General features: G+C 66.7%; 50 protein-coding genes (2 of these 50 running past the window's edge). 32 read left to right on the plus strand and 18 right to left on the minus strand.

Annotated features, from left to right (window positions below; all coding sequences use genetic code 11):
- The 10 genes from ahcY to U4Y88_RS27585 form a co-directional block, all read left to right on the plus strand.
- Nucleotides 1-725: the 3' portion of an adenosylhomocysteinase gene (gene ahcY, locus U4Y88_RS27540; protein WP_224015764.1), read on the plus strand. Its footprint begins 694 nt before the window's first position; 725 of the gene's 1,419 nt are visible here — the last part of the coding sequence; its start codon lies beyond the left edge, outside the window; the stop codon is at nt 723-725.
- A gap of 234 nt (nt 726-959) precedes the next feature.
- Nucleotides 960-1,313, plus strand: a complete 354-nt coding sequence (locus U4Y88_RS27545; RefSeq protein ID WP_224015765.1) for a phage holin family protein — start codon at nt 960-962, stop codon at nt 1,311-1,313.
- 52 nt (nt 1,314-1,365) lie between these two features.
- Complete coding sequence (gene metF, locus U4Y88_RS27550; protein WP_224015767.1) at nt 1,366-2,196, plus strand: methylenetetrahydrofolate reductase [NAD(P)H]; 831 nt, start codon at nt 1,366-1,368, stop codon at nt 2,194-2,196.
- A gap of 276 nt (nt 2,197-2,472) precedes the next feature.
- Nucleotides 2,473-4,740 carry a tetratricopeptide repeat protein gene (locus U4Y88_RS27555; RefSeq protein WP_321787638.1) on the plus strand — a complete coding sequence of 756 codons (2,268 nt, stop codon included), beginning with the start codon at nt 2,473-2,475 and terminating at the stop codon, nt 4,738-4,740.
- A gap of 241 nt (nt 4,741-4,981) precedes the next feature.
- A complete protein-coding gene (locus U4Y88_RS27560; RefSeq protein ID WP_224015771.1) occupies nt 4,982-6,616 on the plus strand; it encodes an ABC transporter substrate-binding protein in 1,635 nt (544 codons plus the stop codon).
- Nucleotides 6,617-6,755: 139 nt separating this feature from the next.
- A complete protein-coding gene (locus U4Y88_RS27565) occupies nt 6,756-7,769 on the plus strand; it encodes an ABC transporter permease subunit (protein ID WP_224015773.1) in 1,014 nt (337 codons plus the stop codon).
- A 54-nt stretch (nt 7,770-7,823) separates the two neighbouring features.
- A complete protein-coding gene (locus U4Y88_RS27570; RefSeq protein ID WP_224015775.1) occupies nt 7,824-8,741 on the plus strand; it encodes an ABC transporter permease subunit in 918 nt (305 codons plus the stop codon).
- An 84-nt stretch (nt 8,742-8,825) separates the two neighbouring features.
- A complete protein-coding gene (locus tag U4Y88_RS27575) occupies nt 8,826-9,857 on the plus strand; it encodes an ABC transporter ATP-binding protein (protein WP_321787640.1) in 1,032 nt (343 codons plus the stop codon).
- On the plus strand, nt 9,854-10,870 hold the full coding sequence (locus tag U4Y88_RS27580; RefSeq protein WP_321787642.1) for a peptide ABC transporter ATP-binding protein: 1,017 nt from the start codon (nt 9,854-9,856) through the stop codon (nt 10,868-10,870). The genes U4Y88_RS27575 and U4Y88_RS27580 overlap by 4 nt, the downstream gene beginning before the upstream one ends.
- A gap of 61 nt (nt 10,871-10,931) precedes the next feature.
- Nucleotides 10,932-12,146, plus strand: a complete 1,215-nt coding sequence (locus U4Y88_RS27585) for a TraB/GumN family protein (RefSeq protein ID WP_321787691.1) — start codon at nt 10,932-10,934, stop codon at nt 12,144-12,146.
- Here U4Y88_RS27585 and U4Y88_RS27590 read toward each other — a convergent pair.
- Nucleotides 12,127-14,361, minus strand: a complete 2,235-nt coding sequence (locus U4Y88_RS27590; RefSeq protein WP_321787643.1) for a tetratricopeptide repeat protein — start codon at nt 14,359-14,361, stop codon at nt 12,127-12,129. The two genes, U4Y88_RS27585 and U4Y88_RS27590, sit on opposite strands and share 20 nt — an antisense overlap.
- A 292-nt stretch (nt 14,362-14,653) precedes the next feature.
- Here U4Y88_RS27590 and U4Y88_RS27595 point away from each other — a divergent pair, with 292 nt between their 5' ends.
- The gene (locus tag U4Y88_RS27595; RefSeq protein ID WP_321787645.1) at nt 14,654-15,448 is read left to right on the plus strand and encodes a glycosyltransferase family A protein; all 795 of its coding nucleotides are present in this window, start codon (nt 14,654-14,656) and stop codon (nt 15,446-15,448) included.
- 47 nt (nt 15,449-15,495) lie between these two features.
- Here the strand turns inward: U4Y88_RS27595 and pxpA are convergent, their stop codons facing one another.
- The 3 genes from pxpA to pxpB all read right to left on the minus strand — a co-directional run bounded on the left by pxpA (nt 15,496) and on the right by pxpB (nt 18,146).
- Nucleotides 15,496-16,248: a 5-oxoprolinase subunit PxpA gene (gene pxpA, locus U4Y88_RS27600; RefSeq protein ID WP_310632914.1), complete on the minus strand. Its 753-nt coding sequence runs from the start codon at nt 16,246-16,248 to the stop codon at nt 15,496-15,498.
- A gap of 117 nt (nt 16,249-16,365) precedes the next feature.
- Nucleotides 16,366-17,439: a biotin-dependent carboxyltransferase family protein gene (locus U4Y88_RS27605; RefSeq protein ID WP_321787647.1), complete on the minus strand. Its 1,074-nt coding sequence runs from the start codon at nt 17,437-17,439 to the stop codon at nt 16,366-16,368.
- Entirely contained in the window at nt 17,436-18,146 is a 711-nt protein-coding gene (gene pxpB, locus U4Y88_RS27610) for a 5-oxoprolinase subunit PxpB (RefSeq protein WP_321787693.1), read from the minus strand. The genes U4Y88_RS27605 and pxpB overlap by 4 nt, the downstream gene beginning before the upstream one ends.
- Nucleotides 18,147-18,355: 209 nt before the next feature.
- Here pxpB and U4Y88_RS27615 point away from each other — a divergent pair, with 209 nt between their 5' ends.
- Nucleotides 18,356-18,868, plus strand: a complete 513-nt coding sequence (locus U4Y88_RS27615) for a winged helix DNA-binding protein (protein WP_321787648.1) — start codon at nt 18,356-18,358, stop codon at nt 18,866-18,868.
- 89 nt (nt 18,869-18,957) lie between these two features.
- Here U4Y88_RS27615 and U4Y88_RS27620 read toward each other — a convergent pair whose 3' ends face one another.
- Nucleotides 18,958-19,620: a 5-formyltetrahydrofolate cyclo-ligase gene (locus tag U4Y88_RS27620; protein ID WP_415774508.1), complete on the minus strand. Its 663-nt coding sequence runs from the start codon at nt 19,618-19,620 to the stop codon at nt 18,958-18,960.
- 20 nt (nt 19,621-19,640) lie between these two features.
- Here U4Y88_RS27620 and U4Y88_RS27625 point away from each other — a divergent pair, with 20 nt between their 5' ends.
- From U4Y88_RS27625 to U4Y88_RS27640, 4 genes are all read left to right on the plus strand, one after another.
- The gene (locus U4Y88_RS27625) at nt 19,641-21,614 is read left to right on the plus strand and encodes a lytic transglycosylase domain-containing protein (protein WP_224015794.1); all 1,974 of its coding nucleotides are present in this window, start codon (nt 19,641-19,643) and stop codon (nt 21,612-21,614) included.
- Between the two features lie 104 nt (nt 21,615-21,718).
- Nucleotides 21,719-22,675, plus strand: coding sequence for a complex I NDUFA9 subunit family protein (locus U4Y88_RS27630; protein ID WP_310632917.1), 957 nt, complete (start codon nt 21,719-21,721; stop codon nt 22,673-22,675).
- An 81-nt stretch (nt 22,676-22,756) separates the two neighbouring features.
- Entirely contained in the window at nt 22,757-23,413 is a 657-nt protein-coding gene (locus U4Y88_RS27635) for a glutathione S-transferase family protein (RefSeq protein WP_321787650.1), read from the plus strand.
- Nucleotides 23,410-24,681, plus strand: coding sequence for a multifunctional CCA addition/repair protein (locus tag U4Y88_RS27640; RefSeq protein WP_321787652.1), 1,272 nt, complete (start codon nt 23,410-23,412; stop codon nt 24,679-24,681). Before U4Y88_RS27635 ends, U4Y88_RS27640 begins: the two co-directional genes overlap by 4 nt.
- 83 nt (nt 24,682-24,764) lie before the next feature.
- On the opposite strand, the gene U4Y88_RS27645 is transcribed toward U4Y88_RS27640, so the two are convergent.
- Together U4Y88_RS27645 and U4Y88_RS27650 are read right to left on the minus strand one after the other, a co-directional pair.
- Nucleotides 24,765-24,959 (minus strand): DUF2905 domain-containing protein, encoded by a 195-nt coding sequence (locus U4Y88_RS27645; protein WP_224015803.1) that lies wholly within the window; start codon nt 24,957-24,959, stop codon nt 24,765-24,767.
- A 25-nt stretch (nt 24,960-24,984) separates the two neighbouring features.
- The gene (locus tag U4Y88_RS27650) at nt 24,985-26,196 is read right to left on the minus strand and encodes a class I SAM-dependent methyltransferase (RefSeq protein ID WP_321787654.1); all 1,212 of its coding nucleotides are present in this window, start codon (nt 26,194-26,196) and stop codon (nt 24,985-24,987) included.
- Between the two features lie 13 nt (nt 26,197-26,209).
- On the opposite strand from U4Y88_RS27650, the gene U4Y88_RS27655 reads away from it, so the two are divergent.
- From U4Y88_RS27655 to U4Y88_RS27685, 7 genes are all read left to right on the plus strand, one after another.
- Nucleotides 26,210-27,073, plus strand: a complete 864-nt coding sequence (locus U4Y88_RS27655; RefSeq protein ID WP_310632921.1) for an SDR family oxidoreductase — start codon at nt 26,210-26,212, stop codon at nt 27,071-27,073.
- Between the two features lie 276 nt (nt 27,074-27,349).
- Nucleotides 27,350-27,745: a dihydroneopterin aldolase gene (locus U4Y88_RS27660; protein WP_065061120.1), complete on the plus strand. Its 396-nt coding sequence runs from the start codon at nt 27,350-27,352 to the stop codon at nt 27,743-27,745.
- Between the two features lie 3 nt (nt 27,746-27,748).
- The gene (gene ttcA / locus U4Y88_RS27665; RefSeq protein WP_321787657.1) at nt 27,749-28,744 is read left to right on the plus strand and encodes a tRNA 2-thiocytidine(32) synthetase TtcA; all 996 of its coding nucleotides are present in this window, start codon (nt 27,749-27,751) and stop codon (nt 28,742-28,744) included.
- A gap of 253 nt (nt 28,745-28,997) precedes the next feature.
- Nucleotides 28,998-30,359: a bifunctional UDP-N-acetylglucosamine diphosphorylase/glucosamine-1-phosphate N-acetyltransferase GlmU gene (glmU, locus tag U4Y88_RS27670; RefSeq protein ID WP_321787658.1), complete on the plus strand. Its 1,362-nt coding sequence runs from the start codon at nt 28,998-29,000 to the stop codon at nt 30,357-30,359.
- A 76-nt stretch (nt 30,360-30,435) separates the two neighbouring features.
- The gene (gene glmS, locus U4Y88_RS27675) at nt 30,436-32,262 is read left to right on the plus strand and encodes a glutamine--fructose-6-phosphate transaminase (isomerizing) (protein ID WP_321787660.1); all 1,827 of its coding nucleotides are present in this window, start codon (nt 30,436-30,438) and stop codon (nt 32,260-32,262) included.
- 145 nt (nt 32,263-32,407) lie between these two features.
- Nucleotides 32,408-33,922, plus strand: coding sequence for a TPM domain-containing protein (locus U4Y88_RS27680; protein ID WP_321787696.1), 1,515 nt, complete (start codon nt 32,408-32,410; stop codon nt 33,920-33,922).
- Between the two features lie 84 nt (nt 33,923-34,006).
- Entirely contained in the window at nt 34,007-34,636 is a 630-nt protein-coding gene (locus U4Y88_RS27685; RefSeq protein WP_224015819.1) for a LemA family protein, read from the plus strand.
- 24 nt (nt 34,637-34,660) lie between these two features.
- On the opposite strand, the gene U4Y88_RS27690 is transcribed toward U4Y88_RS27685, so the two are convergent.
- Nucleotides 34,661-34,957: a hypothetical protein gene (locus tag U4Y88_RS27690; RefSeq protein ID WP_224015823.1), complete on the minus strand. Its 297-nt coding sequence runs from the start codon at nt 34,955-34,957 to the stop codon at nt 34,661-34,663.
- Between the two features lie 162 nt (nt 34,958-35,119).
- Between U4Y88_RS27690 and U4Y88_RS27695 the strand changes: the two genes are divergently transcribed.
- Both U4Y88_RS27695 and U4Y88_RS27700 read left to right on the plus strand, forming a co-directional pair.
- Nucleotides 35,120-35,863, plus strand: coding sequence for an SIR2 family NAD-dependent protein deacylase (locus U4Y88_RS27695; RefSeq protein ID WP_224015824.1), 744 nt, complete (start codon nt 35,120-35,122; stop codon nt 35,861-35,863).
- 84 nt (nt 35,864-35,947) lie between these two features.
- Nucleotides 35,948-36,463 (plus strand): CinA family protein, encoded by a 516-nt coding sequence (locus U4Y88_RS27700; RefSeq protein WP_321787662.1) that lies wholly within the window; start codon nt 35,948-35,950, stop codon nt 36,461-36,463.
- 466 nt (nt 36,464-36,929) lie between these two features.
- On the opposite strand, the gene U4Y88_RS27705 is transcribed toward U4Y88_RS27700, so the two are convergent.
- Nucleotides 36,930-37,913 (minus strand): DMT family transporter, encoded by a 984-nt coding sequence (locus U4Y88_RS27705; RefSeq protein ID WP_321787664.1) that lies wholly within the window; start codon nt 37,911-37,913, stop codon nt 36,930-36,932.
- A 346-nt stretch (nt 37,914-38,259) separates the two neighbouring features.
- Here U4Y88_RS27705 and U4Y88_RS27710 point away from each other — a divergent pair, with 346 nt between their 5' ends.
- Nucleotides 38,260-38,481: a hypothetical protein gene (locus U4Y88_RS27710; RefSeq protein ID WP_224015830.1), complete on the plus strand. Its 222-nt coding sequence runs from the start codon at nt 38,260-38,262 to the stop codon at nt 38,479-38,481.
- 98 nt (nt 38,482-38,579) lie between these two features.
- Here U4Y88_RS27710 and U4Y88_RS27715 read toward each other — a convergent pair whose 3' ends face one another.
- Nucleotides 38,580-38,855 carry a hypothetical protein gene (locus tag U4Y88_RS27715; protein WP_224015833.1) on the minus strand — a complete coding sequence of 92 codons (276 nt, stop codon included), beginning with the start codon at nt 38,853-38,855 and terminating at the stop codon, nt 38,580-38,582.
- Nucleotides 38,856-38,938: 83 nt separating this feature from the next.
- The gene (locus U4Y88_RS27720; RefSeq protein ID WP_310632930.1) at nt 38,939-39,751 is read right to left on the minus strand and encodes a Mut7-C RNAse domain-containing protein; all 813 of its coding nucleotides are present in this window, start codon (nt 39,749-39,751) and stop codon (nt 38,939-38,941) included.
- Between the two features lie 86 nt (nt 39,752-39,837).
- On the opposite strand from U4Y88_RS27720, the gene U4Y88_RS27725 reads away from it, so the two are divergent.
- Together U4Y88_RS27725 and U4Y88_RS27730 are read left to right on the plus strand one after the other, a co-directional pair.
- Entirely contained in the window at nt 39,838-40,713 is an 876-nt protein-coding gene (locus U4Y88_RS27725) for an NAD(P)-dependent oxidoreductase (protein WP_321787666.1), read from the plus strand.
- 271 nt (nt 40,714-40,984) lie between these two features.
- On the plus strand, nt 40,985-41,356 hold the full coding sequence (locus tag U4Y88_RS27730) for a response regulator (RefSeq protein WP_224015841.1): 372 nt from the start codon (nt 40,985-40,987) through the stop codon (nt 41,354-41,356).
- Nucleotides 41,357-41,685: 329 nt separating this feature from the next.
- Here U4Y88_RS27730 and argC read toward each other — a convergent pair whose 3' ends face one another.
- The 3 genes from argC to U4Y88_RS27745 all read right to left on the minus strand — a co-directional run bounded on the left by argC (nt 41,686) and on the right by U4Y88_RS27745 (nt 44,360).
- The gene (gene argC, locus U4Y88_RS27735; protein WP_321787668.1) at nt 41,686-42,633 is read right to left on the minus strand and encodes an N-acetyl-gamma-glutamyl-phosphate reductase; all 948 of its coding nucleotides are present in this window, start codon (nt 42,631-42,633) and stop codon (nt 41,686-41,688) included.
- Nucleotides 42,634-42,938: 305 nt separating this feature from the next.
- The gene (locus U4Y88_RS27740) at nt 42,939-43,520 is read right to left on the minus strand and encodes a flavodoxin family protein (protein ID WP_224015846.1); all 582 of its coding nucleotides are present in this window, start codon (nt 43,518-43,520) and stop codon (nt 42,939-42,941) included.
- Between the two features lie 225 nt (nt 43,521-43,745).
- Nucleotides 43,746-44,360: a YbhB/YbcL family Raf kinase inhibitor-like protein gene (locus U4Y88_RS27745; RefSeq protein WP_310632937.1), complete on the minus strand. Its 615-nt coding sequence runs from the start codon at nt 44,358-44,360 to the stop codon at nt 43,746-43,748.
- Nucleotides 44,361-44,668: 308 nt separating this feature from the next.
- Here U4Y88_RS27745 and U4Y88_RS27750 point away from each other — a divergent pair, with 308 nt between their 5' ends.
- On the plus strand, nt 44,669-45,367 hold the full coding sequence (locus tag U4Y88_RS27750) for a response regulator transcription factor (protein WP_224015851.1): 699 nt from the start codon (nt 44,669-44,671) through the stop codon (nt 45,365-45,367).
- Nucleotides 45,368-45,548: 181 nt separating this feature from the next.
- On the opposite strand, the gene U4Y88_RS27755 is transcribed toward U4Y88_RS27750, so the two are convergent.
- Complete coding sequence (locus U4Y88_RS27755) at nt 45,549-46,235, minus strand: orotate phosphoribosyltransferase (protein ID WP_027820532.1); 687 nt, start codon at nt 46,233-46,235, stop codon at nt 45,549-45,551.
- 300 nt (nt 46,236-46,535) lie between these two features.
- The gene (locus U4Y88_RS27760) at nt 46,536-46,679 is read right to left on the minus strand and encodes a hypothetical protein (RefSeq protein WP_321787669.1); all 144 of its coding nucleotides are present in this window, start codon (nt 46,677-46,679) and stop codon (nt 46,536-46,538) included.
- A gap of 208 nt (nt 46,680-46,887) precedes the next feature.
- Between U4Y88_RS27760 and U4Y88_RS27765 the strand changes: the two genes are divergently transcribed.
- On the plus strand, nt 46,888-48,081 hold the full coding sequence (locus U4Y88_RS27765; RefSeq protein ID WP_310632934.1) for an MFS transporter: 1,194 nt from the start codon (nt 46,888-46,890) through the stop codon (nt 48,079-48,081).
- 515 nt (nt 48,082-48,596) lie between these two features.
- A complete protein-coding gene (locus U4Y88_RS27770; RefSeq protein ID WP_224015858.1) occupies nt 48,597-50,870 on the plus strand; it encodes an NADP-dependent malic enzyme in 2,274 nt (757 codons plus the stop codon).
- 95 nt (nt 50,871-50,965) lie between these two features.
- On the opposite strand, the gene U4Y88_RS27775 is transcribed toward U4Y88_RS27770, so the two are convergent.
- The gene (locus U4Y88_RS27775) at nt 50,966-54,568 is read right to left on the minus strand and encodes an indolepyruvate ferredoxin oxidoreductase family protein (RefSeq protein WP_321787671.1); all 3,603 of its coding nucleotides are present in this window, start codon (nt 54,566-54,568) and stop codon (nt 50,966-50,968) included.
- Between the two features lie 420 nt (nt 54,569-54,988).
- Between U4Y88_RS27775 and U4Y88_RS27780 the strand changes: the two genes are divergently transcribed.
- Nucleotides 54,989-55,171 (plus strand): hypothetical protein, encoded by a 183-nt coding sequence (locus U4Y88_RS27780; RefSeq protein ID WP_310632008.1) that lies wholly within the window; start codon nt 54,989-54,991, stop codon nt 55,169-55,171.
- A gap of 194 nt (nt 55,172-55,365) precedes the next feature.
- On the opposite strand, the gene hppD is transcribed toward U4Y88_RS27780, so the two are convergent.
- A protein-coding gene (hppD, locus tag U4Y88_RS27785) for a 4-hydroxyphenylpyruvate dioxygenase (RefSeq protein ID WP_224015866.1) crosses the window boundary here: on the minus strand, nt 55,366-56,302 show its 3' portion. 161 nt of this gene lie beyond the right edge of the window; the window shows 937 of its 1,098 coding nt (coding positions 162-1,098); its start codon lies off the right edge, out of view; the stop codon is at nt 55,366-55,368.

The following is a 56,302-nucleotide window of genomic DNA, read 5'->3' on the forward strand; positions in this document are numbered from 1 at the left end:
ACAACCTGTACGGCTGCCGCGAGTCGCTCGTCGACGGCATCAAGCGCGCGACCGACGTGATGATCGCGGGCAAGATCGCGGTCGTGGCCGGTTACGGCGACGTGGGCAAGGGCTGCGCGCAATCGCTGCGCGGTCTGGGCGCGACGGTGTGGGTCACGGAAATCGATCCGATCTGCGCGCTGCAAGCCGCGATGGAAGGCTACCGCGTCGTGACGATGGAATACGCCGCCGACAAGGCCGACATCTTCGTGACGGCCACGGGCAACTTCCACGTGATCGGCCATGACCACATGAAGGCGATGCGCCACAACGCGATCGTCTGCAACATCGGTCACTTCGACTCGGAAATCGACGTGGCGTCGACGCGCCAGTACCAGTGGGACAACATCAAGCCGCAAGTCGACCACATCATTTTCCCGGACGGCAAGCGCGTGATCCTGCTGGCCGAAGGCCGCCTCGTGAACCTCGGCTGCGCCACGGGCCACCCGTCGTTCGTGATGTCGAACTCGTTCACGAACCAGACGCTCGCGCAGATCGAACTGTTCACGCAGGGCGACAAGTACGAGAACAAGGTCTACGTGCTGCCGAAGCACCTCGACGAAAAGGTCGCGCGTCTGCACCTCGCGCGCATCGGCGCGAACCTGTCGGTGCTGTCGGACGAGCAGGCTTCGTACATCGGCGTCGAGAAGAACGGTCCGTTCAAGCCGAACCACTACCGCTACTAAGCCGACCCGCGTCGGCTCGCCGTGACGGTTCGCTGTTTTACGGTTCGCTGTGATGGCTCGCCGTGACGGTTCGCTGTTACGGCTCGCCGTTACGGTTCGATACAAAGGCGCAACAAGACGTCCCTTATTTTTAAGACGTCTTTAAGCGACTGGCCCGATGCTGTGCTTACGCCCGCGCGCTCATGTTGACGCGCGCGGGCGCACCACATAACCACGACGCAAGAGGAACTCACCATGACCGTGTTGCTGACCTGGCTGATCAACGCGCTCGCGCTGCTGATCATCACCTGGCTGGTGCCGTCGATCCACGTGCGCAGCTTCGGCACCGCGCTGATCGTGGCGATCGTGCTCGGCCTCATCAACGCCGTGCTGCGCCCGCTGCTCATCGTCCTCACGCTGCCCGTGACGATCCTCACGCTCGGCCTGTTCATCCTCGTGGTGAACGCGCTGTGCTTCTGGCTCGCCGCGTCGCTGCTCAAGGGCTTCGAGGTGTCGGGTTTCTGGTCGGCGTTCTTCGGCTCGATCCTGTACAGCATCGTGTCGTGGCTGCTGTCGGCGCTGATCTTCGGCAACCGCAGCCTCGGCTGATCGACGCGTAGTTGACGCTCTGGCCGGGGCTCGCCGCCTCGGCCCACTCATCATGAAACCGATCGAACTCTCATTCGAATTCTTCCCGCCGAAGACCCCGGAAGGCGTCGAGAAGCTGCGCGCCACGCGCGACCAGCTGCTCGCGTTCAAGCCGCGGTTCGTTTCGGTGACCTTCGGCGCGGGCGGCTCGACGCAACAGGGCACGCTCGATACCGTCGCCGAAATCGCCAAGCAAGGCGTGGACGCGGCGCCGCACCTCTCGTGCATCGGCGCGACGCGCGACAGCCTGCGCGACATCCTCGCGCAGTACCGCTCGCACGGCATCCGTCACATCGTGGCGCTGCGCGGCGACCTGCCTTCGGGCATGGGCGAAATGGGCGAGCTGCGCTATGCGTCGGATCTCGTCGCGTTCATCCGCGCCGAAACCGGCGACGCGTTCCACATCGAAGTGGCCGCGTATCCCGAATATCACCCGCAGGCGCGCTCGCCGCGCCACGACCTCGAAGCGTTCGCGCAGAAGGTCAAAGCGGGCGCCGATTCGGCGATCACGCAGTACTTCTTCAATGCGGACGCGTATTTCCGCTTCGTCGACGACGCGCGCAAGCTCGGCGTGGACGTGCCGATCGTGCCCGGCATCATGCCGATCACGAACTACTCGCAGCTCATGCGCTTCTCGGAAATGTGCGGCGCGGAAGTGCCGCGCTGGGTCGCGAAGCGTCTGGAAAGCTTCGGCGACGACCGCGAAGCGATCCGCGCGTTCGGCCTCGACGTGGTGACGGACCTGTGCCGCCGCCTCGTCGACGGCGGCGCGCCGGGCCTGCACTTCTACACGCTCAACGCGGCCAACGCGAGCAAGGCCGTCTGCGAACGTCTGGGCGTCTAAGCCGGTCTTCGAGCATCCGCAAACCGCGCGGCTTCCTTTGCGAAGGAGCCGCGCGGTTTTTTTTCGTGGGTACGCAACTGATGATGGTGATGTGGGTCAAGTAGTTTGATTTGAGACGGTGCCGATAATCGACGGTTTTCTTTTATGTCGCCGGTTTCCTTTTACATCGGCCGGTTTTCGTTTTATCGGGCTGGATCGCGTGTTGCGTCCGGCTTGCTCACTGCTCTCACCTCCATCCGATTGCACGCCACGGCCGATGCCGATGGCCCGCCCATCATGAATCCCGTCGATCCCGCTCTTACCGCCGGCACGTTCGCCGACGCCGTCGCCGCCTGGCGCGCCGGCGCACACGACGACGCCCGCGCGCGTTGCGCACGGCTGATCGCCGCCAACGCGCACGACGCCGACGCGCTGCATCTCGCAGGGATTCTCGACACGCCGCGCGACCGGCTGGCGGCGCGCGCACTGATCGAGGGCGCGCTGGCCGTGCGCGCCGACGCCAATTTCCTCGTGAGCCTCGCGCTCACCTACGATGCGTCGACGCAGGCGAGCGCCGCCATCGCCACGCTCGAACGCGCGCTCGCGCTCCAGCCCGACTCCGTCATCGCGCTGAACAATCTCGCCAATCTGCACGCGCGGCAGGGCGACACGGCGCGCGCGCTCGCGCTGTTCGAACGCGTGCTGGCGCTCGCGCCCGATTACGCGGCGGCGTATTACAACTACGGCAGCCTGCTGCTGACGAGCGGCGCGCCCGAGCGCGCGGAGGCGCCGCTGCGGCGCGCCGTGGCGCTCGACGCGGGCTACGTGAACGCCTGGAACAATCTGGCGAACGCCCTGATCGCGCTCAACCGCACGGGCGAGGCGCGGGTGCTGCTCGAACACGCGCGCACGCTCGCGCCCGATGCGCCCGACGTGCTCACGAATCTCGGCTGCCTGCTGCGCGCGATCGGCCGTCACGACGAGGCGCGCGATGCGCTCTCGCGCGCGCTCGTCCGGCAGCCGGGCAATGCGGCGGCGTGGAACAACCTCGGCAACGTGAACGTCGATCTCGCGCGCCCCGACGACGCACTCGTGTGCTTCCGGCGCGCCATCGAGATCGACGCGCAGTTCGCGAACGCGCACAGCAATCTCGGCAACGTGTTCAAGAACATGGGCCGCATCGAGGACGCCATCGCCGCCTACCGGCGCGCGCTCGCCTGCGATCCCGGCAATCTGGGCGCGCACAGCAATCTGGTCTACGCGTGCACCTTCGCGAGCGACGACGGCCACGCGATCCGCGCGGAAACCGAGCGCTTCGCGGCCGCGCACGAGGCCGCGTGGCTCGGCGCGCCGTCTGGGCCGCTTGGGGTGCTTGCGCCCGCCGCGTATGCGAACACGCCGGAACCGGCGCGGCGGCTACGCATCGGCTATGTCTCGCCCGATTTCCGCAACCATTGCCAGGCGCTGTTCATGCAGCCGCTGCTCGCGCATCACGACCACGCGGCGTTCGAGATCGTCGGCTATTCGCTCGTCGCGCAACCCGACGACACCACGGCGCGTCTCGCCGCGCACGCGGACCACTGGCGCGACGTGAGCCAGCTCGACGACGAACGCCTCGCGCACCAGATTCGCGCCGACGGCATCGATATCCTCGTCGATCTGACGATGCACATGGACGGCGCGCGGCGTCTGCTGTTCGCGCGGCGGCCCGCGCCGGTGCAGGTGGCGTGGCTCGCGTATCCGGGCACCACGGGCAGTCCGGCGCTGGGCTGGCGGCTCAGCGATCCGTGGCTCGATCCGCGCGACGTGCCGGAGATCGAGGCGCACTACACCGAGCGCACGCTGCGTCTGCCCGACACTTTCTGGTGCTACGACGCGCAGGCGCCCGGCGTCGAGGTGAACGCGCTGCCCGCGCAAGCGGCGATCCAGGCGGCGATCGAGTCGGCGACCCATGCAGCGAATGCGCCGCTCGTCACGCTCGGCTGCCTCAACAATCCGTGCAAGCTCACCGACGCCACCTTCGCGCTGTGGTCGGCCGTGTTCGCCGCGCTGCGCGACGCCGGGCAGGCAACGCGGCTCGTGCTGATGGCGCCGCCGGGCAGCGCGCGCGAGCGCCTGAACGCGCGGCTCGCGGCGCACGGCATCGATCCGGCGCAGGTGAGCTACGTGGGCTTCCAGGCGCGGACCGACTATCTGCGCACGTGGTCGCAGATCGACCTCGCGCTCGACACCTTCCCGTACAACGGTCACACCACGAGCCTCGATGCGTTCTGGATGGGCGTGCCCGTGCCCACGCGCGTGGGCCGCAGCGCCGCGAGCCGCGCGGGGCTCTCGCTGCTCGCCAATCTCGGCTTGCCCGAACTGGTCGCGCACAGTGACGCGGAATACGTCGAGATCGTCGTCTCGCTGGCGCGCGATCTGCCGCGCCTCGCCGCGCTGCGCGCCGGTTTGCGCGCGCGCATGGAAGCTTCGCCGCTGATGGACGGCGCGCGTTTTGCGCGCGGCATGGAAACCGCGATGCGCGAGATGTGGCGCGACTGGTGCGGGCGCGCGGCCGCGGCGTGAAATGCGCCACAGAAACAAAACAGCCCCATAAACGGTGATAAAACTACCAAAAGCGAGCAATAAATCGTGCGAATCGCGTGAGCCGTCGACACCCTGAATCGGCGGGACGCGCTTCGGCGCACGCCTGTCAAGCGAGCGTTTTCCACGAGTCCCGGGACTTTTTGGCTCGCTTGTGACGGCGTAGAGAGGGCAGGTAAGATCGCGCTACGCTGGCTCCGGCCGGCATCGAACTGGAGGAAACATGAAAGAAAACAAACTGTTGCGTGCCGCACGACTGACGTCTCTCGTGACGCTCGCAGCGGCATCGATTGCAGGCGCCCCGCTCGCGCACGCCGCCGGCAGCATTCCGAACAAGACGCTCGTCTACTGCTCGGAAGGCAGCCCCGCCGGTTTCGACCCGGCGCAGTACACGACCGGCGTCGACTTCACCGCGAACACGTTCACCGTCTATAACCGTCTCGTCGAATTCGAACGCGGCGGCACCAAGGTCGAGCCGGGCCTCGCGCAATCGTGGGACGTTTCCCCCGACGGCAAGACCTACACGTTCCATCTGCGCCACGGCGTGAAGTTCCAGACCACCTCGTTCTTCAAGCCCTCGCGCGAATTCGACGCCGACGACGTCGTGTTCACGTTCCAGCGCATGCTCGATCCGAACCAGCCGTTCCGCAAGGCATACCCGGTGTCGTTCCCGTACTTCACCGACATGGGCCTCGACAAGTTGATCGCCAAGGTCGAAAAGGTCGATCCGTACACCGTGAAGTTCACGCTGAACGAGCCGAACGCGCCGTTCATCCAGAACATGGCGATGGAATTCGCGTCGATTCTCTCGGCCGAATACGCCGATCAGCTGATGAAGGCCGGCAAGGCCGCCGACATGAACCAGTTCCCGGTCGGCACGGGTCCGTTCATCTTCAAGAGCTACACGAAGGACGCGACGATCCGCTTCGACGGCAATCCCGACTACTGGAAGCCCAACACGGTGAAGATCTCGAAGCTGATCTTCTCGATCACGCCGGACGCGAGCGTGCGCGTGCAGAAGCTCAAGCGCGACGAATGCCAGGTGATGAGCTATCCGCGTCCCGCCGACATCGCGCCGCTGAAGGCCGATGCGAACATCGCCATGCCGTCGCAGCCGGGCTTCAACCTCGGCTATCTGTCGTACACGGTCACGCGCAAGCCGATGGACAAGCTCGAAGTGCGTCAGGCGCTCGACATGGCGATCAACAAGAAGGCGATCATCGAGTCGGTGTACCAGGGCGCGGGCCAGGCGGCGACCAATCCGATGCCGCCCACGCAATGGTCCTACGACAAGTCGCTGACGGCGCAGCCGTACGACACGGCGAAGGCCAAGGCGCTGCTCGCGAAGGCCGGTTTCCCGAACGGTTTCGAGATGACGCTCTGGGCGATGCCGGTGCAGCGTCCGTATAACCCGAACGCGCGTCTGATGGCCGAGATGATCCAGGCCGACTGGGCCAAGATCGGCGTGAAGGCGAAGATCGTCACGTACGAGTGGGGCGAGTACATCAAGCGTGCGCACGCGGGCGAGGACGACTCGATGCTGATCGGCTGGACGGGCGACAATGGCGACCCGGACAACTGGCTCGGCACGCTGCTCGGCTGCGACGCCGTGAACGGCAACAACTTCGGCAAGTGGTGCTACAAGCCGTTCGACGACCTGGTCCAGAAGGGCCGTCAGACGTCGAATCAGGCCGAGCGCACGAAGATCTACACGCAGGCGCAGCAGATTTTCGCGCAGCAGCTGCCGTTCTCGCCGATCGCCCACTCGACCGTCTATCAGCCGGTCAGCAAGAAGGTGATCGACATGCGCATCGAGCCGCTGGGCTACGCGCGCTTCGACGGCGTGGGCATGCAGTAAAGATCATCGGGTAAGACTTTCCGCTTCGCCCGCACACCGGGAAAAGAAGCGGAAAATGGTCCGGCGACCGGGGTCACGAGCCCCTGTCGCCGGTTGCGTTTCCATTCAGGCTCATTGAAGTTTTAGGGGGGAACACCACATGTTCCGCTTCGTATTGCGCCGCATCGGCATGGTGATTCCGACGTTCATCGGCATCACGATTCTGGCGTTCGCGCTCATTCACCTGATTCCGGGCGACCCCATCGAAGTGATGATGGGCGAGCGCGGCGTCGATCCTCAAATGCACGCCGACGCGATGCACCGCCTCGGGCTCGACGAGCCCCTGCCGATGCAGTATCTGCACTACGTCGGCCACGCGTTGCAAGGCAATCTCGGCACCTCGATCATCACCAACACGAGCGTGATGGGCGAGTTTCTGGCGCGCTTTCCCGCCACCGTCGAACTGTCGATCTGCGCGCTGATCTTCGCGCTCGTGATCGGCCTGCCCGCGGGCGTGTTCGCGGCGCTGCGGCGCGGCACCGTGGTCGATCACGGCGTGATGGGCACGGCGCTCACCGGCTACTCCATGCCGATCTTCTGGTGGGGCCTCATCCTCATCATGGTGTTCTCGTCGAAGCTCGGCTGGACGCCGGTTTCCGGGCGCATCGCGGTGGAGTTCGACATTCCGCGCGTGACCGGCTTCATGCTGATCGACTCGCTGCTGCCGGGCACCGACGAAGGCTCGTTCAAGTCCGCGCTCTCGCATCTGATCCTGCCCGCGATCGTGCTCGGCACGATTCCGCTCGCGGTGGTCGCGCGCATGACGCGCTCGTCGATGCTCGAAGTGCTGCGCGAGGACTACATCCGCACCGCGCGCGCCAAGGGTCTTTCGCCCGTGCGCGTGATCGTCGTGCACGCGCTGCGCAACGCGCTGATTCCCGTCGTGACCGTGATCGGCCTGCAGGTCGGCACGCTGCTCGCGGGCGCGGTGCTCACCGAAACATTGTTCTCCTGGCCCGGCATCGGCAAATGGCTGATCGACGCGATCAGCCGCCGCGATTATCCGGTGGTGCAGGGCGGCATTCTCATGATCGCGACGCTCGTGATCCTCGTGAATCTGGTCGTCGATCTGCTGTACGGCGTGCTGAATCCGCGCATTCGCCATACGAGGTAATCACGCCATGACGATGCAAACCCCACAACACCAAGACAATCGAAAGGAGGCGTGATGGCTGACATTCAGAACACCGCGCCGCGCGCGGTCACGCCGCCTTCGGGACGCGCGCTCGTGCTGCGCGAATTCTGGGCGAACTTCTCGCGCAACAAGGGCGCCGTCGCGGCGGGCGTGATCGTGCTGCTGCTGGTTTTCGTGGCGATCTTCGCGCCGCTGATCGCCCCGCACAGCCCGATCGAGCAATACCGCGACAACGTGAAGATTCCGCCCGCCTGGCTCGACGGCGGCAACTGGAAGTTCATTCTCGGCACCGACGAAGCGGGCCGCGACATCCTCTCGCGCCTGATGTTCGGCGCGCGCCTGTCGCTGTGGATCGGCTGCGTCTCGGTCGTGCTCGCGCTGATTCCGGGCATCGTGCTCGGGCTCGTCGCCGCGTTCTTCGAGAAATGGGCCGACACGCCGATCATGCGTCTGATGGACGTGCTGCTCGCGCTGCCGTCGCTGCTGCTCGCGGTCGCCGTGGTGGCGATCATCGGTCCGGGCCTCACCAACACGATGCTCGCGATCGCGATCGTCGCGCTGCCCGGTTATGTGCGTCTCACGCGCGGCTCGGCGCTCGGCGAACTGCACAAGGAATATGTGACCGCCTCGCGCGTGGCGGGCGCGGGCACGCTGCGGCTGATGTTCTCGCAGGTGCTGCCCAACTGCACGGCGCCGCTGATCGTGCAGGCGACGCTCGGTTTCAGCTCGGCGATTCTCGACGCCGCCGCGCTCGGCTTTCTCGGCCTCGGCGTGCAGCCGCCCGCGGCGGAGTGGGGCGCGATGCTCGCCTCGGCGCGCGACTACATCGACAGCGCATGGTGGATCGTCACGATGCCCGGCCTGTCGATCCTGATCTCGGTGCTCGCGATCAACCTGCTCGGCGACGGGCTGCGCGACGCACTCGATCCCAAGCTGAAGCGGATGGCCTGATATGAAAACGACCCCCACACTCCCTTCGGTCGTTGCCCCCCGAGGGGGCGTCAGTCCTCTTGGGGCGGCCCGGCGAGGCCTGACATGACTCAAGAACTTCTATCCATCCGCAATCTGGCCGTGAATTTCAACGGCCTGCCCGCCGTCGACCGCGTGAATCTTTCCGTGGCGCCGGGCGAAGTGCTCGGCATCGTCGGCGAATCGGGTTCGGGCAAGAGCGTGACGATGATGGCGCTGATGGGCCTGATCGACGCGCCCGGCAAGGTCACGGCCGATTCGGTCACCTTCGATGGCCGCGATCTGCTCAACGCGACCGGCAAGGAGCGCCGCCGCATCGTCGGCAAGGACATCGCGATGGTGTTCCAGGACGCGCTTTCGAGCCTGAATCCGAGCTACACGGTCGGCTATCAGATCAAGGAAGTGCTCAAGCTGCACGAAGGCCTGCGCGGCGCGGCGCTGCATCGGCGCGCGCTCGAACTGCTCGACCAGGTGGGCATTCCCGACGCGAAGAACCGCATCGACAACTTCCCGCACCAGATGTCGGGCGGCATGAACCAGCGCGTGATGATCGCGATGGCCGTGGCCTGCAATCCGAAGCTGCTGATCGCCGACGAGCCCACCACGGCGCTCGACGTGACGATCCAGGCGCAGATCATGGAACTGCTCGTGCGTCTGCAGAAGGAGCGCGGCATGGCGCTCGTGCTGATCTCGCACGATCTGGCCGTGGTCTCCGAAGTCGCGCAGCGCGTGGCCGTGATGTACGCGGGCGAGATCATCGAGACCAATCGCGTGCCGGACATCTTCGCGCGTCCGCATCATCCTTACACGGAGGCGCTGCTCGCGGCGATTCCCGAGCACAACCAGGGCGCGGCGCGCCTCGCCGCGCTGGCGGGCATGGTGCCGGGCCGCGACGATCGTCCGAGCGGCTGTCTGTTCGCGCCGCGCTGCAAGTACGTGATCGACGACTGCAACAAGGCGCGCCCCGCGCTCGCCGAACTCGTCGATCTCGCCAGCGAAAGCGGCGGCTGCGCGCGCGTGCGCTGCATCAAGCCGCTGAACGTGCAGGGCAAGATGGCGGGTCAGGCAGTGAACCCCACGAACGGAGGCGCGCGATGAACGCAGTCCAGAAACCCGCGCCCGACGACAAGGTGCTCGTCGCCGAGGATCTCAAGAAGCATTACAGCGTGAAGCGCGGCATGTTCGGCACGGGCACCGTGAAGGCGCTCAACGGCGTGTCGTTCTCGCTCACGCGCGGGCGCACGCTCGCGGTGGTGGGCGAGTCGGGCTGCGGCAAGTCCACGCTCGCGCGCCAGCTCACGATGATCGAGCCGCCCACCTCGGGCAAGCTCACGATCGACGGCGAGGACGTGGCCAGCGCGAGCCGCGAGAAGATCGCCGCGCTGCGCCGCCGCGTGCAGATGGTGTTCCAGAACCCGTTCGCCTCGCTCAATCCGCGCAAGACCGTCGAGCAGACGCTCGGTGAGCCGCTGGCGATCAACACCAAGCTCACCGCCGCCGAACGCGCGGACCGCATCGCGCACATGATGCGCATCGTCGGCTTGCGGCCCGAGCACGCCAAGCGCTATCCGCATATGTTCTCGGGCGGGCAGCGTCAGCGTGTGGCGATCGCGCGCGCGATGATTCTCGATCCGCAGATCGTGGTCGCCGACGAGCCGGTGTCGGCGCTCGACGTGTCGATCCAGGCGCAGATTCTCAATCTGTTCATGGATCTGCAGGAGCAGTTCCGCACCAGCTATGTGTTCATTTCGCACAATCTGGCGGTGGTCGAGCACATCGCCGACGACGTGATGGTGATGTACCTCGGCGGCGTGGCGGAACTCGGCGACAAGGCCACGGTGATCGGGCGGCCGCGCCATCCGTACACGCGCTCGCTGCTGTCGGCCACGCCCGCGATCTTCGAGGCGGACCGCCGCGTGAAGATCAAACTGGAGGGCGAACTGCCGTCGCCGCTCAATCCGCCGTCGGGCTGCACGTTCCATCAGCGCTGCCCTTACGCGATCGAGCGGTGCCGTCAGGAAGTGCCCCAACTTCGCGAAGTTGATGGGCGTCAGGTATCCTGCCATCGTGCGGAAGAGGTGGGGGAAATGGATGGGAGCAGTTCGGCCTGATGAGGCAGCGGCGCGCCATGGTGCGCGCTGCGTGCATTCAGACGGCTGCTCCGCCATGTCGATGACGACGCGCGCGCGCTGGCAGGTGCGCGCGCAGTGGCTGGCGAGGAGGGCTCGCGCGGGTTTGCGGATGGTTTTTCGCTCGGAGTGGTGGGGTGCGGGTCCGATGTCCGGGCTGCGCGCGCCCTGGCGGGGTCTCGCGCGTGCGGCGATGGGCGCGGCGCTGGCGTTGGCGGTCGTGCTCGGCACTTACGCGGGCGACGCGCTCGCGGCGGGCGCCGCCGCCAATACGCCTGGCGCGCGTCCGCCTGTTCCGGGTATTCCGGCCACGTCCGGCTCGCGCCTGCCTTCGGGCGGCGGCCTGCCCGGCTTCCATTCGCCGCCCGCCGTGCCCAGCTACGCCTCGGGCACCACCGCCGGCGGCCCGGTGCGCACCCGGCCCGCGCGCATGCCGTTCTATGTCGCCACGCGCGGCACCACCACCATCTATCTGCTCGGCACGCTCCACGTGGGCGATCCGGTCGACTATCCGCCCGGCCAACCGTTCCGCGCGCCCATTCTCGCGGCGCTCAACGCGTCGCCGACGCTCGCGCTGGAGCTGTCTCCCGACGATCTGCTGGTCTCGCAGGACGACGTCTCGAAATACGGCGTCTGCCGCAAACCCTGTCTCGAACAACTGCTGCCCGAGCCGCTGTGGATGAAGCTGGCGGCGCGCATGCGCGGCAATCCCGAGGCGCTCGCCGAGATGCGCAAGATGAAACCGTGGCTCGCCTCGCTGCTGGTGGAAACCTACGATTCGCTGAGCGCGGGCCTGCAAACCGAATACGGCACCGAGGCGCAATTGCAGAACGTGTTCCTGCGCCTGAAGGGGCGGCGCATCGTCGGGCTGGAGACGCTGTCCGAGCAGATGCGCGCGTTCACGAACCTGAACCTCGCGCAGCAGCGCGAAATGCTGGCGCAGGATCTCGCGCAGACGCCCGCGCAGAACGTGGCCGACGTGCAGACGCTGCTGCGCCTCTGGCGCGTGGGCGACGCCGATGCCATCGCCGCCTGGGAAGCCGCGCGCACTGAAAAGCTCTCGCACGACTGGCGCGTGGCGGCGTCGGTGGACAACCGCATCGTCTACGAGCGCAACCGGCGCTTCGTCGTGCGCATGCAGCAGTACGCGGCGCCGAACAAGCCGCTGTTCGTGGCGATCGGCGCGCTGCATCTGGGCGGGCGCAAAGGGGTGCTGCAGTTGCTGCGCCAGCGCGGTTTCACGGTCGATCCGGGGTGAGTTTGGGCGGGCGGGATGGAGCGTCGGCCTTGTCCACTTTGTCTGCGTCGTCCGTTCGGTCCATCTGGTCGACGAGATCGGGCGATGCCGTCGTTTCGCGCGCGTCGGTGACTTCGCTGACGGCGGGGCGCACGCGCTTCGGTTTTCTCCGTGGCTTCGGCGGCGTGGCGGCGGGCGCGTTCTCCGCGATCTCCGGTTCAAGCTTCGGCGCGGCCGCCCGTGTCTTCGCGCCCACCCGCGTGCGTGCCGATGGCGCGGCGGCGAGCGCGTCGCGGACCTCGTCGATGGCGTCGCGCCAGTCGCCCACCTCACGCTGGCGGAACAGCCGCGCCGTGGGATACCACGGCGAATCGGCGCGATGTTCGAGCCAGCGCCACTCGCCGTTCGCGGGCACCAGCACCCAGACCGGCTTGCCGAGCGCGCCCGCCAGATGCGCGATCGACGTATCCACGGCGATCACGAGATCGAGATTCATGATGAGCGCCGCCGTATCGGCGAAATCGTGCAGATCGGCGCTGAAATCGTGGATCACGACCTGCGCCCCGGCATCGGAGAGATCGGTGGCATCGGCGAGTTGGGCGCGCGCCGCCTCGCCCTTCTGCAGCGAGAACCAGCTGATGCGCTCCAGCGCGAACCACTCACGCAGCGCGGCGAGCGGCACCGAGCGGTTGCGGTCGTTGTAGAAGTCGGGATTGCCCGCCCAGACGAGCCCGACGTAGCGATGCCCGGCGGGCTTGCGCGCCGTGGCGGCCTTTCCCTTCTGCGCGGGCATTGCCCCGCCCGCGCGCCGCGCGAGATCGGCCTGCATGGCCGCCAGCACACGCGGTTGCCAGGCCGCGATTTCCGTCTCGCGCGCGAACAGATACGGCACCGTGGCCGGAATCGTCTCGAGCGTCGTGCCGACCACGGGCGGCACGCTCATCATGTAGATCCAGTAGTCGTAGCCGCCCGAAGGCGCGCCCGACCACGCGCGATGCACGCCCGGCGCCGACTGCGCGAGCCACAGCAGCGCGCGCGGCACGCAGACGTCCACGCTCGCGCCGCGCGCGGCGATCTCGGCGGCGTAGCGCACGAACTGGATCTGGTCGCCGAAACCCTGTTCGTGGACCAGCAGCACGCGCTTGCCCGCCAGCGGCTCGCCGCGCCATTCGGGCATGCCTTCGACGTCGAACAGCGCGTAGTCGGCGGCGCGCCAGCGTCGCGCATAGGACGCCCAGCCTTCCCGGTACTCGCCGCGCTTGAGCTTGAGCCAGACGAGGTTCTGCTGCGCGTCGGCGTGGTCGGGATCGAGTTCCAGCGCGCGCAGATAGTACGGCTCCTCCTCGTCGTTGCGGCCCTGCGCGCCCAGCGCCGAGCCGAGGCAGACGAGGTTGGCCGGATTCGGCGCCAGCGCCACCGCATGGCGATAGCACTTTTCGGCGCTGCGGTAGTCGCCCGTTCGCCCGAGCAGCGTGCCGAGGTTCACCCACGCCGCCGCGTAAGCCGGATCGAGTTCGAGCGCGCGCAGAAAACTGGCGACGGCCGCCTGTTCGTCGCCGTGCGCGTTCAGGGCATTGGCCAGATTGAAGTGGATGCCCGCGTCGCCGGGCGCGAGCGCCAGCGCCGCGCGATAGCAGGCGAGCGCCTCGCCGTGGCGGCCGAGCGCGGCGAGCGTGCTGCCGAGATTCACGTGGGCGTCGGTGTAGTGCGGCGCGAGCGCGAGCGCGGCACGGCCATGTTCGACCGCGCCCGCGAGATCGCCCTGATCGCGCAGCGCGAGCGCGAGATGACTGTGCGCCTCGGCGAACGACGGTTCGAGCCGCAGCGCCTCGTGCAGGCTGCGCACGGCCTCGGCGGTCTCGCCCAGCGCGCGTGCCGCGAGCGCGCGGTTGCTCCAGCAGATCGCGTCGCCGCTGGCGCAGGCGAGCGCGCGGTCCATCAGCAGCAGCGCGCCGCGATGGTCGCCGAGTTGATGACGCGCGACGCCCCAGTAATGCAGCGCCGCCGCGTGCGTGGCGTCTTGCGCGACGAGCGCCATGTAGAGCGACTGTGCGGTGTCGAGATGCCCGGCGCGGTGCGCGTCGAGCGCGGCGGCGAGGCGGGCGTGGGCATCGGCATGTGCGTCGGGATGTGCGTCGGCATGTGCGTCGGCGTGCGGTGGCGCGGCGGCGGAGGTTTGCGGAGCAGCATCGTGGGCGTGGGCGGACGGCCAGGCGTCGGGATCGGGCGGGAGCATGGGAAATAGGGGCGGCGTGGCCACGGCGGCGCGAACCCGTGGACGAACCGTGAACTTGAAGGGAGGAACCGAACAAGTTAGCGGTCCGACCCCGTTGCGACGATCAGAAAATTCCCAAACCGACGCGGCGAACCGTCAAAAATCGTCGCTGCCCGGAGGCACATCGCGATCGGTTCGAGCGCGATTCAGGAGCGAATCTGGATCAAACGCCCGCCCATGCTTTCGTCGGAATCCGATATCGACGCCGCAGCCGCGCCCCTACGATGAGCCTTTCATCTGCGGAGAGCCCATCATGTCGACTCTTTCGGACGCCGGGCGCACCGCGCCGCTCGTCAGCGTCATCACGCCCACGTGGGCGCGCGAGGCCATGCTGCCGTTCGCGTATCGCCAGTTCGCGCAGCAGGATCTCGGGCAAGACAGCGGCTGCGAATGGATCGTGATCGACGACAGCGACACGCCGAGCGCTTTCCTCCAGCAGCTCGACGATGCGCGCGTCGTCTATCGACATCTGCCTCGGCGCATGAGCATCGGCGAGAAGCGCAATCTCGCGGTGCAGCTCGCGCGCGCCGACGTCATCGCCCATTTCGACGACGACGAGTACTACGCGCCGCACTATCTGCGCACGATGCTCGGCCAGATGCGCGCGCAGGACGCCGATTTCGTGAAGCTCGGCGCGTTCTTTCTCTACAGCCGCGTGTATGGCTGCTACGGCTGGTGGGATCTGCTGAAGAAAAGCGGGCTGCATTTCAAGTGGAGCGCGCAGCCGATGGCGGCGCTCAACTTTCCCGACGAGCACCGCGCGTTCGCCGACAATCAGCTCGGCTACGGCTTCAGCTATGTGTATCGCAAGCCGGTCTGGGAAGCGGCGCCGTTCGAGCCGTGTTCGTTCAACGAGGACGCCCTGTTCGCGCAGGCCGCGCTCGCGCGCGGCGCGAAGTTCGCCCTGCTCGCCGACGACGCCGGCCTGTGCCTGCACGTGCTGCATGCGTACAACACGTCGATGAGCTTTCCGCAGTTCCTGCTGCCCGACGCGCTGGTGGCGCGGCATTTTCCCGATTTCACGCGCTTCGTCGCGACGCTGCCGTAGCGGCGTCGCGATGTCGCGATATCGTGATGTTCTGGCTTCGTGGCGGGTCAGGCGTGTGCGCCCGCCGCGCGCACGCCGATGCCCGCCTCGTCGAGCGCCGCGCGGATGCGCCGCGCGAATTCGAGCGCGTGAGGCCCGTCGCCGTGCAGGCAGATGGTCTGCGCGTTGAGCGGCACCCACGCGCCGTCGACGGCCTGCACGCGCTGCTCGCGGATCATCGCGAGCGTGCGCGCGAGCACGGCGTCCTGGTCGTCGAGCAGGGCGCCCGGCTCGCTGCGCGGCACGAGCGAGCCGTCGGCGCGATAGCCGCGGTCGGCGAACACTTCCTCGACCGCCACGAGGCCCGTTTCCCGCGCGGCCGCCACCAGCCCGCTGCCCGCGAGCGCGAACACCGTCACCGACGGATCGAAGTCGTGCACGGCGGAGACGATCGCGTCGGCGATCTTCGCGTCGCGCGCGGCCTGGTTATAGAGCGCGCCATGCGGCTTGACGTGCGCGATGCGGCCGCCTTCGGCCTGTGCAATCGCCGACAGCGCGCCGAGCTGATAGAGCACGCCCGCGTAGATCTCCTCGGCGGGCAGGTCCATTTCCTTGCGGCCGAAATTCTCGGGGTCGTTGAAGCTCGGGTGCGCGCCGATCGACACGCCTTTCTCCACGGCCCAGCGCACGCATTCGCGCATGGCGTTGGCGCCGCCCGCGTGCCAGCCGCACGCGATATTGGCCGAGCTTACGAGGTCGAGCAGCGCCTCGTCGGCGCCGCAGCCTTCGCCGAGGTCGGCGTTCAGATCGATGGTCGTCATGGTGGTTCTCTCCGTGTTGCCTCACGTCCGCGTCGCGCGCGGGCGTGTCGTTGCCTGTGTTGCGTGTTATTGCCGGTTACCGCGTGATGCCACGTCGTGCCGATATCGCTGCGCGCCTCAACGCCCCGCCGCCGCGCGCTTGCGGCTCGCATAGCGTTCTTCCTGCATGCCGATGGCGGCGTCGATCTGGCGCAGATACGCGCGCGCCTCTTCGAGCGCGTGGCGCGCCACCGCAGGCGTCGCCTCGACGAAGCGCACGCCCGCCGTCAGCCGCACCTGCGCGAGCTTCCACAAATCGGCGCGGATCACGGCGCCGATCCGCGGATAGCCGCCCGTGGTCTGCGCGTCGCTCATCAGCACGATGGGCTGGCCGTTGGGCGGCACCTGGATCGTGCCGGGCAGCACGGCGTGCGAGAGCAGGGCGCCGCCCGCGTCGGGCGCGGCGCGCGCGAGCGGCGTGCCGTCGAGCCGGTAGCCCATGCGGTTGCTGTTGGGCGTCACCTGCCATTCGTCGGACCAGAACGCGCGCTGCGACTCGGGCGCAAAGCTCGCGTATTCGGGGCCGGGCAGCACGCGCACGGGCACGGCCCAGAGCACGCCGTCGGGATGGCGGCCGCGCCGGTGATGCGGCTCGTCCACGTGAACGAAGTTGCACAGCGTCGGCGCCTTCACACCGAACGGCGGCGCGTCGGGGCCGAGCGAGGCGCGCTCGCCGCCCGGCGCGAACGAGGCGCCCGAGGCGAGCCGGTCGCCGTCCTTGAGCGCGCGGCCCGCGAGCCCGCCGAAACCGGCGGCGAGATCGGTGCTGCGCGAGCCGAGCATCGGCAGCACGTCGATGCCGCCCGCCACGCACACATACGCGCGCATGCCGCGTTTCGCGCCGTTCAGCACGAGCGTTTCGCCGGCCGCGACCGGCAGGCTCCACCACGACCAGACGGGCTTGTCGCCGAGCGTCGCGCCGAAGTCGGTGCCGGTGATGGCGACGCGCGTCGCGCGTGCGAAGCGCAGCGCGACCGGGCCGAAGGTGATTTCGAGCCCCGCCGCGTCGGGGCGGTTGCCGACCAGCCGGTTGCCCACTTCGAGCGCGAGCGTGTCGAGTGCGCCGCCCGTCGCGACGCCCAGATGGCGGTAGCCGGGGCGGCCCAGATCCTGGACCGTGGTGAGGCGGCCCGCGCGCAGGACTTCGATCATGCGAGGACCTCCGCGATCGTGAAACGCACGCGGTCGCCGGGCAGCAGCAGCGTGGGCGGCTGGCGCGCGGGATCGAACAGCGCGAGCGCGGTGCGGCCGATCAGTTGCCAGCCGCCGGGCGATTGCGCCGGATAGATGCCCGTCTGCTCGCCGCCGATGCCGACCGAACCGGCGGGCACGGCCAGACGCGGTTCGGCGCGGCGCGGCGTGTGCAGCGCCGCGTCGAGGCCGCCGAGATAGGCGAAGCCCGGCTGGAAGCCGAGAAAGAACACCGTGTAGACGCCCGCCGCGTGGCGCCGCGCGACCTCTTCGGGCGCGAGGCCCGTATGGCGCGCGACCTCGACGAGATCGGGGCCTGCCGCGCCGCCGTAGCTCACCGGAATCTCGATGTCGCGGCCTTCGGGCTGCGCGTGAGCGGCGTCGTGGCTGTCGGCGCTGTCGTTGGCGGTTTCGTCGGCGCTGTCGTCGCTGTCGGCGGCGCGCCACGCGGCTTCGAGCGCGGCGGCGAGCGCGGCGGCATCGGCGTCGAGCGCATCGAAGGCGATCGTCAGGTTGTTCATGCCGGGCACGACTTCGCGCACGGCGGCCCAGCCGCGCGCCTGCGCGGCCACGGCCCAGATGCGGCGCTGAACTTCCAGCGTGGCGGGCGGCGGCGCTTCGCAGACGAGCGCCTCGTCGCCGAGAAAGTAGATGCGTGGAACGGGTATGCGCATGGTGTCGGGAAGTGGAGGGCGAAGCGGCCGCGCGTCGGCGCAAGGCTGGGCGCGAGAGAAGCGGGCGGCGCCCGGCGGCCGTTTTAGTCAGGTTACATTCTCGATAAATTATCGACAAATTCTCAACAAGCGTTTGTGCCAGGCGCGTCGCGCACGGACCGCCTCTACACTGGCGCCACCACTGTCACGCCGGGACTCCCGCCATGCCGCGCCAGCCGACCAGGATCGTTTCGTCCGAACATCTCGTTTCCGCGACGAGCGCCGAACTCTCCGAACTCGAGTACGCGCTCATCATGGCCAGCAACGCGTTCAGCCGCTGGATGGTGCGCTGCATGTCGGCGGCGGGCGCCAAGGATATGACGCCGATCGAGGTGTCGCTGCTGCATCACGTCGGCCATCGCGACCGGCGCAAGAAGCTCGCCGATATCTGCTTCGTGCTCAATATCGAGGATACGCACGTCGCCACCTATGCGCTGAAGAAGCTCGTCGCGCGCGGCTACGTGGCGAGCGAGAAAAGCGGCAAGGAAGTGTTCTTCGCGGTGACGCCCGAGGGGCGCGAGCTGTGCCTGCGCTATCGCGACGTGCGCGAAAGCTGCCTGATCGCCACGCTCAAGGAAAGCGGCCTGTCCAACGCGCAGATCGGCGATGCCGCGCAGCTGATGCGCAACGCGTCCGGGCTCTACGACACGGCGGCGCGCGCGGCGGCTTCGCTTTGAGCCGATGAGTCGATGAGTCGATAACCCGGCGATCAGGACGATCGGGACGATCGGATCGATCGCGGCGACGGGAACGATGCGCGCAGGCTTCAGCCTTCGGCGACCCGACGCGCAACCGGTTGTGCGTCGTGCTTCTCGTCGTGATTTTCGCCGCGATGCGCGAGATGCGCGCCCGTCTCGGTGACCACGGCGTCGAGCGGCAGATCGTGCGCTTCCGGCTCGAGCACGCCGTCGTCGATGCGGCACGCTTCGTACGCGAGGCCCACGGTGTACGGCGGCTGCGCGCCGGGCCACGCGGCGAGCGTGCGGTCGTAATAGCCGCCGCCATAGCCGAGCCGATAACCCGCGCGGTCGAAGCCCACGCACGGCACCAGGAGCAGGTCGGGCACGACGGCGATCGGCTGCGCCGGTTCGGGGATGCCGTGATGCCCTTCGCGCATCGGCGCGTCGGGCGTCCAGGCGTAGAAATGCAGCGGCGTATGGCGCTCGGGAATCGCGGGCAGCGCAGCGCTTCGCGAGGTGTCGGCGGCGAGCCACGTGGCGATCCACGCGCGCGCGTCGAACTCGCCCGACAGCGGCCAGTAAAAGCCGATCGAACGCGGCGCGAGACGCGCGATCAGCGCATCGAGATGCCCCGTCAGAGCAACGCTTACAGTGGCGTCCGAAGACGCCGCCAGGCGTGCTGCGCGCAGCTTTAGGCGCCAGTCCTTTTTGGCTTCCGCAAGGGGCTTGCGTGCTATGCTTGGGTTCACCTCGCGCTCCAGAAATAACGATGTCCAAACGCCTTGTTCGAGTATATCGCGTGGTCGGTCTCGCACTGACCGCCGCGGCACTCGTCGCGTGCAGCACGGCCGACGCCGTGCGGCCCGTCGCCCTGCCCATCGGGGCGACTCTCACGCCCGACGACCAGACTTTCATCCAGCTTCGCGAAGCCGCGCGCAACAACGATCCGGCGCGCGCCGCGCAACTCGCCGCGATGATCCCGGACTATCCGGCGCCGTCGTATCTCGAGTACTTCCAGCTCAAGCCGCAGTTGTTCGATTCGCAGGGCCACGCGCGCGTGGACGCGCCCGACGCGCCCGTGCTGTCGTTCCTGCAACGCCACGACGGCGAGGCCATCGGCGACCGCATGCGCAACGACTATCTGCTCGTGCTGGGCGCGCGTCACGACTGGGCGAACTTCGACAAGCAATACCCGCGCTTCGTCCTCAACGACGACACGCAGGTGAAGTGCTACGCGCTGGAGTCGCGCGCGGCACGCGGCGAGAACGTCGCCGACGACGCGCGCGCGCTGCTCACCGAGCCGCGCTATTACGGCGACGGCTGCGTCGACCTCATCACCGCGCTCGCCATCAAGAACCAGTTCTCGACCGACGACGTCTGGCAGCAGATCCGTCTCGCCTACGAGCAGAACCAGACCACCACCGGCTCGAAGCTGCTCGACGCGCTCGCGCAGCGTCCCGACCCCACGGCGTTCAGCCAGGCGATCAGCACGCCGCCGCTCACGCTCGCACGCGGTGTCGGCGCCGACCCGCAATCGCATCAGCTCGCGCTGCTCGCCGTCACGGTGATGGCGCGCAACGATCCGGCCATGACGGCGGCCACCTACGCGGCCGTCGCGCCCTCGCTCACCTCGCCCGAACGCGCGATCGGCTGGGGCACGATCGGCTATCAGGCGGCGCTCAAGCGCATGCCGGGCGCGCTCGACTGGTATCGCCTTTCCGCCAACGCGCCGCTTTCGAGCCCGGCTTACGAATGGCGCACGCGCGCCGCGCTGCTCGGCGGCGACTGGACCATGGTGCGCTGGTCGATCGAGCAGATGCCGGCCGCGCTGCGCGCGCAGCCGTCGTGGGTCTACTGGCACGCACGCGCGCTCAAGCAGGCGGGCGAGACCGGCCAGGCGAGCCAGGAATTCGCTTCCATTTCGCAGGGCTATAACTTCTACGGCCAGCTCGCCACCGAGGAACTCGGCCAGAAGATCACCATTCCGCCGAAGACCACGGTCAGCGACGCCGAAGTCGCGCAGGCCGGCCAGACGCCGGGCTTCGCGCTTGCGCAGCGTTTCTACGCGCTGAATCTGCGTCTCGAAGGCAATCGCGAATGGAACTGGCCGCTGCGCGGCATGAACGACCGTCAGCTGCTCGCGGCCGCCGAATACGCGAAACGCATCCAGCTGCTCGACCGCACCGTGAACACGGCCGACCGCACGCAAAGCGAGCACGACTTCTCGCTGCGCTACCTCGCGCCGTTCCGCGACGTGGTGGAGCGCGACGCGCAGACCAATGGCCTCGACGTCGAATGGGCCTACGGTTTGATCCGTCAGGAATCGCGCTTCATCCTCAACGCGAAGTCGGGCGTGGGCGCGAGCGGCCTGATGCAGATCATGCCCGCCACGGCGCAGATGGTCGCCAAGAAGATCGGCATCGGCCCGCTTTCGCGCGATCAGCTCGACGACCTGGACACCAATATCCTGCTCGGAACGAACTATTTGTCGATGATTTACAATCAGTTCGACGGTTCCGCCGTGCTCGCCACCGCGGGCTACAACGCGGGACCGGGACGCCCGCGCCAGTGGCGTTCCACCTTGCAGGGCGGCGTCGAAGGCGCCATCTTCGCGGAAACCATTCCGTTCCAGGAAACCCGCGATTACGTGAAAAACGTGTTGTCCAACACGGTCTACTACGCGGCGCTGTTCGAGGGCCGTCCGCAATCGCTGAAGGCGCGTCTCGGCTACATTTCGCCGTAAGCGCCACGCGGCGCGTTCCGCTCGCACGCGGGCCGCGCCGCCTCGCCAGCCGTCTCCCGCGGACCTCCCCACGCCTCGCCGCCGTCTGCACGAGGAGGTCGAAGATGAGACATCAAGCCATCGCGGTCATCGGCGGTTCGGGATTCATCGGCAGCCACCTCGTCAACGCGCTCGTCGAGGCCGGCAAGACCGTGCGCGTGGCCACCCGGCGCCGCGCCAACGCCCGCCATCTCACCCTGTTGCCCATCGACGTGCTCGAAACCGACGTGAGCGATCCCGTCGCGCTCGCGGGCTTTCTCGAAGGCGCGGACGCCGCCATCAATCTCGTCGGCACGCTCAACGGCGGCCACGGCACGCCTTACGGCGCGGGCTTCGCGAAGCTCCACGTCGATCTCCCCACCAAGATCGTCGCCGCCTGCGAGAGCAAGGGCGTGCACCGGCTCATCCACCTGAGCGCGCTGGGCGCCGATCCGCGCGGCCCGAGCATGTATCTGCGCTCGAAGGGCGACGGTGAAAAGGCCGTGCACGCGTCCACGTCGCTGGCCTCCACGATCTTCCGCCCGTCGGTCGTGTTCGGTCCCGAGGACAGCTTTCTCAACCGTTTCGCCGTGCTGCAAAAACTCTTTCCGATGATCCCGCTGGGCATGCCGGATGCGAAGTTTCAACCGGTGTTTGTCGGCGACGTGTCGAAGGCGATCGTGAATGTGCTCGATCTCGACGCCGCGAGCGGGCACACTTACGAACTCGGCGGCCCGACCGTCTACACGCTCGAACAGCTCGTGCAGTACTGCGGCGAGGCGATCGGCAAGCACGCGCGCATCGTGCGGCTGCCCGACGCGTTCGCGCGTTTGCAGGCGTTCTCGTTCGAATTCGCGCCGGGCGAGCCGGTGCTCACGCGCGACAATCTCGATTCGATGAAAGTCGACAGCGTGCTGAGCGGTCCGCTCGCGCCCGAACTGGGTGTCGAGCCCGCGAGCATCGAAACGATCGCGCCGCTCTATCTCGCCGACGCCTCGCTGCGCTCGCGCCTGAACATCTTCCGCGCCAGCGCGGGACGATAAACCGGCGAGCCGGACGCGGCGCACGAGATTCCAGGCACGGCGAAAAGCGCGGCGTCCCTCAACATTTTTGCGATGGTCATCATGAAGCTCGTAATCGGAGACAAGAACTACTCGTCGTGGTCGATGCGCCCCTGGGTGCTGATGACGCATTTCGGCCTGCCGTTCGACGAGGTGCTGATCGAGCTCGATCAGCCGGGCACGAAGGACGCGATTCTGGCGTTCTCGTCGTCGGGCAAGGTGCCGTGCCTCGTCACCGACGACGGCGTGGCGGTGTGGGATTCGCTCGCGATCGCCGAAACGCTCGCCGAGCGTTTTCCGCAGCACGCGATGTGGCCGCGCGACGCGAACGTGCGCGCGCAGGCGCGCAGCGTGAGCGCTGAAATGCACTCGGGCTTCGGCGAACTGCGCACGCACATGCCGATGTCGATCCGCACGATCAAGCCGGGTGCGGGCGCGACGCCCGGCGCGCTCGCCGATATCGCGCGCGTCGATGCGCTCTGGAACGCCTGCCTCGACGCGAGCGGCGGCCCGTTCCTGTTCGGCGAATTCAGCATCGCCGACGCGATGTACGCGCCCGTGGTGATGCGCTTCAACAGCTACCAGCCGACGCTTTCGCCGCAGGCCGCCGCCTACGCGCAACGCGTCACGGCGCTGCCCGCCGTGGCCGCGTGGATCGACGCCGCGCGCCGCGAGACGCATCGCATCGGCCACGACGAACTCGACGATTCCGCAGCATGAAGATTTATGTCGTAGGCGGCGCGATCCGCGACGAGATGCTCGGCCTGCCGGTGCGCGACCGCGATTACGTCGTGGTCGGCGCAACGCCGGAGCAGATGGCCGCGCAAGGTTATCGTCCCGTCGGCAAGGACTTTCCGGTGTTTCTGCATCCGCAGACCCAGGAGGAGTACGCGCTCGCGCGCACCGAGCGCAAGACGGCGGCGGGCTATCACGGCTTCCAGTTCTTCTACGCGCCCGACGTGACGCTCGAAGAGGATCTCGCGCGGCGCGATCTCACGATCAACGCGATGGCGCGCGAGGTGCAGCCGGGCGGCGTGATGACCGGGCCGGTCGTCGATCCGTTCGGCGGCGCGAACGATCTGCGCGCGCGCGTGTTCCGTCATGTCAGCGATGCGTTTCTCGAAGATCCCGTGCGCATCCTGCGCGTGGCGCGCTTTGCCGCGCGTTTCGCCGATTTCACCGTCGCGCCCGAGACCATGACGCTGATGCGCGAGATGGTGAACTCGGGCGAGGTCGATGCGCTCGTGCCCGAACGCGTCTGGCAGGAAGTCTCGCGCGGGCTGATGGAAGCGAAGCCGTCGCGCATGTTCGAAGTGCTGCGCGAATGCGGCGCGCTCGCGCGCGTGCTGCCCGAAGTCGATGCGCTCTGGGGCGTGCCGCAGCGCGCCGACTATCACCCCGAAGTCGACACCGGCGTGCACGTGATGATGGTGATCGACCACGCGGCCGTGCAGGGCTACGCGCTGCCGGTGCGCTTCGCGGCGCTCACGCACGATCTCGGCAAGGCAACCACGCCCGAGGATGTGTTGCCGCGCCATATCGGCCATGAAGGACGCAGCGTCGATCTGCTCAAGCCACTTTGCGACCGGCTGCGCGTGCCGAACGATTGCCGCGATCTCGCGGTGCTCGTCGCGCGCGAGCATGGCAACGTGCATCGCGTGATGGATATGGGCGCGGCTGCGCTCGTGCGGCTGTTCGAGCGCAGCGACGCGCTGCGCAAGCCCGCGCGTTTCGCCGAAGCGTTGCAGGCCTGCGAGTCGGATCTGCGCGGACGCCTGAACTGGGAGAACGCGCCGTATCCGCAGGCCGAGCGCTTGCGTGTGGCGCTGGTCGCGGCGCGTGGCGTCGATGCGGGCAAGATCGCCGGGGAAGTGACGGCGGCGGCTCAGGCGCACGGCAAGAGCGGCACGTCCGTGGCGGAGAAGATCAAGGACGCCGTGCACCGCGCGCGTGTCGATGCGGTGGAGAGTGCGCTCGCGGCGGCTTGAGTCTCGATCGACGCTTGCGGGAACGAAAAACGGCGCACGTGTGCGCCGTTTTTTATAGGGCGGCGCGCGCCCGCTTCATCGCCTCAAAGCGCGCGCACGAGAAACGACAGCGCCATCGACAGCACCAGCGTCGACATGAACGGCAGCGGATACTCGCGGCCGAAAATCCGCAGCGTGACGTCGCCGGGCAACCGGCCGATGCCGAGCTTGCGCAGCCAGGGCTGGGCGCTCGACAGAATCGCGACGGCGATGAAGGTGGTCAGAAACCAGCGGATCATGTCGGGGCCGTGAGTGTAGAGAGGATCAGAGCGTGTGGCTGCGGTCGCCGCGCGCGAACGCCGCGAGGGTCGAGTCGATGCCGCACGAGAACGCGATCACCTTGAACAGCTCGCCCATCTCCGCTTCGGAAACGAGTTTCTGCACCGCGTTCGCCGCGGGCATGAAGCGCACGACGTCGCTCGGGTCGATTTCGCCGAGCACGTCGGTGATGCCCGCGTTCATCAGAAAACGCGCCTGCGAGGTGTAGCCGAGCAGGTCCGCGCCGGTTTCCACGCCCGCCTGCGCGATGCCGGTGAATTCGACGTGCGCCGTGATGTCCTGCAAGCCGGGGTAGAGGAACGGATCGCCGTGCGCGCGGTGGCGGTAGTGGCACATCAGCGTGCCTTGCACGCGCTGCGGGTGGTAGTACTCGCCAGCCGGAAAGCCGTAGTCGATGAAGAACGCCGCGCCGCGCGCGAGCATCGCGCAGACCGTGCGCGTGAAGGCGAGCGCCGCTTCGTGCGTTTCCGCGACGTAATCCTCGCTGCCGTCGATCTGCGCGAGCACGCTGCCCGGCACGCTTGCGGCCCAGTCCGCGTCGCCGCTGTGCGCGGGGCGGTCGGAGAACACGAAGGCGCCGGCGTCGTTCACGGCCACGCCGCGTTCGTGCCAGACGGCGTCCTTGCGCGCGAAGAGGCGCACGGGCATGGCGTCGAGCACCTCGTTGCCGATCACCACGCCTTCGAAGCTCTCGGGCAGCGCGTCGAGCCAGCGCACGCGCTCCGCCAGATGCGGCGCGAGCTTCGCGATGGTTTCGCGTTGACGCTCGCGCAATTCGCCCGACAGATCGACGATGGCGTAGGAATCGAAGCGCACGTTCAGCGCTTCGAGCGAGAGCATCACGCCCGCCGCGAGACGGCCCGTGCCCGCGCCGAATTCCATCAGCGCGTGCGTGCCGCTTTTGTCGAGCGCTTCGGCGACAGCGCGCGCGAGCGTAGCCGAAAAGAGCGGCGACATCTCGGGCGCGGTTACGAAGTCGCTGCCGTCGTCGGCGAGCAGGCCGAATTTGCGCGCGCCTCCGCTGTAATAGCCGAGGCCCGGCGCGTAGAGCACGCGCTCCATGTAGCGGTCGAACGGCAGCCAGCCGCCCGCTGCGGCGAGTTCGGCGCGCAAGGTCGCGGCGAGCGCCTCGGACTGCGCGAGCGCGATCGGCTCGGGAACAGGTAAACTAGCGGGTTCGTGAGCTTTCGGATTCATCCCGGCATTGTAAATGAGCGCAACTTCCGGCATCGGCGCGCCTGAACGCGGCGCAGCGCAGACCGCGCATTCCGCTTCCGACCCCGCTAATACCGCTGCGCCCGCGCGCGTGGTGCTGGTGACGGGCGGCGCGCGGCGCATCGGCCGGGCGTTCTCGCTGGGTTTCGCGGCGCACGGCTGGGACGTAGCGGTGCATTACGGCGACTCGCGCGAGGAAGCCGACGAAGTGGTCGCGGAAATCCGCGCACTGGGCCGTCGCGCGATCGCGCTGCACGCCGATCTGGCGAACGAGGCGCAGGTGGCGCGACTCGTGCCCGATTGCACGGCCGCGCTCGGCAGGCCATCCTGTGTGCTGAACAACGCCTCGCGTTTCAGCGAGGACACGGCGCGCGACGTCGGCTACGAAAAGCTGCTGCAACTCATGTCGATCAACGTGGGCGCGCCGCTCGTGCTGGCGCGCACGCTCTGGGAGGCCACGCCCGATGCCGCGGAGCACGACGAAGCGCTGCGCGCGTGCGTCATCAACGTGCTCGACCAGAAGCTGTACAACATGAATCCGGATTACCTGTCGTACACGCTGACGAAGGCCGCGCTCGCGAACGCCACCGTCGCGCTGGCCCAGGCGCTCGCGCCGAAGGTCCGCGTGGCGGGGCTCGCGCCCGGTCTCACGCTGCAGTCCGGCGATCAGTCGCCGGCAGGTTTCGAGGCGGCGCACAAGGTGACGCCGCTGGGCCGTGCGTCGCGGCCCGAGGATCTGATCGACGCCGCGCTGTATCTCGCGCAGGCGCGCGGCGTGACCGGCACGACGCTCGTCGTCGACGGCGGCCAGCATCTCGTGCCGCTGCCGCGCGACGTGATGTTTTTGACGGGCGCCTGAGCGCGCTGATGCGGGTCCGAAGACCCACGCGCCCGCTGGCGTTCGCGAAAAACCGGTCGCGGGCGCAACATGAATGCTCGGCACTGAAAAGCAACTAACTGCAAGACATTGCCGCGCGCCCGAAACGTTTTATCGCGGCCTTTTCCGCCTCGTCGCACCGCTCGCCCGAGCGCCCCGACAGTCTGGCAGAAGGACCGCGCGAATCTGACTGACCCGCATGGCGCAGCGCGCCTGCGCAGGTGCCTGAAACGCACGCTTTTATCGACTGGAACGAACATGTCCGCCGTACTCCTGCATCCCCGGCTCGCCGACTGCCGCCGGCTCTTTCTGCGCAACTACGAAGTCAACATCAACATCGGCGTGCATGACTTCGAAAAACGCGGCGAACAGCGCGTCGTGATCAACGTCGATCTGTACGTGCCGCTCGCGTCGACCACGCCGCGCGAAGACAAGCTGCGCGAAGTCGTCGATTACGACTACATGCGCGCGACGGTCGCGGCGCGCATCGGCCAGGGGCATATCCATCTGCAGGAAACCCTCGTCGACGACCTCGCCGCCGCGCTGCTCGCGCACGAGCAGGTGCGCGCGGTGCGCGTGTCGACCGAAAAGCCCGACGTCTATCCGGACTGCGACGCGGTGGGCGTCGAAGTCTTTCGCATCAAAGAGGACTGAGCCATGAACGCACCCGAAACGCTGCCCGTGGATCAGAACCAGGCTGAAGCGCCCGAAGTCGATACACCCGAAGCCGGCGGCCGCCAGGCGCTGACCAAACGCGAGCAGAAAGAAGCCTACGAGAACAACAAGCTCTACAAGCGCATCGTGCGCCAGGTCGGCCAGGCGATCGGCGACTACAACATGATCGAGGACGGCGACAAGGTCATGGTCTGCCTGTCCGGCGGCAAGGACAGCTACGCCATGCTCGACGTGCTGATGCGCCTGCGCGAGCGCGCGCCGATCGACTTCGAGATCGTCGCGGTGAATCTCGACCAGAAGCAGCCGGGCTTCCCGGAACACATCCTGCCCGCGTATCTCGACAAGATCGGCGTGCCGTATCACATCGAGAACCAGGACACGTACAGCATCGTCAAGCGCCTCGTGCCCGAGGGCAAGACCACGTGCTCGCTGTGCTCGCGCCTGCGCCGCGGCATTCTCTACCGCGTGGCGGGCGAACTGGGCGCGACCAAGATCGCGCTCGGCCACCATCGCGACGACATCCTGCAAACGCTGCTGCTGAACATGTTCTACGGCGGCAAGCTCAAGGGCATGCCGCCCAAGCTGCAATCGGACGACGGCAAGAACATCGTGATCCGCCCGCTCGCCTACGTGAAGGAAGTCGATCTGGAAAAGTACGCGGAACTGCGCGAATTCCCGATCATTCCGTGCAATCTGTGCGGCAGCCAGCCGAACCTCAAGCGCGCCGAAATGAAGGCGCTGATCCGCGACTGGGACAAGCGTTTCCCGGGCCGCATCGAGAACATGTTCAATGCGCTCGGCAACGTCGTGCCCTCGCATCTGATGGACGCCTCGCTGTTCGGCTTCAAGGATCTGCGCGCGACCGGCGTCGAGGACCCGAACGGCGACATCGCCTTCGACGAAGAACCGTGCTCGACCGACACGCCCGCGTCCAGCGAAGGCGCGACGCTCAAGTTCACGCCGCTCGACGATCTCTGATCGACGCGCGTTCAGAATGAATGCGATGCGCAATGCGCATCCGACCCCAGGCGGCCCGACGTGATCTCACGCGGGCCGTTTTTTCGTGCGGCGCAGGCGTGCGCGCGCGACACGGGTTGCATGCGCGCAACGCGCTTGTAAAAGTGTGTGCTAAACACGGGGAATCCGCGCCGAAGGCCTGTCCGCAAGGCGTCCGGCGCATACCCCCCATGCTAGAATCGATCGCTTCATTCCCACTCAAGTCACCGATGCAATGAACATCGTGATCCTCGCGGCAGGCATGGGCAAACGCATGCACTCCGCGCTGCCCAAAGTACTGCATCCGCTGGCTGGCAAGCCGCTTCTCTCGCACGTCATCGATACCGCCCGCACGCTGTCGCCCACGCGACTCGTCGTGGTGATCGGCCATGGCGGCGACGCCGTGCGTGCCGCCGTCGGCGCCCCCGATGTGCAATTCGCGCTGCAGGAACAGCAGCTCGGCACCGGCCACGCGCTCGCGCAGGCGCTGCCGCTGCTCGATCCGTCGGTGCCCACGCTCGTGCTCTACGGCGACGTGCCGCTCACGCGCGCGTCCACGCTCAAGCGCCTGACCGACGCGGCCGGCGCGAACGCCTACGGCATTCTCACCGTCACGCTCGACGACCCGACCGGCTATGGCCGCATCGTGCGCGGCGCGACCGGCGAGGTCGTGCGCATCGTCGAGCAGAAAGACGCCGACGACGACGAACGCCTGATCGACGAGATCAACACCGGCATCGTCGTGACGCCCACGGCGCCGCTCGCGGGCTGGCTCGACGCGCTGAAGAACGACAACGCCCAGGGCGAGTATTACCTGACCGACGTGGTGGAATCCGCGATTGCCGCCGGTCACGCGGTCGTGACCACGCAGCCCGACGCCGAATGGGAAACGCTCGGCGTCAACAGCAAGCAGCAGCTCGCGGTGCTCGAACGCGTCTATCAGCGCAATGCCGCCGACACGCTGCTCGCGGGCGGCGTCACGCTCGCCGACCCGGCGCGCTTCGATCTGCGCGGCACGATCTCGTGCGGCCGCGACGTGTTCATCGACGTGAACTGCGTGTTCGAAGGCACGGTCACCATCGGCGACAACGTGCATATCGGCCCGAACTGCGTGATCCGCGATGCCGAGATCGGCGCGGGCACGCGCGTGGACGCCTACACGCACATCGAAAACGCCACCGTGGGCGCGAAGGCCGTGCTCGGTCCTTACGCGCGTCTGCGTCCGGGCGCGAAGCTCGCCGACGAAGTGCACGTCGGCAACTTCGTCGAAGTGAAGAACGCGAACATCGGCCTCGGCTCGAAGGCGAATCACCTGAGCTACGTGGGCGACGCGGATGTCGGCGCGGGCGTGAACATCGGCGCGGGCACCATCACCTGCAACTACGACGGCGCGAACAAGCATCGCACCGTGATCGAGGACCACGTGTTCGTGGGCTCGGATACGCAGCTCGTCGCGCCCGTGCGCGTGGGCCGCGGCGTGACCATCGCGGCGGGCACCACGGTCTGGAAGGACGTGCCGGCCGACACGCTGGCGCTCAACGAGAAAACCCAGATCGCGAAAACCGGCTACGTTCGTCCGGTGAAGAAAAAAAGCTGAACGGCAGGACACTTCGGGCGCCGCGCCTTGAACACGCGCGCGGCGCCCCGCCTCTCATTGCAAAGGATCGAATTCCATGTGCGGCATCGTCGGCGCGGTAGCGCAACGTAACATCGTCCCCGTTCTTATCGAAGGACTGCGGCGGCTCGAATATCGCGGTTACGACTCGTGCGGCGTGGCCATCGTGACGGCCGAAGGCCCGCAGCGCGTACGCAGCGTCGCGCGCGTGGCCGAGCTCGACGAGCAGGTGCGCGAGGCGCACTTCGAAGGCGTCACGGGCATCGCGCATACGCGCTGGGCCACGCACGGCGCGCCGACCGTCAACAACGCGCACCCGATCTTCTCGCGCAACGCGCTGGCGATCGTGCACAACGGCATCATCGAGAACTACGAAACGCTGCGCGAAACGCTCAAAAGCCAGGGCTACGAGTTCGTCTCGCAGACCGATACCGAAGTCATCGCGCACCTGATTCACAGCCTGTATCGAGGCGATCTGTTCGCCGCCGTGCGCGAAGCCGTGCAGCAGCTCGCGGGCGCGTATGCGATCGGCGTCGTGCACAAGGATCAGCCGCATACGGTCGTGGGCGCGCGCGCGGGTTCGCCGCTCGTGGTCGGCTACGGCAAGGGCGAAAACTTCATCGCGTCCGACGCGCTCGCCATCGCGGGCAGCGCCGAGCGCGTGAGCTACCTCGAAGAAGGCGACGTCTGCGAAATCACGCTCGAAGGCGTGCGCATCGCCGACCGTCAGGGCAACATCGTCACGCGCGAGACGCGCGACGTGCAGGCTTACAGCGGCTACGGCGCCGAGGTCGAACTCGGGCCGTATCGCCATTACATGCAGAAGGAAATCTTCGAGCAGCCGCGCGCGATTTCCGACACGATCCCGGCCGCCGACGCCTTCGATACCGACCTGTTCGGCGAGAACGCGGGCGAGGTGTTCAAGGGCATCGACAGCATCCTGATTCTCGCGTGCGGCACGAGCTATTACGCGGGCCTCACGGCGAAGTACTGGCTCGAATCGGTCGCGAAGATCCGCACCGACGTGGAGATCGCGAGCGAGTATCGTTACCGCGAGTCGGTGCCGAACCCGCGCGCGCTGGTCGTCACGATTTCGCAGTCGGGCGAAACCGCCGACACGCTCGCGGCGCTCAAGCACGCGCAGTCGCTCGGCATGGCGCACACGCTGGCCGTCTGCAACGTCGCGACGAGCGCGATGGTGCGCCTCACCGAACTCAAGTTCCTCACGCACGCGGGCCGCGAAATCGGCGTGGCGTCGACCAAGGCGTTCACCACGCAGCTGGTCGGCCTGTTCATCCTCGCGGTCACGCTCGGCAAGCTGCGCGGCCACGTGAGCGTGGAGCAGGAAGCCGCGTATCTGAAGCTGCTGCGCCATCTGCCCGCCGCGCTCAACGGCGTGCTCGCGCTGGAGCCGCAGATCATCGCGTGGTCGGAGGAGTTCGCGCGCAAGGAAAACGCGCTGTTCCTCGGCCGCGGGCTGCATTACCCGATCGCGCTCGAAGGCGCGCTCAAGCTGAAGGAAATCTCCTACATCCACGCGGAAGCGTATCCGGCGGGCGAACTCAAGCATGGCCCGCTCGCGCTGGTGACGGAAGCAATGCCCGTGGTCACGGTCGCGCCGAACGACGCGCTGCTGGAGAAGCTCAAGTCGAACATGCAGGAAGTGCGTGCGCGCGGCGGCCAGCTCTACGTGTTCGCCGACGCCGACACGCATATCACGAGCGAAGAGGGCATCCACGTGATCCGCATGCCGGAGCACTACGGCCTGCTTTCGCCGATCCTGCACGTGGTGCCGCTGCAGCTGCTCGCGTATCACACGGCCTGCGCGCGTGGCACCGACGTGGACAAGCCGCGCAATCTCGCGAAATCCGTGACGGTGGAATAACGCGCGAGCGGCGGCTGCCGCACTTTGCTGCCTGAGAAGCGCCGGATGAAAATCCGGCGCTTTTTTATTGGTTTTTCGCTTCGTAGAGCGTGAAAACGCTTTGTTGATGCAGTGCGCATAGATCGTTTTCAGCGCGCCGGGTTTGGTGCAGACTGGCGCCAAATCGCTTTCCTCTGACAGATTGGGAAGCGAGCGATCGAGAGGACAAGGCGTCATGATTCGACTGGGATGGCTGGCCGCGCTGCTGATCTGCGTGGCGGCGCACGCGGGCAGCAACGAGGGCGGCAGTGGGGTGGGCAGCAGCGCGGCAGCCGACGGCGACACAAGCGTTGTCGCGAGTGCCGATGCAGGCACCGGCGCCTGCACGCAAGCCTACGCCGCGCCGCTCGTCGATACGGTCCTCAGCGCCGATTCGATCCCGCACCCTCAGGGACGCGTCACCGACCTCACCAGCGCGCTCTCCAGCGCCTGCACGGCCGATCTCACGCGCCGGCTTGCCGCGCTCGAACAGCAGACCGGCGATCAGCTCGCCGTGCTGCTCGTGCCCAGCACCGGCGACGTCAGCATCGAGCAATACGCGACGCAGATTTTCGAGCAATGGAAGCTGGGGCAGAAGAAGGCCGACAACGGCATCCTGCTCGTGGCCGCGCTGCACGATCATCACGTGCGTATCGAAGTGGGCTACGGCCTCGAAGGCACGGTGCCCGATGTGATCGCGGGGCGCATCATCCGCGAGCGGATCGTGCCGGCGTTTCGCGACAACAAGTTCGAAGCCGGCATCAGCGCGGCGGTCGACTCGCTGACGCAACGTCTGACCGATCCCGTGCAGACGGGCGCATCGACGCCCGACGAGACGGCTGATGAATCCGCCGCGAGTTCGATGGCGAATTCCGCGGATTCCGCCCACTCCAACGATTCCGTCGACCCAGCCACCGCCACAGCGCGCACACCGCCGATGTTGGCGCCGCCTTCGCGCTACGACGGACCGCTCTTGTGGTTCGGGCTGGCCTTCGCGAATCTGCTGCTGGGTGTCGTCGGCGGGCGGGTCTACAAAACACGGCGTGCGCAGGCGAAAGCCGATGCCGAAGCAGCCAGCCGCGATCGGGAGCCGAACGATCAGGCAGGCAAAAACGCAACTAACAACATAGGCAAGGAGACGAATAACGGCGGCCGACAACGCCGGCGGCGGCGGGGCTTCGAACTCGACTTCCCAATCTGGCCGTTGGTATCGGGTTTCGTTGCCACCATGCTGTTTCTGATCGTCTGGCTGCCGCCTCGCTCCGACGACCTCAGCTTGCTGCCAATGTTGGGCGCTTGCGTCGGCTTCGTGCCGTGCGCGCTTGGAATCGGCCTCTATCTTTCCAGGCGAGTCCGCAAATGGTCGGCAATCTTCGCGGCCATCTACGCCGTGGTGACGGGCTTCGTGTGCGCAACCGGCGTCGGCTTTGTCCACGCGCTCGGCACCGCGGCGGTCGTCGTGTTGCTCGGATCCATGGCGATCATCTGGATCGCCGCGAAGATCATGGGCGTCGATACGTCGTCGAACTCGTCGTCATCGTGGTCGTGGTTCGGCAAACGCTCCCGCTCGTCGAACGACGATTCCGGCTGGGGCGGTGGTGGCGGTTCGAGCGGCGGCGGCGGCGCTTCGGGCAACTGGTGACACGCGCGCGCAACGCATTCGACGCACGCACAAACGGATTTTTCTCAACTCGCCCGCAACGGGCTTTCGACAGGAATTGAACTCATGAAGTGGCTGCGCATTTTGCTGGCTTGTCTGATCCTCGCACCGCTCGCGGGCTGCGGCTACAACGCGATCCAGTCGTCGGACGAGGATGTGAATGCGGCGTGGTCGGAAGTGCTGAATCAGTATCAGCGTCGCGCCGATCTGGTGCCGAACCTCGCCGCTGCCGTGAAGGGCTACGCCGCGCACGAGCAGAGCGTGCTGACGCAGGTGGCGCAGGCGCGCGCGAGCGTCGGCAGCGTGCAGATGACGCCGCAGATGGCGAAGGATCCGAATGCGCTCGCGGCGTTCGATATGCGGCAGGGCGAGCTGACCAACGCGCTGAGCCGCCTGATGGTGGTGTCGGAGAACTATCCGCAACTGAAGGCGGACAAGCTGTTTCAGGATCTGCAGGTGCAGCTTGAAGGCACGGAGAACCGCATCACCGTGGCGCGCGGCCGCTATATCCTCGCGGTGCAGCAGTACAACGTGCAGATTCGCCAGTTTCCCGGTGTGATCATGGCGAAGGCGTTCGGCTATCAGCCTCGGCCCAACTTCAGCGTCGCGAACGAGCTGGCGATCTCGACCGCGCCGAAGCTCGACTTCTCGTCGCCCGGCGCGCAGCCGCCCGCTTCGCAGGCCGCCGCGCAATAAGCGTCAGCGGCGCCGCGATGTGCCTCAATCGTCGTCGTCGCCGTGGTGATGCTTGTACCAGCCGCGATGACGGCCGTGATCGTGCCAGCGGCGGTCGTCGTCGTGATCCCAGCCGTCCTCGCGATAGCCGTAGCCATAGCCATACGCGGGCGCGGCGTACGCGACCGGCGCTTCCTGGTAGATCACGGGCGGCGGCGGCGCGGCGTAGACCGGCGCGACCGGCACGCCCAGCATCACGTTGAAGTCCGTATGCGCCGACGCCACGCCCGATGCGGCGGCGAGGCTCAGCCCCATAGCGGTCAGAATCAATGCGCGTTTCATGGTGTATCCGTCCATCTTCTCGTAGGAATCGGACGCGCGATGCGTCCGTGATGGCGCGATACTAGAAAATGGAACCGTTCCAGGGTGAAACGCAGAAGTCTCGGCTGTAACCGTCTGTAAAGCGTGCGCCATAATGGCGGCCATCGAGTCAAGGAGGCGTACGTGCCCGAATTGCAATCATCCCTGCCGCGCCTGTTCGTGTTTTCCGGCGCGGGTCTGTCGGCGGAAAGCGGCATCTCCACGTTCCGCACCGGCGATGGCATCTGGACGCGCCACAGCATCGACGAAGTCTGCAACTACCTCACGTGGCGGCGCAATCGTCCGGCGGTGTTCCGCTTCTACAACCAGCGCATCGCCGAATGCGCGGACGCGCGTCCCAACGAGGCGCACAAGCTGCTCGCGCAATGGCAGGACACGTGGGGCACGGAGCGCGTGCATCTGATCACGCAGAACATCGACGACATGCTCGAACAGGCCGGCGCGCGCCAGGTCACGCATCTGCACGGCGACATGATCTCGCTGCTCTGCACCGATTGCGACTATCGTTTCCCGACGCGCGGCGCGGGCCTCGATGCGGGCGCGGCGTGCCCGTCGTGCGGCGAGGTCGAAGGCGTGAAGCCGGGCGTGGTGTTCTTCAACGAGGCTGCGCCCGAATACGAAACGCTCTGGCGCATCCAGCAGTCGATGAACGACAACGATCTGTTTATCGCCATCGGCACCGCGTTCGAGGTGATTCCGCCCGAGCGTCTGCTGCCGCCCACGCGCTATGGCCAGCACGTGCGCAATTTTCTCGTCGATCCGTCGCCGCGCCGCACGGAGTTTTTCGGCGTCGTCGAAAGCGAGCCCGCGACTGTGGGCCTGCGCAATCTCGAAGACACCATCGCGGGCATGATGAACGGCGGCTGACGTACGCGTCGTGCGTCTCGTGTCATACGCCATCAGGCGTGCGGGCTTCGCGGCCGCACGCCTTTTTTATTGCGGAATCGAATCATGAACATTTCGAAGCAGATCGTCGGCTATCTGAAGTCGCGCGGACTCGTGCTCGCGAGTCTCGAAACCTGCACAGCCGGACATATCGCGACGATGCTCGCCGAGCTGCCCGGCGCGGAAAGCTGTCTCGACGTCACGCTGATCGCGCACACGCGTGCGGCGCTCGCGCGCTTGCCGGGCATCGAGCCGTTGGCGATCGCCAACGGACCCGGCGATGCCGCGCAAAACGAAGCGTTGGCGCGTGCGTTGGCCGAAGCGTTGCTGGTCCAGCGTGCGGTAGGCAGGGAAGGGGCGAACGTGGCGCTCGCGAGCGTCGGCTGGCTCAGCGTGGGGCAGGACGGACGCGCGGCGGCCGCGCATGGCTTGGCATGGGCGTGCAGGCAACGCGACGGTGTGTCGAGCGCGAGCGAGACGGTGTTGTTCACGGGGCGCGGTGCGGAGGTCAAGCGCTCGATTGCGCGACGCGCGTTGCTCGGGCTGCCACGTTTTGTCGATTCGCTGGCCCTTGCGCGTTGAAGCGCCAAGCGTGCGTCGCGCGATTCGCGCCCTGGCTGCGCTTTATCCTCTTAGAGATATCAATAAATATATGTATACGTAGTAACAGTTAACAAGCCCTGGCATTTCCTGTGGATAACGCGGTATTTCTTTTTGCGTTCAATTCGATGCGAGATGGACAGCCATGCGGACAATCGATGGACGCGCGCGGAATGGCGCGGATAACTTTTTCGGCTTTTCCCGCTCACGCCAGGTTATCAAGAATCCATCCACAGACGATTCGCCAGGTCGTCCCCAGTTTGTCCAGAGCTTCCCGTGGATAACTTCGCGCGAACGTGAATGGCGGCGTGGATAGCGATGCGAAGTTATCCACGCGAAGCACGATGTGAAGCGCGACATAAAACGCGCGGATAAAAAAAGCGCTGCCCGCAGGCAGCGCTTTTTTGCTCGAACGTACGCGTGCGCGACGCGTGTTCAGGCCACGAATTCAGGCCGGTTCAGCGGGCTGGGTTGCCGGTGTCCTGGCCTGATCGATGGCCGATTCGGCGTTCCGGCGCGTGGGCAACAACTGGCAGGCGAGCAGACCGGCGAGCATCAGCACGCAGCCCATGAGCGCGCGCGTGGTGAGCGTTTCGCCGAGCGCGGCCCAGCCCGCGAGCGCCGCGAACACGCCTTCCATGCTGAAGATGACGGCGGCGTGCGCGGGCGTGGCGTCGCGTTGCGCGACCACCTGGATCGTGTAGCCCACGCCCACGGAGAGCGCGCCGCCATAAAGAATCGCGGGCGCCGCGCGCAGGAGATCGGCGAGACGCAGCGGTTCGATGGCGAGGCCGATCGCGAGACACGCAAGGCCGCAGGCCACGAACTGCGCGATCGACAGCGCGAGCGGATCGTGACGCGGCGCGTAATGGCTCACGAGCATCACCTGAATGCTGATCACAAGCGCACAGCCGAGTTGATACCAGTCGCCGTACATGATCGAAAAATGCTCGTTGATGCTGAGCAGGTAGAGCCCGACGGCCGCGAGCGCCGCGCCGATCCACGTGCCGGGGCCGGTGCGATGGCGCAGCAGCACGCCCAGCATCGGCACGATGACGACATAAAGCGAGCTGATGAAGCCTGCATTGGCGATTTTCGTGTAACGCAGGCCGATCTGCTGCAAGGAGATCGCGACCGCGAGCACGAGGCCGAGCACGGCGCCGTCGCGCAGCAGGGCGGCGTCGAAAAGCGGGCGCGGCGCGGCGGCGGATAGCGCGCGGCCGTCAGCGATGCCCGCACCGCGCGCGCGCCGCAGCGCGAACACGAACACCGACACGACGAGCGCGCCCAGCAGGAAGCGGATGCCGGTAAAGAGGAACGGGCCGATGGCGTCGAGGCTCAGGCGCTGGGCAACGAAGGCGGAGCCCCAGATCATGGCGGCGGCCAGCATCAGCAGGTTGGCGCGCAGGTGTTGGCGGGAGGCGGAGTTCAAGCGGCAATCTCGGTTCGGGCGGGGAGCGTGTGCGGCGCCCGGCAGACTTCATGCGGATGATGCGTGGCGAAAGCGCACGGAGCGCAGCGAGCGCGGGGAGCGTACACGCAGGCGCGCACAACAAAACACAATGAAACGGACGTGCGAAATCCCGATCGTATCCGAACTGAAAGCCAGTTGTCTCCCGGAAAATACACCGCCCCGTTTGCGGATGACAAACCGCCTGGGCTGCGTGATACTGCTTCGCGCGAAACGCCCGCCCAGATCGGCCAGCGGAGCGAATCGCCAGTACGCAGTGCCCATTTACAACGTGCCGGTCATATTTGTCAGGTTTGGGGAACATCAGATGAAAAAGACTCTCGCCTCGCTTATCGCAGCATCCGTCGCACTGATTTCGGTTTCGGCTATTGCCCAGGAAGCTTCGGCGCCCGCCGCTGCCGCACCGGCAGCCAGCGCACCGGCCAAGGCCAAGAAGCATCACAAGGAGCTCAAGCACCATGGCAAGCGCGCCAAGGTCGAGGAAGCCGCTTCGGCTGCCGGCACGAGCGACAAGGGCACGCAGAACTAAGCGGCTGCGCGGCTTGTCCGCGTGACGCAGTCCTTGCAGCAAAGAAAAAAGCCAGAGCATTGCTCTGGCTTTTTTTGTCCCTTTTTATTGCGCGCGGCTTACTTCGCGAGGCCGGCTTCGAGCAGTTCGGTCAGCAGACCCGTCATGCCTTCGGGATGCTGCTCGGCGCGCGTCTTGAGCTTCGCCACGAGATCGGCGTTGAGCTTGCAGGCGAACGGCACGAGGCCCGCGGCCTGATCGAGCTTGCGCTGCTCGCGGCGGTCGAGCGGCGCGTCGGACGAAGCCTTGCCGAAGCGGTCGGGGCTGGCCTTGTGGGTGCTTTGCATCAATTTCAGCGCCTTGTTTTTCTCAAGGTCGAACTTCTTCATGGCCATGGTTGCGGCTCCAGAGTTGGGCGGTGGCGCGCATTGTACGCAAACCCGAACGCGCGTCCATCGCGGCGCGTGGCTTGGGTTGCTCAGGTTGGTAGAGCGGTGCCGTCCCCGGCGGCGGGTTCGTCGGTGGAGGAGCGTTCGGGCGTCGGCTTGCCCGTGACGTCGTCGATCAGCGTGCGCATGCGGCGCCAGTGCGAGCCTTCCCAGAACACGCGCCGGCAAACGTCGCAGGTCACGAAGCGCGTATGGCGCTCGAAGACGCCGGGCGGCACGCGCGCGCTGACCTCGTCGCGCGCGATACGCCGCAGCGGCGCGTTGCACATCAGACACAGCCGGAACGGCCGCGCGCTCGCGGCCAGATCGAGCCGCTCGACCATTTCGTCGAGTTGCGCGCGCGGCTTGAGCGCGCGCACGTAGCAGCCGTGCGTGATGCCGCGCCGCTTGAGCAGCTCGCGGTCGCGCGTGAGGACGATGCGGTGTTCGGCGGCGGCCAGCGCCTCGATGGCGTCGTCGGCGAAATGGTTGTCGTAGAGCGTGTCGAAGCCCGCGAGCCGCAGCAGTTGCGCGAGGCCGCCCAGATGCGCGTCGGCGATGAAGCGCGGCTCGCGCAGCGGCGCGGCGCGCACGCGCAGCAAGGGGCGGATATCGAGCGCCTCGAACTTCGGATAGACGGCCACGCGGTCGCCGTCGGCGAGCGGATGCTCGAAACCCACCGATTCGCCGTTCACGAGAATCAGCTCGACTTCGGTGTGCGGCACGCCGAGCGCTTCGATCATGTGCTTGGCCGTGGCGTCGCGCGCGCACGCGCAGCGGAAGTCGCGCCGGCGCAGCGGTCTCGCGAGGAAGTCGTTGAGCTCCTCGTAAAAGCGGAAGGTGGCGGTGACGGCGGGGCGCATGCCGGCCAGTATGGCACTGCTCCCGGCACGCTGCAGAGGCCGCGGCGCTGTGCTTTACTGCCGGTTCTCACTACAAGGAGCATGTGATGGACATCGGCTTTATCGGCCTCGGCGAAATGGGCGGCGCGATGGTCGCCAACCTGCTGAAAGCGGGACATACGGTGCGGGTCTGGAACCGCACGGCGGCGAAGGCCGAGGCGCTGGTCGCCGCGGGCGCGCGCGTGGTCGCCACGCCGGCCGAGGCCTTCGCGGGCGACGCGGTGCTCTCGATGCTCGCCGACGACGCGGCCACGCGCGAAGTGATCACCGACGCGCTGCTCGCCGGCGCCGCGCGCGGCCTCGTGCACGTGAACATGGCGACGATTTCGGTCGCGCTCGCCGAAACGCTCGCGCGCGAGCACGCCGAACGCGGCCTGCATTACGTGGCGGCCCCGGTGCTCGGTCGGCCCGACGCGGCCGCGGCGGCGAAACTGACGATCGTCGCGGCAGGCGCGGCCGAGGCCATCGACCGCGCGCAGCCGCTGTTCGACGCGATCGGCCAGAAGACCTGGCGCATCGGCGCGCTGGCGCCGCAGGCCAACGTGATGAAACTGGCGGCGAACTTCATGCTGGCGGCAGCGGTGGAGACGCTCGGCGAGGCGGCGGCGCTGCTCGGCGGACATGGCGTCGCGATGCGCGATTTTCTCGACGTCGTGACCAGCGGGCCGTTTCCGGGGCCGGTCTACGCGGGCTACGGCGGCATGATCGCCGAGGGCCGCTACGAGCCCGCGCTGTTCAAGGCGCGCCTCGGGCTCAAGGACGTGCGGCTCGCGCTGGCGGCCGCCGATTCCGTCTCGACGCCGCTGCCGGTCGCGAGCGTGGTGCGCGACAGCCTGCTCGAAGCGATTGCGCACGGCGACGGCGACCGCGACTTCGCGGTGCTCGGCAAGGTCGCGGCGCGGCGCGCGGGGCGAGGCGACTGAGCGTCGTGCCGTCTGATGCGGATGCGTGGCCGCGCGCGCGGATCATTCGGGGCGTGAGCACGGGAGCTTGTCGCCCTCGGCGCGGGTCGAAATTATCAGACGACCGCGTGCTGACGCACACAGTCCTTCCGTGCGCCTGTGCAAAATGTGGGACAGAACGCGGCGGGCGCATTCTGCGCATTCCGCGCTGTCAGCGAACGCGCGCCGGGCGGCGCGCCCACCACATCATCGGGACGAGGTCGATGCCAACGAGCAGTCAGGGAGACGGCGGATGGAAACGCGCATCCTGATCGCCGACAACGACGAAAAATCGCTGGCGGGACTCGGCACCTTGCTGGCCGATCTCCAGTACGCGACGGCGCTGGCCCGCACGCTGGACGACGCCGTCGAGTCGGCCGCGCGGTTCGCGCCCGACGTGGCGATCGTCGCGCTGTCGCTGGCCGCGAACGACGATTTCGCCGCGCTCGTGCAGCGGCTGCGCGAGGCTTGCGCGACGCCGCGCATGCCGCTGCTGATCGCGCTGGGCGGCTGGGGCGAATCGCAGCATCGCGACGCGGCGATTGCGGCCGGCTTCGACGTCCACCTCGTGCGCCCGGTCGGGCTCGACCAGCTCACCTTCATTCTTTCGATGATCGGCGGCTAAGCCGTTTGGCGCGGCGGCGCGGCCGTTTCTCGTCCCGTGTCCATCCCTCCAGACCCTCTCCGGGTAATTCAGGACGCGTATTCTGTTGCTAAATCGCAACGTTCAGGGTCCACACTACTTTACATGTTGCGTCGCACCAAGTAGTTCGCTATACTTCACCTTGTCTCCTCCATGTCTCCTCTGATATGGATTCAGCCCGCCAAACATGGCGGGCTTTTTTTTGCCTGTACGGTTTGTGCGCTTCATTCGTACACCGCGCGGGCATAAAAAAACCGGCTCTTGCGAAGCCGGTTTTTTTGTTTGCGCCGCGACAATCGCGGTGCGGGGCCTTACGCCTTCAGGCCGCTGTCTTCCGCTGCGCCGATCGCGAGGTTCATACACTGGATCGCCGCGCCGGACGCGCCCTTGCCGAGGTTGTCGAGGCGCGCGACCGTGACGAACTGCTCGTCGTTGCCGAACACGAACAGGTCGACGCGGTTGGTGTCGTTGTTCGCCTGCACGTCGAACATGCCGCCATCGAGGTTCTCATCGGCGTTGAACGGCATCACGCGCACGAACTTCTCGCCCGCGTAGTACTCGCTGTAGAGCGCGAGCACGTCCTGCGGCGTGGCGCGGCGCGTGAGCTGCTCCGGCGAAAAATAGGTCGTGACCGCGAGACCCTTGTAGAACGGGCCGACGATCGGCGTGAACACCGGCGCCTGCTTGAGGCCGCCGTGGAAGGCCATTTCCGGCAGATGCTTGTGCGTGAGGCCGAGCGCGTAGGGGCGCGGGCTCATCAGCTTCTCGTTGCCGCCGGCTTCGTACTCCGCAATCATCTTCTTGCCGCCGCCGCTGTAGCCGGTCAGCGAGTAGCTGTGCGCGGCGAAACCGGGCGCGACCAGACCGGCCTCGACGAGCGGGCGCATCGCCAGCACGAACGCCGAGGCGTGGCAGCCCGGCACCGCGATGCGCTTCGACGCGCGCACCTTCTCGCGCTGCGCGCGGGTCAGTTCGGGCAGGCCGTAGGCCCAGTCGGCCTGCGTGCGGAAGGCCGTGCTCGCGTCGATCAGCACCGTGCGGTCGTTCTCGACCAGCGAAGCCGATTCGCGCGAGGCGACGTCCGGCAGGCACAGGAAGGTCACGTCCGACGCGTTGATGAGACGACGGCGTTCCTCGACGTCCTTGCGCTGGGCCTCGTCGATCCGCAGGATCTCGACGTCGGCGCGCTGCGACAGGTATTCGAAAATCTTCAGGCCGGTCGTGCCTTCCTGTCCGTCGACAAAAACTTTCGTGCTCATCTCGCTCTCTCTGAAACGCGGGGATTGCGGGCGCCGCCTGCCGCGCAGCACGAGTCGCTGCGCGCTCACCGATGGGGCGCGGGAACGGTATTTTAAGACCGTATGCCGTTGCACGTGTGACGCTGGCCGGAAAAAAATCAGGCGTTACCCGTAGATCGGCTTAGAGAGGAGGCCGAAGAGGAGGCCGAATTGGGGATCGGGGGCGCGAACGCCCGTCAGGACGTTCGCTTGGCGAACCGGAAATCGGCGCTCGATCCGCGCTTGAACGCTGCTTGAACGCTGCTTGATCGGCGCTTGATCCGCGTTTATGCCGCAGCCGCGCGCCCGGCGAGCCAGCGCGCCGTGACCGCCGCGACACGCGCGCCGAAGGCCTTCGCGGTTTCGAGGTCGCCGGCGGGCGGCGCTTCGTCGGGCGAGGCGTCGGCGGGCGATTGCGCGAGCAGGCCCGTGAAGCCGCCGACGAAGTTCAGGTCGTTGCGCGTGGCCGCCTTCGTGTTGGACGGCATCATGCCGGTGCCGGTCCAGATCATGCTGTGCTGCATCGCGAGCGTTACGAAGTACTGAATGGTCGAGAACTTGTCGCCGTTCATCGTCGCCGAATTGGTGAAGCCCGCCGCGATCTTGTCCTTCCACTTCTGCGTGAACCAGGCTTTCGAGCTGGCGTCGGCGAACTTCTTGAAGTCGGCGGACGGCCCGCCCATGTAAGTCGGCGCGCCGAACACGATGGCGTCGGCGGCATCAAGCTCCGCCCAGCCCGCATCGTCGATGTCGGCGACGGCGATCAGCGTGGCGTGCGCGCCCGCGGCCTGCACGCCGGCGTGCACGGCATCGGCGAGTTTCTTCGTGTGGCCGTAGCCGCTGTGATACGCAATGACGATCCGGGACATAACTGGCTCCAGTGAAGTTGAACGGCGAAGAACGACGGGAAAGCGCACGCGCGTGGCGTCGCGTCATGGTAACCAGATCGGCGGCGCTTTCGCGCGCCGCGATGCGCATCGGGAAGAAGGAGAGTTTTTCGATGCGCGACGTAATCGCCGCGTAATACCGGGAACGCGCGGAGTGCGCGTCGTGCGCGGCGTCGCGCAACGAACGTTTGTAAAGGTTCGGTCTCCTCAGCGGCCGTAGGTGACCGTGAGTGTCGCGCTGCCGAGCGTGGCGCCTTCGATTTCGTGCTCGAACATCGTGCCGGGCCGGCCCGGGGCGAGCGCGAGCTTGTCGACGCGCAGCGCATAGACGGTCACGACGTAGCGGTGCGGTTTGCCCGGCGGCGGGCAGGGACCGCCGTAGCCCTCGCCGCCGAAGTCGTTGCGCGCCTCGATCGCGCCGAGTTTCTTCAGCGCGCCCGACGCGCTCGCGTTCTCGGGCAGCGTGGTGACGCGCGCGGGAATGTCGGCGACGGCCCAGTGCCACCAGCCGCGTCCGGGCGAATCGGGATCGAAGACAGTGACGGCGAAGCTGCGCGTGCCCGCAGGCGCATTGCGCCAGCTCAATTGCGGCGAATGGTTGCGGCCCTCGCAGCCGCCTTCGTTGAAGATTTGCGCGGCGGCGGCCTCGCCGCCATCCTGCCAGTTCGTACTGCTCACGGCGAAATGGCCGGCCGCCTGCGCTTGCCCGCTCGCGCAGATCGACAGCAGCGCGACGCCGGCGAGCGCCGCCTTGACGGCTGTCACAGGAGCGCGCGCGATTGTCGTGGATGCGATCCCAGCGGTAACACGCCGATTACGCATGAGCCGGTTCTCCTGTATGTTGATCGAGTGCATCTCAGATATCTCCGACAGTGCGCGTGCGAATTGTGCGCCAGATCGAATTTCGTTCAATATAACGGTATTCCGATGATGTCTTTCGCCCGCGTGAGCACTTTGCGCAGGGGGAAATCGGCTATAGTCGCGAGCTTTTCTGCGTCGCCTGCAAGGCGATGCGAAGGCGCAGTAATCGGTCGGGATGGATGTCGGAGAGTGTCGGGAACGGGGTGTTCCGTAGGCGCGCGGGCAATCAGAAGTCAAGCACAAAGCAGGACTGCCTACACGGAGGGGTGATGCAGCAGCCAATCAGGGTTGTAGTCGCGGACGATCATCCGGTGATCTTGTTCGGCGCGGAGCATGCGCTGCTCAAGTTTCCCGGCATTCAGGTCGTCGCGCGGGCCCGTCAGTCCACCGAACTGGTCAAGGCGCTGCAAACCACGCCCTGCGACGTCCTCGTCACCGATCTCGCCATGCCGGGCGGCCAGTACGGCGACGGCCTGCCGCTCATCGGCTATCTGCGGCGCAACTATCCCCAGATTCCCATCGTCGTCCTGACCATGCTCGAGAACGCCGCGCTGCTCAAGCGTCTGGGCGAACTCGGCGTGATCGCCGTGGTACACAAATCCGACGACCTGAGCCATATCGGCCTCGCGGTTCAGCACGTCAGCCGCAATCTCGAATATATGAGCCCGCAGGTGAGGGTCGCGCTCGATTCGCTGCGCATGAACAGCGGCGGCAAGAGCGAGGAGGTGATCCTCTCCAAGCGCGAACTCGAAGTGGTGCGACTATTCGTGTCGGGCATGACGATCAAGGAAATCTCGGAAAAGCTCAATCGCAGCATCAAGACCATCAGCACGCAGAAGAACACGGCCATGCGCAAGCTCGGGCTCGACCGCGACTCGGAGCTTTTTCAGTACGCGCAGAGCAACGGGCTGCTCAATCTGTCGTCGCATGTGCCGGACGAGGGCATGTCTGGCGGCAGCGCGACTTGAGCGTGACGTCGGATGTGAGCTGAGCACAAACGGGATCAATACGGGCTAAATCCAGTCTCAATCGCCGCCGGGTCGCCGATCCGCCCGGCAGCATGAAAAAAGGCCATCCGCCGTGAAGCGGATGGCCTTTTTAGCTTGCGCTCGCGAAACCTGCGAAGCGCGCAGCGTCTTGCTTGTCGCGTTACTGCGGTGCCGAGGTCGCGCCGCCGTGCGCCGCCGACCATTCGGCCGGTGCGTGCAGGAATTTCTCGACTTCGTCGAGCGTCTTCGTTTCGAAGTAGCCCGATTCCTTGGCGACGCGCAGCACGTCCCACCACGTGGCGAGCGCGTGCAGGTCGACGTCGATGTCCTTCAGGACCGAGACGCTTTCCTTGAAGATGTTGTAGTGGAACAGCACGAAGCAGTGGTTCACCTGCGCGCCCGCGGTACGCAGCGCGTTGATGAAGTTGATCTTGCTGCGGCTATCCGTGGTCAGATCTTCGACCAGCAGCACGCGCTGGCCTTCGGTCAGCAGACCTTCGATCTGCGCGTTGCGGCCGAAACCCTTCGGCTTCTTGCGCACGTACTGCATCGGCACCATCAGGCGGTCCGACAGCCACGCCGCGAACGGGATGCCCGCGGTTTCGCCGCCGGCGACGGCGTCGATCTGCTCGTAGCCGACGTCGCGCAGGATGGTCGCTTCCGCCATCTCCATCAGGCCGCGGCGCACGCGCGGATACGAGATCAGCTTGCGGCAGTCGATGTAGACCGGGCTCGCCCAGCCGGAAGTGAAGATGAAGGGCTTTTCCGCGTTGAAGTGCACGGCTTGCACTTCGAGCAGCATTTTCGCGGTTGCGTCCGAGATCGTCTGGCGATCGTTGCCTGTCATGGGCGAATCCTTGGATGTGAGAGTGCGGAGGAGGGTGGGCGCTCGGCCCGGTGGCGCTGGCACGGCGGGTTCGTCTGCATCGGAACCTGCGGTGCGCGGCCTGGAGGGCGTCGATCGTCTGAGGGATGCCCAGACGGCCCGCTCGCTCCAAGCGGCTTCTCTTGCGCGCGTAGGCCGGTATTTTACCCGACTTGACGATCGCCGACGAGTCAGTCCGACCGAGTCGATCTGTCAGCGTCCGACGGCGTCCGTTGCCTTGGTGGGGCGCGATCAGCGCGCGCGGCGGCGCGGGCGGGCATTTCACCGCCGTTTGTGACAGCCGTTTTCGACAGCGCTTTTGACGGAGTTGTGACGGCGCACCCGCGCCAGTAAACTCACGCCGGTTTTCGCCGGGCCCGCGTCGCGCGCGTCCGCGACCGTCCAGCACAGGATTTCGTCCGCCATGTCGCCTGCATCGCCTTCCGGGTCACGTCCCGGCTCACCTTCCGGTCCGCCGCCAGAATCCGCCTCCGAATCCCGGGACGCGACGGACGCCACGCCCGCCGATGTCGCGTTCGCGCCCGCCGCGAGCGTCCACGCGAACGCGGCCCCATCCGCCGATTTCGACGGTTCCGACGGTTCCGACGCTCGCGGAGCCCCACGCGGCCACGCCGTGCGCGCGCTGATCGCCTCGATCGCGGGCTACGCGATGGACGGCTTCGACCTGCTGATGCTCGGCTTCATGCTGCCCGCCATCAGCGCCGATCTGCATCTGTCGGGCGCGCAGGCGGGTTCGCTCGTCACGTGGACGCTGGTGGGCGCGGTCGTCGGCGGCATCGTGTTCGGGCTGCTGTCGGACCGCTTCGGCCGCGTGCGCGTGCTCACCTGGACGATCCTGCTGTTCGCGGTCTTCACCGGCCTGTGCGCGCTCTCGCGCGGTTACGCCGATCTGCTCGTCTACCGCACGATCGCGGGGATCGGCCTGGGCGGGGAATTCGGCATCGGCATGGCGCTGGTCGCCGAGGCGTGGCCCGCGCGGCTGCGCGCGCGGGCGTCGTCGTATGTGGGGCTCGGCTGGCAGGCGGGCGTGCTCGCGGCGGCGCTGCTCACGCCGTGGCTGCTGCCCGTGATCGGCTGGCGCGGCATGTTCGCGGTCGGGCTGCTGCCCGCGCTGGCGTCGTTCTTCGTGCGCCGACGCGTCGAGGAGCCGGAAATGTTCGTCGCGCACCGCGAGCGCGTGGCGCAGGCCGCGCCGCAAGACAAGCCGCGCGCGCTGCGCCTGCTGGTCGCCGACGCCCGTACGGCGCGCGCGAGCCTCGGCGTGGCGGTGCTCTGCTCGGTGCAGAACTTCGGCTACTACGGCCTGATGATCTGGCTGCCCGCCTATCTCGCGAAGTCGTTCGGCTATTCGCTGACCAAATCGGGCCTCTGGACGGCGGCGACCGTCGCGGGCATGGCGCTCGGCATCTGGCTGTTCGGCGTGGCCGCCGACCGCTTCGGCCGCCGCCCGGCGTTCCTGTTCTACCAGGCGGGCGCGGTCGCGATGGTGTTCGTCTACGCGCAGCTTTCCACGCCGTTCGCGCTCCTGATCGGCGGCGCGGCGATGGGCGTGTTCGTCAACGGCATGATCGGCGGCTACGGCGCGCTGATCTCCGAGCTGTATCCGACGGCCGCGCGCGCCACCGCGCAGAACGTGCTGTTCAACATCGGCCGCGCGGTGGGCGGTTTCGGGCCGCTCGCGGTGGGCGCCGTGGCGGCGCGCTATTCGTTCGCGACGGCGCTCGCGATGCTCGCGTCGATCTACGTGCTCGACATTCTCGCCACGCTCTTTCTGATTCCTGAACGCCGCGGCGCGGCGCTCGACTGAGCGCGCGTGCGCCGCACCGGAACGTGCGCCGCGTGAGCGCGTGATCGGCCAAACATGCGGCGCAACGACGCACACGCCCGCGTGGAAAATGCGTGCCGCGTCGCGCGGCGCGCAATAAAACCACACCTCGCGCGCAACAATGCCGCAACATGCGTCCCGCGCGCACCGCGCCGCGCGTGCGCCAATCGCACGCTTCTTGCGCCGCGATTTCGCGAACGTCGCCGTTCGCCGCCGATCGGCCTCTTTCTGCGCTGCAACAGGCGCGCGCGCTGCGCGCCGCGCCCGCGAAAATGCCGCCCGACATGTGTTCTGCAAATTCCTGGTATCAGTCTTTGACCCAAGTCGTTTGAAACGAAGCGAGGTGTACACTAATCGCCCGCTATTTCTCGCGTGCCTGTTTCACAGGTGGTTTCGTCAGTCGACGCTTCTCTCGACGCCGAAGTGCCCGGACGCGCGGACCGGCGGCATACGATCATAAAACTCCTCTCGTCTCTCACGTCCTGGCAGGCCTGAAAATGGATGAACAACTGAAGCAAAGCGCGCTCGCTTATCACCAGAATCCGAAGCCCGGCAAGATTTCCGTTACGCCGACCAAGCCGCTCTCGAACCAGCTCGACCTTTCGCTCGCGTATTCGCCGGGCGTGGCGGCTGCGTGCGAAGCGATCCACGCCGATCCGCTCGACGCGCAGAAGTACACCTCGCGCGGCAATCTCGTCGGCGTCGTGACCAACGGCACGGCCGTGCTCGGCCTCGGCAACATCGGCCCGCTCGCGGCCAAGCCGGTGATGGAAGGCAAGGGTTGTCTGTTCAAGAAGTTCGCGGGTATCGACGTGTTCGACATCGAACTCGACGAAAGCGACCCGGACAAGCTCGTCGAAGCCATCGCGATGCTCGAGCCGACGCTCGGCGGCATCAACCTGGAAGACATCAAGGCGCCCGAGTGCTTCTACATCGAGCAGAAGCTGCGCGAGCGCATGAAGATTCCGGTCTTCCACGATGACCAGCACGGCACGGCGATCATCGCCTCGGCGGCCATCCTCAACGGCCTGAAGGTCGTCGGCAAGGAACTCGGCAGCATCAAGCTCGTGTGCTCGGGTGCGGGCGCGGCGGCCATCGCCTGTCTGGATCTGCTGGTCAAGCTCGGCGCGAAGAAGGAAAACATCCTCGTCACCGACTCGAAGGGCGTGATCTACGAAGGCCGCGGCAACCTCGATCCGTCGAAGCAGCGCTACGCGGCGAACACCGACGCGCGCACGCTCGCCGACGCCATCAAGGGCGCCGACGTGTTCCTCGGCTGTTCGAGCGCCGGCGTGCTCAAGGCCGAGATGGTCGTGGAAATGGGCACGAAGCCGCTGATCCTCGCGCTCGCGAACCCGGAGCCGGAAATCCGCCCGGAAGAAGCCAAGCGCGTGCGCCCGGACGCGATCATCGCCACGGGCCGGTCGGACTATCCGAACCAGGTCAACAACGTGCTGTGCTTCCCGTTCATCTTCCGCGGCGCGCTCGACGTCGGCGCGACCACCATCACGGAAGAGATGAAGCTCGCGTGCGTGCGCGCGATCGCCGAACTCGCGGAAGAAACCGATCAGGGCGACGAAGTGGCGAAGGCCTATGAAGGCCACACGCTCGAATTCGGCCCGGAATACCTGATTCCGAAGCCTTTCGATCCGCGCCTGATCATCAAGATCGCGCCGGCCGTCGCGCAAGCCGCGATGGATTCGGGCGTGGCGACGCGCCCGATCAAGGACATGGACGCGTACCGCGAGGAACTGGGCGCGACGGTCTATCGCACGGGCATGGTGATGCGTCCGGTGTTCGCGGCGGCGAAGGCCAACAACGCGCGCATCGTGTTCGCCGAAGGTGAAGACGAGCGCGTGCTGCGCGCCGCGCAATTCGTGCTGACCGAGAAGATCGCCAAGCCGATCATCGTCGGCCGTCCGGCGGTCGTGGAAATGCGCCTGAAGAAGATGGGCTCGAAGCTGCGCGCGGGCACCGACTTCGAGATCGTCGACCCGGAAGACGATCCGCGCTTCCAGAAAAGCTGGCAGGCGTATCACGAACTGGGCGCGCGCCAGGGCATCACGCCGGAAGTCGCGAAGGCGTCGATGCGCAAGTTCAACACGCTGATCGGCGCGATCCTCGTGCATCTGGGCGACGCCGACGGCATGGTCTGCGGCCTGCTCAACAGCTTCGACTATCACCTGAAGTTCGTCGAGCAGGTGTTCGGCAAGGCGAAGGAAGCCGAGAACTACGCAGCGATGAACCTGCTGATGCTGCCGGGCCGCAACCTGTTCATCAGCGACACCTACGTGAACGAAGTGCCGAGCGCCGAGCAGCTCGCCGACATGACGATTCTCGCCGCGCGCGAAATCGAGAAGTTCGGCATCACGCCGAAGGTCGCGCTGCTGTCGTCGTCGAATTTCGGCAGCGTGCGTTCGTCGACGTCGGCGCGCATGCAGGCTGCACGCGAGCTGATCGCCACGCGCGCGCCGCAGCTCGAAGTGGACGGTGAAATGCACGGCGACGCGGCGCTTTCGGAAATGATCCGCAAGCAGTCGTTCCCGGGCACCACGCTCGCGGGCGAAGCGAATCTGCTGATCATGCCGAACGTGGAAGCGGCGAACATCACGTACAACCTGCTGAAGATGATCGGCGGCGAAGGCGTGACGGTCGGTCCGTTCCTGCTGGGCGCGTCGAAGCCGGTGCACATTCTCACGCCGGCGGCGACGGTGCGACGCATCATCAACATGACGGCGGTCGCTTCGGCGAACGCCAACGTGGCGAAGTAAGTCGCGGCGGTTTTTGCCGTATTGACCGCCTGATGTGAAAAGGGCGCTCCGTTTTACACGGAGCGCCCTTTGTTGTTTACCGCTTCAGGAAAGCCTCAAGCCGCGTGCCGCGCCGCGCCGTTTTCCGGCGAGCGCCACTTCGCGAGCAGCGTCGCCCACTTCGCGCGCGTGGCCTTGAGGTTGTTCTCCTTCACGTGGCCGTAGCCGCGAATCGCGTCGGGCAGGTTCGCGAGTTCGAGCGCGAGCGGCAGGTTCGCGTCGCGCAGGCCGCCGATCACTTCGCGCATCAGCGCTTCGTACTCGCCGATCAGCGCGCGTTCGTGGCGGCGTTCCTCGGTGCGGCCGAACGGATCGAGCGCCGTGCCGCGCAGGAACTTGAGCTTCGCGAGCACGCGCATCGCCGTGAGCATGCGCGGGCCGTACTGCTTCTTCAGCAGATGACCCTTGTCGTCGTGTTTCGCGAACGACGGCGGCGCGAGATGGAAGTTGAGCTTCCAGTCGCCTTCGAAGCTCGCCTTGATCTTCTCGACGAAGGCCGGATCGGCGTAGAGGCGCGCGACTTCGTACTCGTCCTTGTAGGCCATCAGCTTGTGCAGATTGCGCGCGACCGCTTCGGTGAGCGGCTGCTGGCCGTCCACGTGTTCGAGCTGCGCTTCGGCGCGGCGCACCTCGTCGACGAACGCGCGGTAACGCTGCGCATACGCCTCGGTCTGGTACGCGGCCAGATACTGCGCGCGCTTCTCGACGAGCGAGTCGAGCGCCTTCGGCGTATGCAGCGAGACGATCTTCGCGCCTGAATCGCTACCGCCTTGTTGCGCGAGCGGCTTCTTGATCAGCTGATCGACGGCCGCGCGGTCGTGCGCGACGCGGCGTCCCCATTCGAAGGCCGCGAGATTCTTCTCGACCTGCACGGCGTTCAGTTCGATCGCGCGCGTGAGCGATTCGTGCGTGAGCGGCAGCCAGCCCTTTTGCCACGCGTAACCGAGCACGAACGGATTCGTGTAGATCGCGTCGCCCAGCAGCGCGAGCGCGTAGCGGTTGGCATCGACGGTCGCCACGTTGTCCGTGCCCGCCGCATTGCGCACATCGGCTTCGGTGTTCGAACCCGGAAACTGCCACTGCGGATTCTTGATGAACTCGGCCGTCGGCGTGGGCGTGCTGTTGAGCACGACGTGCGTGTCGCCTTCGTGCATGCGCGAGACGCAGTCGTCGCTGGCGGTCACGATCGCGTCGCAGCCGATCACGAGTTTGGCGTCGCCCATCGCGATGCGCGTCGCGTGGATGTCCTCGGGACGATTGGCGATCTGCACGTGGCTCATCACCGCGCCGCCTTTTTGCGCGAGGCCGGTCACGTCGAGCACGGTCACGCCCTTGGCTTCGAGGTGAGCGGCCATGCCGAGCAGCGCGCCGATCGTCACCACGCCGGTGCCGCCCACGCCCGTCACGAGCACGCCGTAGGGGCGCGCGATGGCGGGCACGTCGGGCGTCGGCACGGCGGGCATGGTGTCGCTCGCGGCGCTGCTCGCCTTCGGCTTGCGCAACTGGCCGCCTTCGACCGTCACGAAACTCGGGCAGAAGCCCTTGAGGCACGAGAAGTCCTTGTTGCAGGTGGACTGGTTGATCTGGCGCTTCGTGCCGTATTCGGTGTCGAGCGGCTCGACCGAGAGGCAGTTCGACTGCACCGAGCAATCGCCGCAGCCTTCGCAGACGGCCTCGTTGATCACCACGCGCTTCGCCGGATCGGGATAAGTGCCGCGCTTGCGGCGGCGGCGCTTTTCCGTCGCGCAGGTCTGGTCGTAGATCAGGATCGTCGTGCCCGCGACTTCGCGCAGTTCGCGCTGGATCGCGTCGAGCTGGTCGCGGTGATGGATCGTCACGCCGGGCGCGAGTTTCGCGGCGACTTCGCCTTCGTACTTCTCCGGTTCATCGGTGACGATCACGATCTTCTTCGCGCCTTCGGAGTCGAGCTGATGCGTGATCTGCGGCACCGTGAGCACGCCGTCGACGGGCTGGCCGCCCGTCATCGCGACCGCGTCGTTGTAGAGGATCTTGTAGGTGATGTTCGCCTTCGAGGCGATCGCCGCGCGGATCGCGAGCAGGCCCGAGTGGAAGTAGGTGCCGTCGCCGAGATTGGCGAACACGTGCTTGTCGTTCGTGAACGGCGCCTGGCCGACCCACGCCACGCCTTCGCCGCCCATCTGGCTGAAGGTGCTGGTGCTGCGGTCCATCCACACGGTCATGTAGTGGCAGCCGATGCCCGCCATCGCGCGCGAGCCTTCGGGCACGTTCGTCGAGGTGTTGTGCGGGCAGCCCGAGCAGAACCACGGCTTGCGCTCGGCCTGCACGCGCGGCCTGGCGAGCGCGCGTTCCTTCGCGTCGATCACGGCCACGCGCGCGGCGATGCGCGCGCGCACGTCGGACGGCATCTCGAACTTGTCGAGACGCGTGGCGATGGCCTTGGCGATGATCGCGGGCGAGAGTTCGTAGTGCGCGGGCAGCAGCCAGTTGCCCATCGGCACCGACCATTCGCCGCCTGCACCGTCCTTCTCGTCGAACTTGCCGTAGACGCGCGGACGCTGCGCATCGGGCCAGTTGTACAACTCCTCCTTGATCGCGTATTCGAGAATCTGGCGCTTTTCCTCGACCACGAGAATCTCTTCGAGCCCGCGCGCGAAGGCTTGCGCGCCTTGCGCTTCGAGCGGCCACACGCAGCCCACCTTGTAGAGCCGCAGGCCGATGCGCGAGCAGGTTTCGTCGTCGAGACCGAGGTCGGTGAGCGCCTGGCGCACGTCGAGATACGCCTTGCCGCCCGTCATGATGCCGAAGCGCGCGTGCGGCGAATCGATCTCGATGCGGTCGAGCTTGTTGGCGCGCACGTAGGCGAGCCCGGCGTACCACTTGTAGTCGAGCAGACGCGCTTCCTGCACGAGCGGCGGATCGGGCCAGCGGATGTTCAGGCCGCCCTCGGGCATCAGGAAATCCTCGGGCAGCACGATGCGCGTGCGATGCGGATCGATCTCCACCGACGCCGACGATTCCACCACGTCGGTCACGCACTTCATCGCGACCCAGAGGCCGGAATAGCGGCTCATCGCCCAGCCGTGCAGGCCGAAGTCGAGATATTCCTGGACGTTCGAGGGGAACAGCACCGGCAGGCCGCAGGCCTTGAAGATGTGTTCCGACTGGTGCGCGAGCGTCGAGGACTTGGCGGCGTGGTCGTCGCCGGCGAGCACCAGCACGCCGCCGTGCGCCGACGAGCCTGCCGAGTTGCCGTGCTTGAAGACGTCGCCGCTGCGGTCGACGCCGGGGCCTTTGCCGTACCACATCGAAAACACGCCGTCGTGTTTCGCGGACGGGTACAGGTTCACCTGCTGCGAACCCCAGACTGCGGTCGCGGCGAGGTCTTCGTTGACGCCGGGCTGAAAAACGATGCCGTGTGCGGCGAGATGCTGCTTCGCCTTCCAGAGCGACTGATCGAGACCGCCCAGAGGCGAGCCGCGATAGCCTGAGATGAACCCCGCGGTATTGAGACCGGCGGCCTTGTCGCGTTCCTGTTGCAGCATCGGCAGGCGAACCAGCGCCTGGATGCCGCTCATGTACGCGCGGCCGCGTTCGAGGGTGTATTTATCGTCGAGCGTGACGGAAGCGAGTGCGGCTTCGAGCGAAGCGCGCTGACCTGCGTCGAGCGGGGCATTCATTATGTGTCTTCCTCCATCCAACCAATCCGTTGTGGGATCGCCAGAACTTCAGGGCCTCGGCATCTTGTGAATGCGTTGGCCGGGGTCGCCATATTGGCTTCTTTTTTTCGATAGTAGCACTCGGATAAACCCGCCGCCTCTGCTCGCAAAGTCGGCGTTTTCTGACGCATCGCAGCATTCATCCTGACGCTGTCTGTCAAAATTATCAGATGATGTTCAGCGCCCATCAGAGCTGTGTAACAAAGGATGTATCCGAATTTCGTGTGAGGTAACAACGTGTAAAAGTTGCACTCACCCGGAACCCGTCTTGAATATCCTGTCTAACTCCCTCATCTGTGCGAACCGCGCCGCGCCCCGAAACATTCAGGGCGCGATCGTCTTTTTTGCGCAGTGGCAGGCAGTCTGAAAAAAGGAGGACCTATGAATAATCGACACATCCAGACCTTCCTGACGGTCTCGGCAGCGTTCTTCGCCATGAACGCACCGCTGCATTCGAACGCCGCGACCCGGAACGGCTCGAATGCGTCGACGTCGTGCGCGCAGTACTCGCTGTGCGCCCAGGTCGACACGAACTTCGTGCAGAACGCGAAGGCCGAGCGTTAAGACGCTCGACAAGCCGCTCATGAAGCGGCGCGCAATGCCGCGTTGATCCGCGCAGCATTCCACTCATTCGAGACCGTGGCCGGGTGTGCGGCCGCGGACTCAAGCACTGATTCACCAGCTAAAAAGGGCGAAGATCGTGTGATCTTCGCCCTTTTTTGCTTTCTTCTTTCTGCTGCCGGTTTCTCCGAAGGCGCTTAAGCCTTGTCCTGCACGACGCCGCGGCGGATCTGGTCGAGCTCGATCGACTCGAACAGCGCCTTGAAATTGCCCTCGCCGAAGCCCTGATTGCCCTTGCGCTGAATGATCTCGAAGAAGATCGGGCCGATCTGGTTCTCCGTGAAGATCTGCAGCAGCAGGTCTTCGGGTGCGCCGTCGATCAGGATCTTGCGTTTCTTCAGTTCGTCGAGCGGCTCGGTGTGGCCCGGAACGCGGCGGTTCACCAGTTCGTAATACGTGTCGACGGTGTCGAGCAGCGCGATGTCCGAGGCGCGCAGGCCATCCACCGTACGGTAGATGTCGCCGGTGCCGAGGGCGATGTGCTGGATGCCTTCGCCGTGATACGCGTCCAGATATTCCTGGATCTGGCCGGCCGTCTCGCCGCCTTCTTCGTTGATCGGAATGCGGATCTTGCCGCACGGCGAGGTCATCGCCTTCGACTTCACGCCCGTCACCTTGCCTTCGATGTCGAAGTAGCGGATTTCGCGGAAGTTGAAGAGGCGTTCGTAGAACTCCGCCCATTCGGCCATGCGGCCGCGATGCACGTTGTGCGTGAGGTGATCGATATAGGTGAGGCCGTGGCCGACCGGATGTTGCTCGGCACCCTCGATCGGCACGAAATCGACGTCATAGATGTCGATATCGCCGATGCTGCCCGGCTGCGCGCCGTTCTTGCCGCGCCAGCGGTCCACGAAATAGATCAGCGAATCGCCGATGCCCTTGATGGCCGGAATGTTCAGTTCCATCGGGCCGGTCTTGTTGTCGAAGCCCCAGGCGCCGAGTTCGAGCGCGCGCTGGTAGGCCTTGGCGGCGTCCTGCACGCGGAACGCGATCGCGCAGATCGACGGGCCGTGCTGGCGCGCGAAGCGCTGCGCGAACGAGTCGGGCTCGCCGTTGACGATGAAGTTGATCTCG

The organism is Paraburkholderia sp. J94 (genome assembly GCF_905220285.1).
Lineage (GTDB): Bacteria > Pseudomonadota > Gammaproteobacteria > Burkholderiales > Burkholderiaceae > Paraburkholderia > Paraburkholderia tropica_A.

Excerpts from the sequence above, each read along its gene's own strand:
- U4Y88_RS27760 (WP_321787669.1), bottom strand. The coding sequence starts at position 46,679 with ATGGCGGACGAAATCCTGTGCTGGACGGTCGCGGACGCGCGCGACGCG.
- U4Y88_RS27645 (WP_224015803.1), bottom strand. The coding sequence starts at position 24,959 with ATGATCCGCTGGTTTCTGACCACCTTCATCGCCGTCGCGATTCTGTCG.
- U4Y88_RS27625 (WP_224015794.1), top strand. The coding sequence starts at position 19,641 with ATGTCCAAACGCCTTGTTCGAGTATATCGCGTGGTCGGTCTCGCACTG.
- U4Y88_RS27650 (WP_321787654.1), bottom strand. The coding sequence starts at position 26,196 with ATGAATCCGAAAGCTCACGAACCCGCTAGTTTACCTGTTCCCGAGCCG.
- U4Y88_RS27715 (WP_224015833.1), bottom strand. The coding sequence starts at position 38,855 with ATGGCCATGAAGAAGTTCGACCTTGAGAAAAACAAGGCGCTGAAATTG.
- U4Y88_RS27740 (WP_224015846.1), bottom strand. The coding sequence starts at position 43,520 with ATGTCCCGGATCGTCATTGCGTATCACAGCGGCTACGGCCACACGAAG.
- U4Y88_RS27545 (WP_224015765.1), top strand. The coding sequence starts at position 960 with ATGACCGTGTTGCTGACCTGGCTGATCAACGCGCTCGCGCTGCTGATC.
- U4Y88_RS27585 (WP_321787691.1), top strand. The coding sequence starts at position 10,932 with ATGACGACGCGCGCGCGCTGGCAGGTGCGCGCGCAGTGGCTGGCGAGG.
- U4Y88_RS27615 (WP_321787648.1), top strand. The coding sequence starts at position 18,356 with ATGCCGCGCCAGCCGACCAGGATCGTTTCGTCCGAACATCTCGTTTCC.
- U4Y88_RS27605 (WP_321787647.1), bottom strand. The coding sequence starts at position 17,439 with ATGATCGAAGTCCTGCGCGCGGGCCGCCTCACCACGGTCCAGGATCTG.
- U4Y88_RS27660 (WP_065061120.1), top strand. The coding sequence starts at position 27,350 with ATGTCCGCCGTACTCCTGCATCCCCGGCTCGCCGACTGCCGCCGGCTC.
- U4Y88_RS27775 (WP_321787671.1), bottom strand. The coding sequence starts at position 54,568 with ATGAATGCCCCGCTCGACGCAGGTCAGCGCGCTTCGCTCGAAGCCGCA.
- U4Y88_RS27590 (WP_321787643.1), bottom strand. The coding sequence starts at position 14,361 with ATGCTCCCGCCCGATCCCGACGCCTGGCCGTCCGCCCACGCCCACGAT.
- U4Y88_RS27580 (WP_321787642.1), top strand. The coding sequence starts at position 9,854 with ATGAACGCAGTCCAGAAACCCGCGCCCGACGACAAGGTGCTCGTCGCC.
- U4Y88_RS27595 (WP_321787645.1), top strand. The coding sequence starts at position 14,654 with ATGTCGACTCTTTCGGACGCCGGGCGCACCGCGCCGCTCGTCAGCGTC.
- U4Y88_RS27555 (WP_321787638.1), top strand. The coding sequence starts at position 2,473 with ATGAATCCCGTCGATCCCGCTCTTACCGCCGGCACGTTCGCCGACGCC.
- U4Y88_RS27630 (WP_310632917.1), top strand. The coding sequence starts at position 21,719 with ATGAGACATCAAGCCATCGCGGTCATCGGCGGTTCGGGATTCATCGGC.
- pxpA (WP_310632914.1), bottom strand. The coding sequence starts at position 16,248 with ATGACGACCATCGATCTGAACGCCGACCTCGGCGAAGGCTGCGGCGCC.
- glmS (WP_321787660.1), top strand. The coding sequence starts at position 30,436 with ATGTGCGGCATCGTCGGCGCGGTAGCGCAACGTAACATCGTCCCCGTT.
- metF (WP_224015767.1), top strand. The coding sequence starts at position 1,366 with ATGAAACCGATCGAACTCTCATTCGAATTCTTCCCGCCGAAGACCCCG.
- U4Y88_RS27730 (WP_224015841.1), top strand. The coding sequence starts at position 40,985 with ATGGAAACGCGCATCCTGATCGCCGACAACGACGAAAAATCGCTGGCG.
- U4Y88_RS27655 (WP_310632921.1), top strand. The coding sequence starts at position 26,210 with ATGAGCGCAACTTCCGGCATCGGCGCGCCTGAACGCGGCGCAGCGCAG.
- ttcA (WP_321787657.1), top strand. The coding sequence starts at position 27,749 with ATGAACGCACCCGAAACGCTGCCCGTGGATCAGAACCAGGCTGAAGCG.
- U4Y88_RS27635 (WP_321787650.1), top strand. The coding sequence starts at position 22,757 with ATGAAGCTCGTAATCGGAGACAAGAACTACTCGTCGTGGTCGATGCGC.
- U4Y88_RS27720 (WP_310632930.1), bottom strand. The coding sequence starts at position 39,751 with ATGCGCCCCGCCGTCACCGCCACCTTCCGCTTTTACGAGGAGCTCAAC.
- U4Y88_RS27640 (WP_321787652.1), top strand. The coding sequence starts at position 23,410 with ATGAAGATTTATGTCGTAGGCGGCGCGATCCGCGACGAGATGCTCGGC.
- U4Y88_RS27710 (WP_224015830.1), top strand. The coding sequence starts at position 38,260 with ATGAAAAAGACTCTCGCCTCGCTTATCGCAGCATCCGTCGCACTGATT.
- U4Y88_RS27575 (WP_321787640.1), top strand. The coding sequence starts at position 8,826 with ATGACTCAAGAACTTCTATCCATCCGCAATCTGGCCGTGAATTTCAAC.
- U4Y88_RS27770 (WP_224015858.1), top strand. The coding sequence starts at position 48,597 with ATGGATGAACAACTGAAGCAAAGCGCGCTCGCTTATCACCAGAATCCG.
- U4Y88_RS27700 (WP_321787662.1), top strand. The coding sequence starts at position 35,948 with ATGAACATTTCGAAGCAGATCGTCGGCTATCTGAAGTCGCGCGGACTC.
- U4Y88_RS27725 (WP_321787666.1), top strand. The coding sequence starts at position 39,838 with ATGGACATCGGCTTTATCGGCCTCGGCGAAATGGGCGGCGCGATGGTC.
- U4Y88_RS27750 (WP_224015851.1), top strand. The coding sequence starts at position 44,669 with ATGCAGCAGCCAATCAGGGTTGTAGTCGCGGACGATCATCCGGTGATC.
- argC (WP_321787668.1), bottom strand. The coding sequence starts at position 42,633 with ATGAGCACGAAAGTTTTTGTCGACGGACAGGAAGGCACGACCGGCCTG.
- U4Y88_RS27570 (WP_224015775.1), top strand. The coding sequence starts at position 7,824 with ATGGCTGACATTCAGAACACCGCGCCGCGCGCGGTCACGCCGCCTTCG.
- U4Y88_RS27565 (WP_224015773.1), top strand. The coding sequence starts at position 6,756 with ATGTTCCGCTTCGTATTGCGCCGCATCGGCATGGTGATTCCGACGTTC.
- glmU (WP_321787658.1), top strand. The coding sequence starts at position 28,998 with ATGAACATCGTGATCCTCGCGGCAGGCATGGGCAAACGCATGCACTCC.
- U4Y88_RS27745 (WP_310632937.1), bottom strand. The coding sequence starts at position 44,360 with ATGCGTAATCGGCGTGTTACCGCTGGGATCGCATCCACGACAATCGCG.
- U4Y88_RS27560 (WP_224015771.1), top strand. The coding sequence starts at position 4,982 with ATGAAAGAAAACAAACTGTTGCGTGCCGCACGACTGACGTCTCTCGTG.
- U4Y88_RS27690 (WP_224015823.1), bottom strand. The coding sequence starts at position 34,957 with ATGAAACGCGCATTGATTCTGACCGCTATGGGGCTGAGCCTCGCCGCC.
- U4Y88_RS27755 (WP_027820532.1), bottom strand. The coding sequence starts at position 46,235 with ATGACAGGCAACGATCGCCAGACGATCTCGGACGCAACCGCGAAAATG.
- U4Y88_RS27780 (WP_310632008.1), top strand. The coding sequence starts at position 54,989 with ATGAATAATCGACACATCCAGACCTTCCTGACGGTCTCGGCAGCGTTC.
- U4Y88_RS27685 (WP_224015819.1), top strand. The coding sequence starts at position 34,007 with ATGAAGTGGCTGCGCATTTTGCTGGCTTGTCTGATCCTCGCACCGCTC.